This window comes from Corynebacterium sp. HMSC056F09 (assembly GCF_001815785.1).
Lineage (GTDB): Bacteria > Actinomycetota > Actinomycetes > Mycobacteriales > Mycobacteriaceae > Corynebacterium > Corynebacterium hiratae.
Window position 1 is genome coordinate 44432 of the sequence record NZ_KV821981.1, and the last position, 57270, is coordinate 101701.

The following is a 57270-nucleotide window of genomic DNA, read 5'->3' on the forward strand; positions in this document are numbered from 1 at the left end:
CCTCCTGGCTGACTTCTTCACCCCTTCTAAGCCGAACCAAGCTTTTCCTACACGTAGTCAAATCAGGCGCAAAGTCCGCGATATTTGTAAAACCCTGGATGATTCCATCGCCTACCAAGATACCCGGCCTAAAGATACGTACCGGTTTTCTTCTAACGGCACCTCTGCCTGGCTGGAACTGCAGGTTGGGGAAGACACCGGCATTAAACTCGATGCCTTCATCCACCAGACCGCCGCCAAGGAAGACATCACTGTCGCTGAGGCAGTCATCAAACTGCTTTCCGGTGAGATAAAGCCACCAGCTGAGGTGGTGCTCCACACCTACCAGGCCTGCGATATTGAGGATGCACCGACCTTTATTGAAGGCTTCGGCTGGCGAGCTGAGCCCATGCCACATGACAAGATGCGGGATTTAACCGAAGAGATAAAAGAGGCCGATGGCTACCAGCCAGGAATCATCATGCGCAAACTTGTCGAAGGCCGCGACGGTACCTGCCGGGTCGGCGGCTGTGGCGAGCCTGCTTTTCTCAGCCAGTTGGATTACCGACACAACTGGGCCGAAGGCGGGCCAACCCACCCGAAGAACCTGGTTTTCGCCTGTCGATCATGGTGGTGATGGTGCACAGAATTATGAACGCAAGGGCCCACCAACTACCTGCTCGCGAAGACTGTTCTTGTCCACCGGGAACTGTCTTATTTCCGTCTTCCCGTAGGGGACTATTTTTACTTTGGCTCAAAATGCACCAAAGGTATTATCCTCAACCGCCAAAATGTTACTTCCAGGTAAGAAATAGTCCCTATTTATAGATAGCTCCTGGCGGTTAATCCTGTCATCCTGGCTCTCGTCGAGCTGCAACTCTCGCATAGCGTGGTTGCTAAGGAGGTGTGCCCAATTGGATTACAAGTACCTACACACTTGATCGGTGCTGCACGTTTCAGGGTCCGGGTGTGCGGCGTCCTGTCTGAGGTCCGCGATAGTGTCGCGCAGCACGGAGAGCTGCGCGATCTGCTGCTCGATCTCAGCGAGGCGCACGTCAAGCAGGTCGCGCACGTGCTCGCAGGGCGCCTGGCCGCCGTCGCGGATGTCGAGGATCTGGCGGATCTGGGCGAGGGTCAGCCCGGCGGCCTGGCCCCGGTGGATGAACCCGACCCGACCCACGGCATCCTCGGCGTAGTCCCGATAGCCGGAGGCCAATCGCTCGGCCGGAGGGAGCAGCCCCGACTCCTCGTAGAACCGCAGGGTCTTGGTCGTGGTTCCGGTTGCTTCCGCAAGCTGTCCGATCCTCATGTTCGCCGATTCCCCTTCCAATGGCCACCACACTTGACCTTCCATTGTACTGGAAGGTTCACAATGGTTCCATAGGAACTTTTGAACCACAGGGAAGAGACATCTGGAATGACAAACGAAAAGTTCGATCTGGCGATTATTGGTTCCGGCGGCGGAGCGTTTGCGGCCGCGATCCGGGCCACCGGACTGGGCAAGCGCGTCGTGATGGTGGAGCGCGGCACCGTGGGCGGGACATGCGTGAACACGGGCTGCGTCCCGTCGAAGGCGCTCCTGGCTGCCGCGGAGGCCCGCCACGTGGCGTTGGATTCGGCCCGCTTCCCTGGGGTGGCGGCCTCGGCGGGCCCGGTGGACATGCCGGCCCTGATTCAGGGCAAGGCCGCGCTGGTTGAAAGCATGCGCACGGAGAAGTACGTCGATCTGGCCGCGGACTACGGGTGGACGATGATCTCGGGGGACGCGTCGTTCACCGGAACCCAGGACGCACCGCTGCTCCGGGTGATCTCCCCGGATGGTGCAGTGAGAACGATCGAGGCCGGGCACTACCTCGTGGCCACTGGCTCCGCACCCTACGTGCCGCCCGTTCCCGGACTGGCCGAGGCCGGGTACCTGACCTCGACGACGGCGATGGAACTGGACGAGGTGCCCGAATCAATGCTGATCCTGGGCGGAGGCTATGTTGCCCTGGAGATGGCACAGCTTTTCTCCCGGCTGGGCTCCCGGGTGACCATGCTGGTCCGTTCCCGGTTGGCCTCGCAGGAGGAACCGGAGGCATCCAAGGCGTTGGCGGGGGTGTTCGCCGACGAGGGGATCCGGGTGGTCCGGCGGGCCATGGCCGACTCCGTGGCCTCCGGCCCGGACGGGGTCTCGGTGACGGCAAACGTGGCCGGGGGCGAGGAGGTGTTCCGCGCTTCCCGCATCCTCGTGGCACTGGGCCGCCGCCCGGTGACCGAGGGACTGGACCTTGACGCCGTCGGGGTGAAGACCGGCGCATCCGGCGAGATCGTGGTCGATTCCCGCCTGGCCACGTCCAACCCGCGGGTTTGGGCCGCCGGGGACGCGACCGGCCATCGGGAGTTCGTTTACGTCGCAGCGGCCCACGGCGCCTTGGCCGTGGACAATGCGTTCACCGATGCCCTGGCCGAGGTCGACTACCGGCACCTGCCCCGGGTCACCTTCACCAGTCCCGCCATCGGGGCGGTCGGGATGACGGAAAAGGAAGCTGTCGCCGCCGGGATCAGCTGCGAGTGCCGGGTCCTCCCCCTGGAGTACGTGCCGCGAGCCGTGGTCAACCGCGACACCCGCGGCTTCATCAAGGTTGTCGCGGACCGCGACACCGGACGGATCCTGGGCCTCTCCGCGGTGGCCAAGGACGCCGGGGAAATCGCCGCCGCCGGCGTCTACATCCTCGAAGCGGGCATGACCACCGCGCAGGTCGCCGCCGCCTGGAGCCCCTACCTGACGATGGCCGAGGGCATCAGGATCGCCGCCAAGGCCTTCACCACCGACGTCTCCGAGCTCTCCTGCTGCGCCTGAGCTCCAAGCCCCCACTACCGAAGCAAAGGAATGCCCTGACCGCCACCGACCAGGCCCTCACCTATCTGTTGTCCCCGAGCACCACCGCACCGACCACGGTACCGCCTGAGTCCCCATCCCCATTCCTGGAAGGAACCACCAGACACTATGACATACCCGAGATCCCGCCGTTCTCTGTCCGTTCCCCGGCCCAGGCACCTCGCCTCCGCCCTGTTTCTGGCAGCGGTCATGGCACTGACAACCGCCTGCGCCAGCTCACCGAGCGGCCCGTCGGCCGCGTCAGGCGGTTCGTCGCCCGACGCGGCCGGTGCCGTTGCTGTTACGGTCTCCGACATTGACGGCACTACCCGGACCATCCCGGACGGTAAGCCCGCAGCACTGTTCTTCTTCTCTGCCGGATGCGGTGAGTGTGTGGAAGGGGCCGATTCCCTGAACAAGGCCTCCACGGCCCTGGGAAGCTCGGCCGACTACCTCCTGGTGGACGTGGACCCCCGAGAACCGAAGGAGACCATCAACGGATTCCGCGATTACATCAAGGCCCCTGAGCTCCCTGCCGTCATCGACACCGAGGCCACACTGACCACCCAGTACAAGGTCACCTCCATAAGCACCCTGGTGGTGGTCGACGCGAAGGGCGACGTTACCTTCCGGGCCACCGACCCGTCTGCGGAAAAGATCCAAGAAGAACTCACCAAGGCCGGTGCCCAATGACAGCCCTGCTTGCCCTGGCCTTCGCCGCTGGAATGATTGCCCCGGTCAATCCCTGCGGTTTCGCCCTCCTGCCCGCCTGGATAGCCCAGACCATCGGGGACGCCCGGACGCGCCCGCTCGCGCTGCGTCTGGCCCACGGGCTTCGGGCCGGGCTCGCGCTCAGCCTCGGCTTCGCCGGGACCCTGGCAGCCTTCGGGCTGATCGTCAGCGCGGGCGCCAGGACCCTGATCAGCGCAGCGCCCTGGCTGGGAATGGCCACCGGGGTGATCCTTCTCCTGCTGGGCCTGGCCATGCTCACCGGACTCACACCACGGCTCCGTCTGCCGGCCTGGGCCACGAAACCCCGCACACAAGAAGCCGCAGGGGCAGGTCACAAAACCGGGCGCATGGTGGCCTTCGGGATCGGATACGCCGCAGCATCCCTCGGCTGCACCCTCGGGGTGCTCCTGGCCGTGATCGCCCAAGCCCAGGCCGTCGCCAGCTACGCCGGGCTGCTCGCGGTCTTCGCCGCCTACGCCGCAGGCTCGGCCACTGTCCTGATGCTCGTTTCGGCAGGCACGGCCATCGCCGGGGCCGCCCTCGGGCGAAGAATCACCGGCCTGGCCAAGCACAGCAACCGCATCGCCGCCTTCATCCTCACCATAACCGGCGCCTACCTCAGCTGGTATTGGTATCCCGCCGCCACCGGCGGAACCGCACAGGCCAACAGCCTCGCCGTATGGTCAGCCGCCGCCAGCGCCTGGATCAGCGACAACAGCACCCTGATCGCAGCCCTCGCCGCAGCCGTGGTGCTCGCATCGGCATTGGCCGCCCTCAACCGGCGCAGGAGACTGCGCATCAGACAGGGAACGCCGCCCACAGGCGAGGGCCCCGGGCAAAGCGGGGAACCCGACTGCTGCACACCAACTCCGGACAATAACTCGACCGAGGACCGGCCAGGCACGATCCCGTGGCTGGCCGAGGACTCCCAAAAAGCAAGGGGGAGAGGGAACCTTGCCCATCTTCTGGCAAACGAGGCGCCCGCCTATCAGGACAGGTTGGTACAGCGGCATCAGGCCGGAAGTCAATTCGTGCGGCCCTGCTCGTCGTCTGAAACGACAATTCGGATCGCTAGCGGTCGGGCGATTGACGCTGCCTGAAGCTCAAGTGTGGGTCGTTGATGGAAGTTACTACCAGGAGGGGGAGAGTGAGGCGGTGGGTTAGATCTCTTTTAGGCGATTCCGCTTGGAGGCGAAGAGAACGCCTCCGCCGGTGATAATCGCAGCGGCAACAAGGTAATACGCCGGGGCGAGTTGGTTGTCTGTTTTGTCAATAAGCCAGGTGGCGATCATGGGCGCTGTGCCGCCGAAGACAGCGTTAGCTGTGTTGAAGGTGAGTGCAAAGCCGGAAAGGCGAACATGGGTGGGGAACTGTTCGGAGAGGAAGGAGGGGAGGACGCCGTCGTTAAGCGCAAGCACGCCGCCGAGGCATACCTGGATGATGATGACGAGGAAAATGCCGGCGCCGTCGAGAAGAATGAACGCAGGGACGATGAAGAGTCCCATGAAAAGTGCAGCGCACAGCATGGTCGTGCGGCGGCCCAGGCGGTCCGATAGCAGGCCGGTGAGAAGTGCGAAGCCGATATAGAACGCGGAAGCGACCGACGACGCAATGAAGGCAGGTGTCTCCGCCATGCCCAGCTCCTGGGAGAGGTAGGTGGGTAGATAGGTCAGGATGACGTAGAAGCCAATGGCGTTGAGAACCGCGCCCGAGAAGGCTATTGCCAGGGCCTTGGGATATTTGATGACCTCGCGAAGAGGGGATTCTTCCGTGTCATCTTGATTCTCAAAGCGGGAAGACTCATCGGCGTTGCGGCGAATCCACAGGCCGTAAAGGCCTAGAGGTAGTGCGATGAGGAAGGGGACGCGCCAACCCCAAGAAATGAGAGCATCGTCGTCGAGTACGCCGGTGAGTAAAGCCGCAATGAGGGAGCCTAATAGCAGGCCGGATGCTGTGGCGGAAGGAACGATTGCGGCGTAAATGCCCCGCTTATGAGTCGGGGCGATTTCTGCGAGGTGCGTGGCTGCACCGGCATATTCGCCAGCCGCGGAGAAACCTTGGACCATGCGCGAAAGTAGAAGCAGCAGGGTGGCGGCGAATCCGATGGTTTCGTAGCTGGGGAGGAAGCCGATCACGGCTGTCGCTAGTGACATCATCGTGATCGATACCGTCAGGGTTTGAATTCGTCCGTGTTTGTCACCAAAGTGTCCCCACACTATTCCGCCGAGCGGGCGGACGAGGAAAGAAAGCGCAAAGAGTGCGAATGTCATGATGAGCGCGCGGCGCCCTTCCATCTCCGGGAAGAAGACTCGGGAGATAATGGCCGACATATAAATGTAGGCCGCATAGTCGAACCATTCGATGAAGGTTCCTATGAAGGACGCTTTGATAGCGCTGCGGTGTTGTGTGGAATCGGGGCCTGGTGGTGCTTGGGTTGACGTGGACATAGCTTCCACCGTACAGAAACTATGTGTGCTCCACGTCACTTAATTCCTAAACGTTCACGCTTTCCCGCTCGTTCTCGTCAGCGTTCATGATGTCATTGACGCCACCCTCGGCGGCGTCCCAGGTTGCTTGGTCTTGGATGCCGGCGCGCTTGGCGACGATCGTGGCGCACAGAGCCTGACCGGTGACATTGACGGCGGTGCGGCCCATATCAATGATGGGTTCGATGGCGAGCAAGAGGCCGACGCCTGCCAGCGGGAGGCCTAGCGTGGAGAGTGTCAGCGTCAACATGACGGTGGCGCCTGTCGTACCGGCAGTAGCTGCGGAGCCAATGACGGAAACGAAGATGATGAGAAGGTATTGGGTCGGGGAAAGGTCAATTCCGTAGAACTGCGCAATGAAGATGGCGGCGATAGCCGGGTAGACGGAAGCGCAGCCGTCCATCTTCGTGGTAGCGCCGAGCGGGATGGCGAAGGAGGCGTATTCGCGAGGCACACCCATGGCTCTCTCCGTAAAGCGCTGGGTGACCGGCATGACTCCCATGGAGGAACGGGTGACGAAGCCGAGGGAGAATACTGGCCATACGCGCTTGTAGAAGCCAATGATTGGAATGCGGTTGAACGCGAGGACGGCAGGGTAGACCACAACAATGACAAGGGCGAGCCCGACATACATCGCGAGGACGAACTTGCCCAAGGAGCTCAGCGCATCCCAGCCGTAGGTAGACACGGCTTTACCGATGAGGGCGGCGGTGCCAATCGGGGCGAGACGGATGATCCACCAGAGAACCACCTGGATGACCTTGAGGAAGGATTCGGTAAAGCGCAGGAAGGGATCGGCTGCCTTGCCAGCCTTGACCGCTGCGATGCCCAGAGCCAAAGAAATGACAAGGAGCTGAAGGGCGCCGAAGCTGAGGGAGACTTCGCCATCACTCAGGGAAGCCTTGAGTCCAAAGAAGTTGGCGGGGACGAGTTGCTGGAGGAAGGCGGTCCAGGACCCAACGTTGGAAGGATCGGCGGCGGTGGAGGCGTCGACAGTTGTGCCCACTCCGGGCTTCATCACGAGGGCAACGAGAATGCCGGCCAAGACGGAGAAGAAGGCCGTAATGGCGAACCATACGAGGGTGGAGATTGCCAGCGAGGCGGCGTTAGCCACCTTGCGCAGGTTGGCAACCGAGGTGACGACGGCCGCGAAGATGAGCGGCGGGACCATTACTTTGAGCAATTGGACGTACGCGCCGCCGACGCCGGACAAGGTATCGGAGAGCCACGAGGACTCCATGCCGGAGGCGATGAAGCCGAGAATGAGGCCGATAATGAGGCCGGCGATGACCTGGGCACCAAAGCCGGTGGCCCACGAGGGCAGCGTGCGCGAGGATGCGCGGGAGGAAGTGTCGGACACGAGATTTTCCTTCTAGACAGTGTTGTATAGAAATGGACCAAATGGTTCGGTAGATTTATACCGATCGGTTCACTAGAACTTATAACACCGTACGCTGCCCAGAAATTCCCCTGCAAATTATGGGATGCGCTTGGTCCACTCTTCGTTGAGGAATTTGGTGTCGACGAGGCGCCGGGCGGCTGCTAGGGAGTCGTCGGAAAGCTCAGCGTCGACGGCGCCGTAGCGGGTGGCGAACTCGCGTGCCATGGTGTCGATGATTTCCTCGCGGGGCACGCCGGTCTGGCGGCGCAGCGGGTCCACACGTTTCTTTGCGCTGGCCAGGCCCTTGGAGGAGACCTTGACCTTGCCGATGCGCAAGACTTCCATCATCTTGTCCGCATCGATGTCATAGCTCATCGTGGTGTGGTGGAGCACCGCACCTTTGCGGCGCTTTTGCGCGGCACCGCCAATCTTTCCGCCGTCCGAGGTGATGTCATTAATCGGCACGTACCAGGCGTTGACGCCAAGCTTGCTCAGCGTCGCGAGTACCCATTGGTCTAGGTACTCGTAGCTGGCCTCGTAGGAATAGCCGGCCACGAGCGAGTCCGGGGCGTACAGGGAATAGGTCACGCAGTTGCCGCCCTCCATGAACATCGCACCGCCACCGGAGATTCGGCGTACTGGAATGATGCCGTGCTTGTCGACGCCCTCCTGGTCCAACTCATTGGCATAGGACTGGTAGGAACCGAAGACGACGGCGCGGTCTTCCCATTCCCAGAAGCGGAGCGTGGGCCCGCGCTTTCCTTCCGCGACTTCGTTGAGGAGGACCTCGTCAAGGGCAACGTTTACTGGGGTAGGCAGAACCCCAGGACGCAGGATCTCCCAGCTGTGGTCGGTGAAGTCGGTGCCGCCAGACAGCGCGCGCTTGACCGTGACAGCTAGGTGGTGGGTGTCGAATCCGTGGAGAGCTACGGGTGAATCGATTCGCGCAAGCGCGGCATCGAGGCGGGATTGGATGTCCTCGGTGCTTGTGGCGGTAGTGATGCCGACTAGCGCTGGGGCTAGGGCCTCGTAGGCCTCTTCCGGTTCGAGGAAGAAATCGCCAGAGACCTTGGCCGCGGTAACGGTGCTGTCGGCGTCAATATCGAGATCGACGACGAGTAGTTTGCCGCCGGGGACTTTGAGCTCGAAGTGTTCAGTTTGGTTCATGGTGTTCAGGGTACTCAGGTATGGCGGTGTGACGATTGGGGTAGTAGACCATTTAATGAATCCGAAAGTTGGGATGGGGGTAGCTAATGTTTGTTGGTTGTGTCTGTGGAAGTAGTAAGGGGTCACGTAGAGGGTTGCTGTTGGGTGCTACGTTGCGGGCGCAAGTTAGTGCCTTAATGTTTCGTTCTAGGATATGGGGCGGGAGTGCAGAGTGGGGACTGGTGGGCGTTTGAGGTGCTCAAATAGTCTGTAATCTAATCGTTATAGCTAATATGACCTGCGGCTACGCGCGATTTTGACAAAAGAAGGGGATGCGGCGGTGGCGCATTGTAGTTTCGTCCGTATGGTGGGTGTCAATGCAAACGAAATAGCAAATCGTCCCCCAATCCCCTGGGATTTATGGGGGTAGAGATGAAAGCTATCGTTTGCCATCGAGATATAGACCAAATGTAGAAAGGTTTAGAGAAACAATGGGTAAGAACATCAAGGATCTGTTTAACGCAACCGCATACGACAAGGCCGGCGAGAAGCTGGGCTCCGTCAAGGAGGTCTTCGTCGACGAGCAGTCCGGTCAGCCGACTTTCGTTGAGGTCAACCACGGTCTGTTCGGTATGAGCTCCAGCTTGGTTCCGCTCCGTGGTCACGATTTCACCGGTGATGAGCTCAAGCTGGCTTTCTCTAAGGACCGCATCGAGAACGCGCCGGATTTTGACTCCGATAAGCCGCTGACTCCTGAGGCGCAGGCGGACATCTTCAAGCACTACGACCTCGAGAACGCACAGGACGTAACCACCTACCGTGACGAGCGTGATGAGCGCGCTGGCGTTGCCGGTGCTGGCGTAGCTGGCGCTGGTGTTGCCGGTGCTGGTGCAGGTGCACACGCTAAGGATGAGACTGCTGCTACCAGCAGCAACCTCACCAACAATGAGGGCGAGGTTATCCGCTCCGAGGAGCGCTTGGACGTCAACAAGGAGCGCGTGGCCACCGGCGAGGCGCGCCTGCGCAAGTACGTCGTGACCGATACCGAGACCGTCGAGGTTCCGGTTGAGCGCGAAGAGGTTCGCGTCGAGCGCACCCCGATTTCCGAGGCTGACGCTGCCAACTACACCGGCACCATCGGTGATAACGGCGCGGAGGAAGCCTCCGTCACCCTGCACGAAGAGCGCGTGAATGTAGAGAAGAAGACCGTCCCGGTGGAGAAGGTTAACCTTTCCAAGGAGACCATCAAGGACACCGAGACCCACACCGAGGATCTGCGCAAGGAGCAAATCGATACCGACGGCATCACCGAGACCCGCAAGTAATCTCGGTTAAGGGCTAAGAGGCTGGAGCTGCAAAGCTCCAGCTTTTCGCGTTTAGGGTTTGTTCAGTATTTTCTGGTCTTGAACAGGGTGGAAAACGCAAGGCCAAGCCAGTAGGTTTGAATCATGTCACGTTTTAGCCCACTGAATTGGCCCGTTGTGCGCCAAATCCGGAACAAGGATGCCTTCGGCCGCGACGTGTCCACGCAGTCGGCTAAGAGTGAAGACCTGCGCGGACGCACCGTTGACGCGGACCGCGTCGTCCAGTCGGTCTGCCCCTACTGCGCAGTGGGTTGTTCTCAGCGCGTTTATGTCAAGGATGACCGCGTCATCCAAATCGAGGGCGACCCGGATTCCCCGATTTCCCGCGGTCGTTTGTGCCCTAAGGGCTCTGCGTCTGAGCAGCTCATTAATTCCTCGACCCGCATCACCACGATCAAGTACCGAGCGCCCTATGCCACCGAATGGCAGGAGCTCGATGAAGAAACCGCGATGGATATGATCGCGGACCGTTTCGTGGAGGCACGCGCGAGGCACTGGGAGGACGTCGATAAGCACGGGCGTCGTCTCAACCGCACCATGGGCATTGCGGGCCTGGGTGGTGCGACGCTAGATAATGAGGAGAACTACCTCATTAAGAAACTGTTTACCGCCACCGGCGCGATCCAGGTGGAGAACCAGGCGCGCATATGACACTCCGCCACTGTTCCTAGTCTAGGAACGTCGTTTGGCCGCGGCGGCGCAACCCAACCGCTGCAGGATATGGCGAATGCGGACTGCATCGTCATCGAGGGTTCTAATATGGCGGAATGCCACCCCGTGGGATTCCAATGGGTCGTGGAAGCCAAGAAGCGTGGTGCGCGCATTATCCACGTGGATCCGCGCTACACACGTACGTCTGCCTTTGCGAACCGCCACATCGGCATTCGCGGAGGCACGGACGTGGTGCTGCTCGGCGCGATTATCAAGTACGTGCTGGATAATGACCTGTATTTCCACGATTACGTGGTGAATTACACGAACGCGGCGTCGATCATCTCGCCGGATTTCCAGGACACCGAGGATTTGGAGGGCTTGTTCTCCGGGTACGACGCGGAGAAAGGCAAGTACGTCACGGACTCGTGGCAGTACGTGCAAAAGCCTGAGGGCTCCTCGTGGAACGTGGAGAAGGACCTGACGCTGGAGGATCCGAACACGGTCTTCCAGATTCTCAAGCGCCACTACTCGCGCTACACCCCGGAGATGGTGGAGGAGACCTGTGGCATTTCGCCGGAGGACTTCTACTACTTGGCGGACTCGATTGCGCAGAACTCCACCCCGGAGCGCACCACGTGCTTCGCCTACGCGCTGGGCTTTACACAGCACACCCTGGGCGCACAGTTCATCCGTACCGCGGCGATCCTGCAGCTGCTCATGGGCAACGTGGGACGACCTGGCTCGGGGATCATGGCTTTGCGCGGGCACGCCTCGATTCAGGGATCGACCGATATTCCGACCCTCTTTAACTCGCTGCCGGGCTACCTGCCCATGCCGCACGCGGATCAGGAGACCTGGGAAGATTACCTGGATTCCTTCCGGCAGGAAGACCAGAAGGGTTTCTGGCAGCTGGGTGAGAACTACGCGGTCTCGCTCATGAAGTCCTACTGGGGCGACGCCGCAACCAAGGAAAATAACTGGGGTTTTGACCTCATGCCGCGCCTGTCCGGTGCGCACTCGACGTATGAGACCTTGTTGGCCATGCTGCGCAAGGAGGTGGAAGGCTACTTTGTCTTTGGCCAGAACCCGGCGGTGGCGCAGTCCAACGGCGGCATGCAGCGCCGCGGACTGGCCTCGCTGAAGTGGCTGGTTGTCCGCGATTTCCAGGAGATTGAAACGGCAAGTTTCTGGAAGGATTCGCCGGAAGTCAAGAACGGCGAGCTCAAGACCGAGGAGATTGCCACCGAGGTCTTCCTCATGCCTGCGGCAACGCACGTGGAGAAGTCCGGAACTTTTACCCAGACTCAGCGCATGGTGCAGTGGCGCTTCCAGGCGACTCCGCCGCCGGGCCAGGCCCGCAGTGAGGCGTGGTTCTTCTACCACCTAGGCAAGAAGATTAGGGAGCGCTTGGCGGATTCGACTGATCCGCGCGATCTGCCGATCAAGTCTGTCACCTGGGACTACACCGAGGATGAGCACGGCGATCCAAGCTCGGACGAGATCTTGCGCGAGATCAACGGCTACTACCTTGATGGGCCTAAGAAGGGCCAGCTTTTGCCGGCCTTTACGGAGATGCGGGCCGACGGTTCCACCTCCGGCGGCTGCTGGATCTACACCGGCGTGTATAAGGACGGCATCAACCACGCCGCGAAGAAGGTCCCGGGTTCGGAGCAGAACGAGGTGGCACTCGAGTGGGGCTGGGTCTGGCCGGCCAACCGACGCATCCTGTACAACCGCGCCTCCGCCAAGCCGGATGGCACTCCATGGTCGGAGCGCAAGAAGTACATCTGGTGGGATGAAGAGCAGGGCAAGTGGGTCGGTGACGACGTCCCGGACTTCCCGGTGACCAAGCGCCCGGACTACGTCGCGCCTGTCGACGCCGTCGGCCCCGATGCCCTCGATGGCGACGATCCGTTTATCATGCAGGCCGACGGCCTGGGTTGGCTGTTCGCGCCGAAGGGGCTGTCCGACGGTCCTCTTCCGACCCATTACGAGCCCCAGGAATCGCCGGTGCACAACGCGCTGTACAAGCAGCAGCAATCGCCGACGCGCCTGACTATCAAACGCGCGGACAACCTTTCCCGCCCCGAGCCAGGGGAGCGGGGCGAGGACGTGTTCCCGTTTGTCTTCTCCACCTACCGTCTGACGGAGATGTACACCTCGGGCGCGATGTCGCGCCGCTTGCCTTACTTGGCGGAGTTGCAGCCGGGGCTCTTCTGCGAGGTGGACAAGGAACTGGCCGCCAAGCGTGGATTGGTCAACGGCGAGTGGGCCACCATCGTGTCCCCGCGCGGCGTCATCGAGGCTCAGGTTTTGGTGACGGACCGCATGGAGATGCTCACCATCAATGGTGAGGACTTCCACCAGATCGGCTTGCCGTATCACTACGGAGAATCGGAGACCACCGAGGTGGCCGGCGATGGCGCCAACGACCTGTTGGGTCTGACCCTAGAGCCGAACGTGTTCATCCAGAACTCCAAGGTGGGTGCGTGCGATATTCAGCCGGGCCGCCGCCCGCGGGGCGAGGCCCGCGTCAAGCTCTTGCGTGAGTACCAGGAGCGGGCGCACCTCACCGTCGACTCAGGTAACCGGCTCCTCGATGTCTCAGATGCTTTCAGCACGGAGAGCGGCGCTTCGGAGGAGAACACCGGCGATGATGCCACCGCAGGCAATGTGGCGGACTACGAAGGCAAAGAAAGCTAAGGAGGACTCATGGCGAATTTCTTGACCGAAAAGGCCGATCGACACGGCTATGAGACCTATCAGCGAATGGCGTTCTTTACCGATACCTCGGTGTGCATTGGCTGCAAAGCCTGCGAGGTGGCGTGCAAGGAATGGAACCGCAACCCAGTGGAAGGCTACGCGGTTACCGGAAACTCCTATGACAACACTGGCGGGCTGGGCGCGAATACGTGGCGTCACGTGGCCTTCATCGAGCAAAACAACGAGCGCATTGAGCAGGCGCGCGAGGAGGGGCGCAGACTCGTCGCGCTGGGTATGCCCACAACCTCTGCACCAAGCGTCACCCCAGATACCGATGATTTTCGCTGGCTGATGTCCTCCGACGTCTGCAAGCACTGCACCAACGCGGGCTGCTTGGACGTGTGCCCGACGGGCGCGCTCTTTCGCTCCGAGTTCGGCACCGTCGTGGTGCAGGACGACGTGTGCAATGGCTGTGGTACGTGCGTGGCCGGTTGCCCCTTCGGCGTCATTGAGCGCCGCGATGACGGCGGCGTGACGCTCAAGGCAGACAAGACCGCCACCGTGGATTATGAGGTCCCTGACCACGCGGGTGTGAACGTGCTGGCAAAGCTGAAGCAGCTGAAACCCCAAGGGCCTGACCATATTCCGGGGCAGGCGATGCCGATCAAGAACTTGGGCGTGGCCCAGAAGTGCACCATGTGTTATGACCGCCTCAAGATCGGCGAGCAGCCCGCGTGCGCCAAGACGTGCCCGACGGATTCCATCCAGTTCGGCCCTTACGAGGAGATGCTCGCTGCTGCGCAGGAGCGTGTGCGCGTCCTGCACGAGCAGGGGCTGACGGAGGCTCGTCTCTACGGCGCCAATTCCCAGGATGGGGTCGGTGGAACGGGTTCTATTTTCCTGTTGCTCGATTCCCCAGAGGTCTACGGGCTGCCGCCGGATCCACGCGTGCCCACGGCGGATTTGCCGCAGATGTACAAGACCGCAGTGAAAGCTATCGGAGGAATGGCGCTGGCCGTGGCCGGGGCATTCATGTTGGGAGGCCGCAAGTGAGCGAGTTCGATGAGTACCGCCCGCCGCAGGAGCCTAGGCGCAGGCGAGGCGGCGGCAAGAAGCGCCGGCGTGGACGAGTCGGAGCCGGCGCACAGGATGGTTCCAAAGAAGAGCGTATGGCGGAGGACTTCGAGTTCTCCTCGTATTACGGCAAGCCCGTAGTCAAGGCCCCGCCGTGGGAGTGGCCCATCGGCGGCTATTTCTTCCTCGGCGGCGTGGCCGGCGGTTCTGCGATGTTGGCCGCCGGTGCCCAGGCCACTGGGAACGCACCGCTGAAGCGCTCGACGCGGATGACGGCTTTCTCCGCGGCATCGGTAGGGTCGGTCTTTTTGGTGCTCGACCTCGGCCGCCCAGAGCGCCTGCTCAACATGTTCCGCGTCTTCAAGGTGACCTCGCCGATGTCCATCGGCTCGTGGATCCTGGGCAGCTTCGCTTCCGCCGCGGCCCTGCCGGCGGTCGTGGAAGCGGACGCACTGGTCGGCGGTGTGCTACCGAAGTCGCTTCGCCGCCTCCTCGATACGGCGGCGGGTCCAGCAGGCGCTGTCGCCGGCGTGCTTGGTGGCCCGCTGGCGGGCTACACGGCGGTGCTGTTGGCCAACACGTCAAACCCGACGTGGAATGACGCGAAGAAGCATCTGCCTTATGTGTTCGTGTCCTCGGCTTCGGCTGCGGCGTCGGGTGCCGCCATGGTCTTTACCCCGGTGGAGAATGCTGGCGCGGCACGAGTACTCGGTATCACTGCCGCGGCGACCGATCTGGCCGCGACCCGTGTCATGGAAGCGAACATGGAGCCAGAGCCTCTGCGCCCGCTGCACGAAGGCACACCCGGGAAACTCATGAAGGCCTCCGAGGCGCTCATTGCCGCGGGCGGGGTGGGAACCGCAATCGCGTCGGTCACAAAGTCGCGCGCGGTGTCGGTGGTCTCCGGCCTGGCGCTTCTGGCGGGTTCTGCCTGCACTCGTTTCGGCGTGCTCAATGCGGGGTTGGAGGCGGTGAAAGATCCGTCGACAAGCATCGGCCCGCAGAAGCGCCGTGCTGAGGCCCGCCGCCAGGCAGAAGGCCTCACGCACTCGACGGTGACTAGCGGATAGTAATGCGCGCCTCGCCCGGCACGGTGCGGCCGATGACCGGATAGCCAGGAACCTCGCCGATGACCAGCAGGCCACCCGAGGTTTGGGCATCGGCGAGGAAGATCAAGTCCTCTTCGCTCAAGTCTGAGTCGAGGTGGGGGCGGACCCAATCCAGGTTGCGGCGCGAGCCGCCCGGGATGAAGCCCTCCGCCAGGGCCTCCATGGCGCCGTCCACCGCAGGAACAGCGGAAAAATCCAGCTCCGCACCAATACCGGAGGCGCGGCACATCTTGTAGAGGTGGCCCAGAAGCCCGAAGCCGGTGACGTCCGTGGCCGCGCGCACGCCCGCGGCTACGGCGGCCGCGGCAGCGTCGCGGTTGAGCGTGGTCATGGAATCCACCGCGGCCTGGGAGACTTCACCGGTGGCCTTGTGCTTGTTATTGAGGATGCCCACACCGATTGGTTTGGTCAGCGTGATGGGCAGGCCCGCCTCGGCGGCGTCGTTGCGCATAATCTTGTCGGGGTGGACGATGCCCGTGGCAGCCAAACCATACGTGGGCTCCGGGGCAGTGATGGAGTGTCCACCAGTAATGGAGATCCCTGCCTCGCTGGCCACATCCATGCCACCGCGCAGGACCTCGCGCAATACATCAAGACCGAGCTTCTCGCGCGGCCAGCCCACGAGGTTGATGGCGGTGATGGGAGTGCCGCCCATGGCGTAGACGTCGGAAAGCGCATTGGCTGCCGCCACCCGGCCCCAGTCATAGGGGTCGTTGAGCATCGGGGTGAAGAAGTCCGCGGTGGAGATGACCGCGAGGCCGTTTGGGATGCGCACGGCGGCGGCATCGTCACCGTCGTCAAGCCCGACCAGCACGTTGGGGTCCGCGGTGCCCACGAGGCCCGCGACGGCCGATTCGAGCTCTCCCGGAGGAATCTTGCAGGCGCAGCCGCCACCGGCGGCAAAGGAGGTAAGTGTGATGTCAGACATGGGGGTCATTCTAGCCGCGTGTATGGTGAGCAGACGGAGGCGTACGTGTCCTGGTGGGCGCCCCGGTCTTCAAAACCGGTGAGGCCGAGCATCTCGGTCTGGCAGGTTCGATTCCTGTCCGTCTCCGCCATTAGCGCAGCTAGGAGGAACTTTGATGACTGACCCCCGCCGCTTCATCCCGAAGATGGATGAAATCCTCCAGTACCCAGCGGTGCAGGACGCCCACCAACGATTGGCACCGCATTCGGTCCGGGCGATCATCGTCGCCGTGCTTGCCGACGCCCGCTCCGGCTCCCTTGACCCCACCCGCATTCAAGAGGAGCTGGCCGACAGGCTGGAAGTAGCACAGCCCTATTCCTTGCGCCGCGTCATCAATGCCACGGGCGTGATCATCCACACGAACCTGGGCCGCGCCCCTTTGCCGCCGGCAGCGGTGGATGCGCTCGTGGCAGCAGCTGGCTATACGGACGTTGAGATGGACTTGGACAGCGGCCTGCGCTCACGGGATAGAGGGCGCGCGGCAGTCGACGCTGTCTTGGCTGCCTGCCCCGGCGCGGAGGATGCGCTGGTGGTCAACAACGGGGCCTCTGCGCTGTTGCTGGCGACCGCTGCCTTGGCCCCGGGCAAGGAGGTCATCATTTCCCGCGGCGAACTTATTGAGATTGGTGCGGGCTTCCGTCTGCCGGAGCTCATCGAGTCCACGGCCACCCGCTTGCGGGAGGTGGGCGCGACGAACCGCACCCACGTGGCGGACTACGAGCGGGCGCTCGGGGAGAACACCGGGGCGATTCTCAAGGTGCATCCCTCGAACTTCTTGATCAGTGGGTTTACGTCTTCTGTGCCGGTTGCAGACCTGCGCAGACTCACAGATCTGCCGCTCATCGTGGATATCGGCTCAGGGTTGCTCGCACCCGATGAGGTGCTTCCTGAGGAACCCTCCGCCAGCGAGGCTCTTCGGGATGGCGCGGACGTAGTGCTCTTCTCGGGGGATAAACTCCTCGGCGGACCGCAAGCCGGCGTGCTTGTGGGAAAGAAGGAAGCGATCGCCGCGTGTAAGAAACATCCGCTGGCGAGGGCGGTGCGCATCGATAAGCTGCGGCTTAACGCCCTTGAGGCCTCCCTTGCCGCTCCCTCTAACGCCGTGCGGGATGCGCTGCACATTGACGCTAAACGTCATCGCGAGCGTACCGAGAAGGTCGCCGCGGCGGTGGGCGGCGAGGTTGTCGAGCATGCCGGGCGTGTGGGCGGCGGCGGGGCGCCCGAGGTACCGCTGCCGGGCTGGGCCGTGGCGTTGCCAGAAGAGCTGGCACGTCCACTGCGGTTGGGCGAGCCTCCCGTGGTGGCACGCGTGAACCAGGGACGCTGCCTGGTGGATGTGCGCTGCGTGCCGGAGGCGCAGGATGCGGAGCTTATTGCTGCGATTCAGGCGGTGATGTAGGTGTACGTTGTGGCGACCGCCGGGCATGTGGATCACGGAAAGTCGAGCCTGGTCAAAGCCCTGACGGGAATGGAACCGGACCGCTGGGAGGAAGAGAAGCGGCGCGGTTTGACCATCGACTTGGGGTTCGTGTGGACGAAGCTCGACTCCGGCGCCGACGTGGCTTTTGTCGATGTGCCGGGACACGAGAAGTTCCTGGGCAACATGCTGGCCGGGGTGGGGCCCGCGCCGGTGGTGCTCTTTGTCGTGGCGGCCGATGAAGGCTGGCAAGCGCAGTCCGCTGACCACCGCGATGCATTGCGCGCTCTGGGAATCGAGCACGGTGTGGTCGCGCTGACCCGCGCGGATAAGGCAGACGCTGCCCGCCGCGCTGAGGTCACCGCGCAGGTCAAGGCAGAGCTGGCGAAAACAGCGCTTGCCGACGCTCCCGTGGTCGAAGTCTCCGCAAAGACCGGCGAAGGCGTGGGGACATTGCGCACTGAGCTGGATCGGGTGCTCGCCGCTATGCCCGCGCCGGATCCTCAGGCACGCGTGCGGTTGTGGGTCGATCGCGCCTTCAGCGTGAAGGGCGCTGGCACCGTGGTGACGGGAACGCTGGCGGCGGGGACTGTCTCGGTGGGGGATGAGCTGCAGCTTGGCGGGCAACTCGTGACGGTGCGCAGCGTGCACAGCGAAAACACGTCGGTGGACAGCGCTGGTCCGGTGAGACGCGTGGCGCTTAACCTCCGTGGGGTGGCCGCGGATGAGGTTCATCGTGGGGATGCACTGCTGAGCCCAGAGCGCTGGCGGGTGCTCGATACCGTGGATATTCGCCGAACCTTTGGTACTGAGATGGCTGAGCTTCCCCAGAACCTCGTGGTGCACATTGGCACGGTGGGGGTGGGCGCGCGTTTGCGGCCTTTAGGCGGTGAGTTCGCGCGGTTGACACTGGAAAGCCCGCTACCTCTCACGTTGCTCGATCGGTTCGTGGTGCGCAGCCCCGGCGGGCGGCACGTAGCGGCGGGCTTCGAAGTCGTGGACGTGCACCCGGCTGAGCTGAGCAGGCGTGGTGATGCGAAGAAGCGCGCAGCTGAGCTAGAAGTTTTAGAGCCGGCGAACCCGTCCGAGTGGCTCAAGCGCTGCGGCTACGCTGCACACGAAGAGCTCGTGCGCGATGGCTTCTCGGTGGAGGAAAAGCCTGCCGGAGTCATCGAATTCGCTCGGTGGTGGATTGCCGCACGACAGGTGACCGCGTGGAAGAATGCTCTCGTTTCGGCTGTGGAAGCACATGCCGCAGCGAACCCGCTTTCCCCAGGACTGACGAAAGCAGCGGCCATGGACGCGCTGAACCTGTCGGAGCCGGCCCTGCTGGGCCTAGCAGTAGCGGCAGCCCAGCTCGAATCGGTCGATGGCGTGCTGCGCGTGCCTGGTCAGGCTGTAGATTTGGGCCCCGCGGAGAGGGGAGTAGCTGAGCTCGAGCAACGCCTGTACGCCGAGCCTTTCGCCGCCCCGGAGGCAGAAGAACTTAAGGAATTGGGGCTGGGCCCCAAAGAGCTCGCCGCTGCCGAGCGCGCCGGGCGTGTGCTCCGGTTAGACAAAGGCGTTGTGCTTTTGCCTTCCGCTCCTCGCGAGGCACTCGAAGTTGTCTCTACGTTGGAACAGCCTTTCACCCTCTCGGAGGCGCGCCAAGCCCTGGGGACGACGCGCCGGGTTGCCATCCCGCTCTTCGAGCACCTCGATGCCACCGGCGCGACCCGCCTAGTCGACGGCAAGCGCTTCGCATTCGGGCCAGGGGCAAAGGAACCAAAGTAAAGGCACCATTTGTCGCCGGTTTTCGGATAAACCCCAGGTCAATGAATTAGCGTAAGTGCATAAGGTGCCAGTTAAAAGGTGCCTTTGGTGGCCATTGAGAAAACTTTGAAGGCGCAAGTATCTTCATTGGCTTAGCGGTGACCGTCATTGACGGTCTCCGTTATGTTTTGTAGGGTGAACCCATGATCCAGTCTTTCGGTAACCGTGATACCGAGCTTGTCTGGTTACGCGAAGCGTCGCCGCGGATTGATTCGAGAATCCACAAAACTGCTAATAGAAAACTCCATCAGCTCGATGCTGCTGTTTCGCTGAACTCCTTACGTATTCCACCGGGCAACCGCCTCGAAGCTTTGAAAGGTGACCGGAAAGGAACATTCAGTATCCGAGTCAATCAGCAGTGGAGGATCACCTTCCGCTGGACCGAGGCCGGCCCAGCGGACGTTGTTATCGAGGACTATCACTAAGGACGGTTATGAGTACTAAGCTTTATCCGCCGATTCACCCCGGCGAAGTGCTTAATGAAGATTTCATCGAAGCTTTTGGGATTACCCAACACCAACTGGCTGTAGAAATTGGCGTCCCGCTGCGGAAGATTAATGAGATTGTTCACGGCAAGCGTGGAATCACCGCAGATACCGCTCTTCGGCTAGGAAAGTACTTCGGAATCGAACCGCAGTATTGGCTCAACCTGCAAAGCCGTTATGAATTGGAGGTGGCTGAGGATGCCGTCGCTGATGAAATCGATGGCATCCGGCCCCTCGGGGCGGCTTAAATTCAGCGGTTAATAGCGAGAGCGATTGGACTGGGGGCGTCCGCCAGAAGCAGAGCGGACTGAATGGCGGCTGCCTAGGTCAGGATCATCGCTTCCCCAGGAGTCTTCGGCCCAGATCGCAAAATCGCGATCGGCATAGCGCTCTTGTCGGGTGGCAAGGTGCTCCATCCTCTGCGCATAGCGTTTCTTCGAAGCATTAACTTCGTCAGCTTTAGAGCCTGTAGAGGATCGATTTCTGCGATTGTTGTGTTGTTTGCTGGGCATGATGAGTTCCTGAGCTTCTGAAACGGTGAGCTAGCGTAAATAAGACCCTACGCGAGAGGTGGGTTTAGCAGCCAGGTCGCGGCCGACCAACAGGGGCAAAGGAACCAAAGTAAAGGCACCATTTGCGGGCGGTTTTCGGAGAAATTCCAGGTCAATGAATTAGCGTAAGTGCATAAGGTGCCAGTCAAAAGGTGCCTTTGGGGGACGTGAAGGCGCGCGAGCCGGTGGGCAGCGGCGAAGCGAGGGGATCTGCAGGTGTGGTGAACTCCCAGTCGGCGTCGGGGTCGAGCGCTGGCGGGATGGCGGGCTTGTCCGGGTCGAGCGGCAGCGGTGGGACCGCGGGGGCGAAGAGCTCGGCAGGGTCAGTGGGGTCTGCGGGGGCGAGGGGAAGGTCCACTGCGATGCGGCCCCCTGCAGCATAAGCCCGGGCGGCCAGGGAAACACCGGACTGAGAGGCAGCTGCGAACGCGGCGGCCAGCGCCGGGGCATCGGAGAGCTCCGCGCACGGTCCGAGGACGAGGTTGTCGTGGGTGGCGAGGACGGTGTCGTCGAGAAGCGCGAGCGTCACGAAGAACTGCTTGGTGCCCATCTCGCGCAGCTGATGCGCGGTGAGCTCTCCCTCCGCGACGCGAACGAGGGCGCCGTGGCCCCCGCTGAGCAGGGCGGTGCCCGCCGGTTGATTGTTTGCGGGAATCATCCACGGGTCGAGGCCCAGAGCAACGGCAACTTCTATCTCGCCGTCAACGATCTCGACGGTGGCATGTGTTGCTGGAGTCATCGCCGCCGTGCGCAGACGGTTGAGAGCGGGATACTCGGCGGACTCCTCGCCATCGAGCGCGCCTAGAAAACCAAAATCCGAGCGCACACGCCAGCCTCCCGTTGTGGGCTCGGGGAGCAAGGACACGTCGACGAGCGCAGGCTGCTGCGCCAACCCCGGGATGCTCAGTGCGGTGGAAAAGTTGACGTGCTCAAGAATCGCGACGTGCTCGACACCAAAATAAGACGGAGCCAGCGGATACAGCACCATGGTTGCGACAGTCACCTCAAGAGTCAGATGGGATACGATGGACTCCTTCCAAGCTTACGCAGAGGCCGGGTTAGACACGCTATAGTTTCCCACTATGGACTTAGCCACCATCGCGTTCGCTTTCAGCCTTGTGCTGCTGTCGGGCTTGTCGACGTCCATCGGAGGCGCCCTCGCCGTAGGCAAGAGAGAACCTGGCCCGAAGTTCATGGCCGCTGCCCTGGGCCTGTCCGCAGGTGTGATGCTCTACGTCTCCTTCATGGAAATCCTGCCGGAGGCCCTGAAGAAGCTAGAAAGCACCCTCGGGGACGAAGCGCGCGCCACCTGGACGATGATGGCGGCATTCTTCGCGGGTATTGCGATCATTGCCATCATTGACCGCCTTGTGCCCGAGGAGATTAACCCGCACGAGCCGGCCACCACCGAGGAGGACGCGCGGCGCAAACGGCTGATGAAGACCGGCATGTTCACCGCCTTCGCGCTGGCTATCCACAACTTCCCGGAAGGCTTTGCCACGTTTCTCTCAGGCCTCGAAGCCCCGGAGATCGCCATCCCCGTCGCCGTGGCTATCGCCATCCACAACATCCCCGAGGGCATTGCGGTCGCAGTGCCCCTGCGCAGCGCGACGGGCTCGCGGAAGAGGGCCTTCTGGTGGGCCACGCTATCTGGCTTGGCCGAGCCCTCGGCGCTCTCATTGGCTTCGCGCTGCTGATGCCATTTATCGGCCCGATGACGTTCGGCATCAGCTTTGCCGTCATCGCCGGCATCATGGTGTTCATCTCCTTGGATGAGCTTCTGCCCACGGCAGAGGAGACCGGCGAACACCACTGCGCCATCTACGGGCTGATAGCCGGTATGGCGGTGATGGCTGTTTCGCTCGCGATGTTTATCTAAGGTTTATTTCACGCGCTCCGCGGTGGCCTTGACCGCCATGACAATGGAGACGATGACTGCGCCCAGAATAAAACCACACAGCATGGACAAGGCAGTATCTGCCGTCCAGGCGAGTGCGCCGTTGCCGATGCTTTCGGTGACGTGGTGGATGAAGCCATAGGGTTGCTCGGCGCCGAACTCGCTCAGACCCTTGACCACGATGTGGCCGCCGACCCACAGCATGGCGGCGGTGCCGATAATGCCGATGATCTTGAGCACGATAGGCATTCCCTTGACCAATGCGGTACCCAGGGCAGAGTCACCATCGTGACGCTTGAGCAGGGCGACGCCGATGTCATCCATCTTGACTAGAAGCCCGACGGCGCCATAGACACCCAAAGTGAGAAGCACGCCGACGGTGACCAGGGCACCGAGGCGCAGCCAGAAGGGCTGATCAATGACCTCGTTGAGGGAGATCACCATGATTTCGGCCGACAGGATGAGGTCGGTGGTGATAGCGGATTTCACCAGGGAGTCCTCGGCATCGGGGCCCTTTTCTTCCACGGTCTTTTCGTCCTTCTCACCGCGGTGAAGGACAGCATGGAAGATCTTCTCCGCCCCCTCGAAGCACAGGTACATACCTCCGCACATGAGGATAGGGGTGAGCGCCCACGGCGCGATCCAGGACAGGATGAGCGCGATGGGAAGGATGATGACCAGCTTGTTGATGAGCGAGCCCTTGGTGATGCGCCAAATCATGGGCAGCTCACGCTGCGGCTTGACGCCCTGGACATATTGAGGCGTGACAGCGGCGTCATCGACGACGACTCCCGCTGCTTTCGCCGAGGTTTTGCCGGCCAACGCTGCCACGTCGTCGACGCTGGAGGCAGCGGAGCGGGCGATCAGGGCGACGTCGTCAAGCAGGGCAAAGAGGCCACCGGCCATGACTCACATCCTTTAAGGTAGGGGAGAAGTACTCACCCTAGGTTACTCGGCAGGAACGAGCTCCACATTTTCTGCCCAAGTAAGGTCCATTCCCAGCGTGCGCAACCAATTCATGGCGTCATCGCCGTAGCGCGTGATGCCCTCGACGGCGGCCAGCGTGCGCTCCATGGCGCGCTCGGCTTCCTCCGCGCTGATAAGGCCGTTGGAGGTGGCGGCGGCTAGCTCGTCGATGTCGAGCACGTCAACCGGCTCGCCGGAGGTGGAGACCAAGTCGACGTAGAGATCGCGGGTGGTCCACACGTCCCCGTCAATGTCGATATCGGCAACGTCGATGTAGAAGTCTTGGTGCACGTCCACACCTTCACGGAAATGGAAGATATTGGCGCGCAGGCCGAGCTCTGGCAGCAGCCAAGACTCGAGGTAGCCGAAGCGCGGGTGGTTGGCGCCGCGGGCCATGTAGAGGCCAAAGTCGGTGACCCGGTAGGTGTCTACCTCGCGCTGGAAACCTTTCGGGTCGACATTGATGTTGTCGGCCGTATTGAAGGTCTCTTGCTTGACTGGGTGCAGGTCTGTGCTCATTAGTTCACCTCGAGGAAAGCCGCGGTAGGTGGGAAGGAACACGAGGATTCAGCAGTGTTAACCGCACCGGAGAGAACCGCCACGATGGTTCCCTTGCCGGTCGTTGCGCGGCCCGAGACCGTGGTTGGCCCATCGGTGTTGATGCCGTTGTTGAAGAGGGGTGTGGTGCCGAACTGGAAGGTGTCCAGGTTGAACCACTGAACGCGCATGGCGCCCTGCTCTTCAGCGGCGGTCGGGGTGCCCAGGGCGGTGAAGAGGAAGACGGCTTCGCCTTCGCCTGCGCCTGGGGCCGGCATCTCGGTCGGGCCAGGCACGGCGATGGCGGAACCCACCGAATCGCCCTGCCCGCCGATGCACTGCGCGGAGACCGTGGGCCAGTAGAACTGGCGGAAGCCGGGGTTATTTCCCTCCGGCATCGCGACGCCGCCCTCGCCGCCTTCACCAGCGGTGAAGTTGAGTGCGGTGAGGATGGCGCTACGGGCCTCCTGCGGGATCCATGGCTGTGCCGCGAAAGCACGAACGCGCTCCTGTGTCTCCGGGGTGGGACGACCGAGGCTGTCCAGCGGGTTGCTGCTCTGGGAGACGTTCACCAGCGAGGAGAGGTCGGGGGCGCCGGCATGTGCGGGCGTGATGCTGAGCAGGCCCATCATCAGGGCAGCAGTGAGTCCGGCTACGCCGCGACGGGCGGAGCCGGTGGAGTGCTGTTCAGAAAAGGCCATGGAGAATCCTTGCGTGTGGGTGGGGAAGTGACGTCACAGAAACTACACAGTGATCACGTCAGTCACAATAGTATCTGCTGTCACAATATTCACTTTTTCGGCGTAGTCAACTCTTTTTAGAGCCCTACTGTGCGGTATGTCGGTTCTTGATATCAATCTGTTACATCCCGCGCGATGCTGCACATCAAAGGGCTAGAGAGTATATTTAAGGGCCGTTCACATCGCTAACGCACCATGCTTTGAAGGAGCACCCCACACGTGAGTAATACTGAATTCCGTAACGTAGCCATCGTCGCGCACGTTGACCACGGTAAAACCACCCTTGTCAACGGCATGCTGGAGCAGTCCGGCGCTTTCGGCGACCATGGCGAACACTCGGATCGCGTCATGGACTCCAACGATCAGGAGCGCGAGCGCGGCATCACCATTCTGGCGAAGAACACCGCCATCCACCGCAAGGGCCTGGGCAAGGACGGCGGGGATCTCATCATCAACGTCATCGATACCCCAGGCCACGCCGACTTCGGCGGCGAGGTCGAGCGCGGTATCTCCATGGTGGACGGCGTTGTGCTGCTTGTCGACGCCTCCGAAGGCCCCCTCCCGCAGACCCGCTTCGTGCTCACCAAGGCACTGGAGGCGAAGCTGCCGGTCATCATTTGCGTGAATAAGACCGACCGCCCCGACGCCCGCATCGACGAGGTCGTCACCGAGGCCCAGGACCTGCTGCTGGAAATCGCCGCCGGCCTCGAGGACGAGGAAGCAGCCGCTGCCGCCGAGGAGCTGCTGGGCCTGCCGGTCCTCTACACCTCCGGCCGCGAGGGCAAGGCTTCCACTGAGAACCCAGGCAATGGCAACGTTCCGAACGCCGATGATCTGCAGGCGCTTTTCGACGTTATTTATGACGTCCTCCCCGAGCCCTCCGCCAAGGTCGACGCCCCTCTGCAGGCACACGTGACCAACCTGGACTCCGATGACTTCCTTGGTCGTATCGCCCTGCTTCGTATCTACTCGGGCACCCTCAAGAAGGGCCAGCAGGTGGCCTGGATGCACTACGACGAGGAAGGGGAGATGCACACCAAGACCGTCAAGGTGGCGGAGCTCCTGCGTACCGTCGGTTTCCAGCGCCAGCCGGATACCGAGGCCATCGCCGGTGACATCGTGGCGATCTCCGGTATCTCCGACATCATGATCGGTGACACCATCGCGGACGTGGAGAACCCGCAGCCGCTGCCGCGCATCAAGGTCGACGAGCCGGCCATCTCCATGACCATTGGCGTGAACACCTCCCCGATGGCAGGCCAGGGCGGCGGCGATAAGCTCACCGCCCGCTTGGTCAAGGCCCGCCTGGACCAGGAGCTCATCGGTAACGTCTCCATCAAGGTGCTGCCGACCGAGCGTCCCGACGCTTGGGAAGTCCAGGGCCGCGGCGAGATGGCGCTTTCCGTACTCATCGAGAACATGCGCCGCGAGGGCTTCGAGTTGACCGTCGGTAAGCCGCAGGTAGTCACCCAGGTCATCGACGGAAAGACGATGGAGCCCTATGAGATGCTCACCATCGATTCCCCCTCCGAGCACCAGGGCGCTATTACCCAGCTGCTGGCCACCCGCAAGGGGCAGATGCAGTCCATGGACGTGCGCGAGGGCGACTGGGTCCGCATGGTCTTCCGCGTTCCCGCCCGCGGTCTCATCGGTTTCCGCACCCAGTTCATGACGGAGACCCGCGGCGCTGGCATCGCCAACTCCATCTCCGATGGCCTCGACGTCTGGGCCGGTGACATCAAGGCCCGGCCGACCGGCTCGCTGGTGGCCGACCGTTCCGGACAGATCACCGCCTACGCCCTACAGCAGCTGGCGGACCGCGGTGACTTCTTCGTGGAACCGGGCATGGAGGCCTACGAGGGCATGGTTGTCGGTGCCAATAACCGTGATGAGGATATGGATATCAACATCACCAAGGAGAAGAAGCTGACCAACATGCGCTCCGCCACCGCGGATGCCACCGTCACCCTCGCCAAGGCTCGGACCCTGTCCCTGGAAGAGGCGCTGGAGTTCTGTGGCACCGACGAGTGCGTCGAGGTCGGCCCGAACGTTCTGCGCGTGCGCAAGGTCGAGCTGTCCGCCACCGACCGCAAGCGCGCGGCCGCCCGCGCCAAGCAGCTCAACAAGTAGTTCGCTCAGCGCCGCCCCGGGCAACTACAGTGGTAGGGAAAGTTTTCGGAATGTAAAGGTTGTGTGGAGTGGACCGTTTCCTGCCTCGGCTTGGCGTTATCCTCGCAGCCGCCCTGCTTACCGCCTGCCAGGCCAACCCCGGTCCGCCGCCGGTGGTAGATGAGAACGATCGCAGTACCACTCCAACGAATTCCAGCACCACGGCCCCGCCACCTGAGGCAGCACCCGAAGAGGACCTTCTGCCGGAGCGCAGCACCGTGGCGATTGGGGTGGACCCGCTGCGCGGCGGGCTCAACCCACACCTAGTGGCGAACAACTCCGAGCTGGTCAACCAGATTGCGGAGCTGGTCCTTCCTTCAGCTTTCCACGGCTCTGAGATGGATACGGATGTCCTGGAATCCGCAGAGGAGATCGAAGCCCCCGGCAGCATTGCCATGCGGGTACGCTATACCATCGCCGGGCCGGCGCAATGGTCGGATGGCACGCCGATCAGCGGCTCCGATTTTAACTACCTGTGGTCACAGATAACGCGCACGCCGGGCGCGAAGGACGTGGCTGGCTACCGGGCAATTACAGCCGTGCGGACCTCCGGGAATGGGCGCGTGGTCACCGTTGACTTTGCCCATCGCGTGGAGGATTGGCAGAAGCTCTTTGCCAACCTCGTGCCCTCCCACCTCCTGGAAGACCGCGATTTCGCCTCGGCCCTGGCGGACGGGATCCCCGCCTCGGCCGGGCGCTACCTCGTCGCCGGAATGGATCGCGGCCGGGGAATCATTACCCTCAACCGCAACGACCGGTTCTGGGGAGAAGATCCCGCGAATATCGACGTCATTCAGCTGCGCGCTGTGCGCGATACCGCGCAGGCGGTGAACATGTTGCGCTCGCACCAGATCGGTTTTGCTGATATCACCCCGCAGCAGACCACCCTGGAGAATTTGAGCCTGCTCAGCAACGTCAATACCGGTGTGGTGACCCGGCAACGCCAGCTGCGGCTGAACATGTCGGCCGTCGAGGGAGCGTTCGATGAACAGGCGCAACGCCGTGCGTTGGCCTCGCTTCTCGACACCGACCAACTAGCCCGCCTCGCCACCGGCCGCGCCTCGGAGCTCAAGCCTGGGAACAATCCCTTCGATAGCCACGCGGAGCTCGCCCCATTGCGCGAGCGTGCGGGCCGCAAGCCGGTGCGGATTGCCGTGGATCCCCAGTACCCCACCGCCTTGGCGGCGGCCACCACCATCGTGGACGTGCTCCAAGCCAAGGCCATCGACGCGGAGGTCGTCACCGAACGCCTGACCACGATTACCTCCGACCTGCTCCCGGCGGGCAAGGTGGATGCTGTGGTGGCGTGGGATGAGAACGGCGAGGACGCACTCAGCCTGGCCAACTATTTCGTGTGCGCGACACCCACGCGCCCGGCGGCAACGTTGTCTGGGTACTGCCCGGAAAACTCCGCCGACACTGCCCTGGGTATTCTCTCTGGCGACGTGGATTCCGCGACCGCGCAGGATCGCGTAGAGCATCTCAACAGGGAGGAAGCGCTCTTCGTTCCGCTGCTCAACGAGGTGCGTATCCATGCTTTGGGCAAGGGTATTGTTGGCCCCGGACAAAGCATTGAGGACTGGGACTCCGGCCTCATCAGCGCACCGCAGTGGAGGAAAGATGATGACTAAGGATCTCACTGGCTACCGTGTCGTGGCCGTTCATGCCCACCCAGATGACGAGGTGCTTTTTACCGGCGGAACGTTGGCGGACCTGTCCGCGCGCGGCGCGCAGGTCACGCTGATTACCGCGACGCTGGGAGAGGAAGGCGAGATCATCGGCGAGCCCTACCAGGGCCTCGCGGAGACCGACCAGCTGGGAGGGTTCCGCGCCTGGGAGCTTAAGCACGCGCTCGACGCTTTAGGCGTCGACGGTATTCAGCTGGGTGGTTTCGGGCACTTCCGCGATTCCGGCATGGAAGGCTCGCCCGCTCACGAGAATCCGCGGGCCCTGGTCAACCGCGTGGAAGAGGCCGCCGACCTGATGCGGGGCCACCTTGTCGCGCTGCGTCCACATGCAGTGCTGACCTATGGCCCGGACGGCGGTTACGGGCACCCCGACCATATCGCTGTGCACAAGGCCGTGCATGCGGCTGCCTCGCCTGAGCAGCGCATCTGGTGGGCCGTCTTTGAGCGCGCCGCGCACTACCGCGGCCTCGATGCTGTTACCCCTCCGGAGGGCTGGAGCCTGCCCGATAAGGAGTACCTGGATAACTTCACCAATGCTGGCTGCGATGTGGCCTACGAGCTCACTGACGCGGCTCTCAGCGCCAAGCGCGCAGCGATGCTGGCCCACGCCACGCAGATCTGGCTTGCCGACGGCTCCCTCACTACCGTCAACCCTCACGCCGCCCAGGCGGGCTTGAAGGATCCCGCGGAGGTTCCCGCTGCCTATGCCTTGTCCAACCTGCTCACCATGCCGCTGCTGCGCCACGAGTTCTACCAGCTGGGCCAAGGTGAGCTGCAGGATTCATTGCTGGGGGAGAAATGAGCGAGCGCGCAATCCGCACCGACTTCTCCCGCGGCGAGCAAGTAGGGGGCCTAGTGTGGCTCGTCTTAGGCGCACTCTGCTCGCTGACCTTAGAGGTGGTCTATCTCACCGCCCGCGTGCCATGGTTCGACGGGGCCAGCGTGGCCTTTCCGATCACCATCCTCATCGCCTTTTGGTTCAACGGGGTGCTGACCCGCACAGCGCGGCTGTGGAGTGAGAATCCCTACATCGCGGGCTTGCCCGGTTTAGCTTGGGTGGCGGGTTTCCTCGCGTTCATGCTGGGTGCCGCTATCGGGGACGGTAGCTTGCTGGCCAATAATATTCTCAGCCTGCTGCTGTTCGCCGCGGGAATCGCGGGTAGCGTTTGGCCATTTTTCGCCTCGGAGTAGCATACTGTTAGTCGTAGAAAACCCGTGACACACAGGAGTTTAAACACCTTATGACTTACACCATCGCGCAGCCTTGCGTCGACGTGATGGACCGCGGCTGCGTTGAAGAGTGCCCGGTCGACTGCATCTACGAGGGCAAGCGCATGCTCTACATCCACCCGGACGAGTGCGTGGACTGCGGCGCCTGTGAGCCGGCTTGCCCGGTGGAGGCCATCTTCTACGAGGATGATGTCCCGGATGAGTGGCTGGACTACAACGATGCTAACGCCGCCTTCTTTGATGATCTCGGCTCCCCGGGCGGCGCAGCTGCGCTCGGCCCGCAGGACTTTGATGTCCCGATGATCGCTGCACTCCCGCCTCAGAACCAGGAGTAATAGATGAGCCGCACGCCGCTGGGAGACACGCTCCCGGATTTTCCGTGGAACTCGCTTGCTGACGCCAAGAAGAAAGCACAGGCGCACCCGGACGGGATCGTTGACCTATCGGTGGGCAATCCCGTCGATCCGGTGGCCCCAGGCGTGCAGTTAGCGCTGTCCGCAGCGGCCGAGGCCCCCGGCTACCCGCAGACACAGGGCACCCCGGAGCTGCGCGAGGCCATTGCGAAGGCGCTGCAGCGCCGCTACAACATGAACGTGGACGCGGTGCTGCCGGTCATCGGCACTAAGGAAGCTATCGCCTGGCTGCCTACCTTGCTGGGCATGCGCGGCGAGACCGTGGCTTTCCCGACGGTGGCTTATCCCACCTATGAAGTCGGTGCACTTCTGGCCGGTGCCAAGCCTCTGCGCGCCGATGAGGATTTCCAGGATGCGTCGCTCGTGTTCATCAACTCGCCGTCGAATCCGACGGGCCGGGTGTTGGGCGTCGAGAAGCTGCGTGAGATCGTTGCCTGGGCGCGCGCGAACAACGCCATCGTGGCCTCGGACGAGTGCTACATGGGCCTGGGCTGGGATGATGAGAACCCGCCGGTGTCCATCCTGGATCCGCGCGTGACCGATGGCGACAACACCGGGCTCATTGCGATGCATTCGCTGTCCAAGAGCGCGAACATGGCTTCTTACCGTGCCGGTTTCTTCGCGGGCGATGCCCAGCTCATCGCGGAGCTGCTGGAGCTGCGCAAGCACGCAGGGCTCATCGTTCCAGGCCCCATCCAGGCGGCCATGGTCGCCGCGCTTGACGACGACCCCTCCGAAGCCCTCCAGCGCCAACGCTACGCCGCGCGCCGTGTGGATCTCATGCGGGCACTGACCGGCGCGGGCTTTCGGATCGAGCACTCCGAGGCTGGGCTCTACCTGTGGGCAACGCGCGGTGAGAACTGCCGGGCGACCGTCGACTGGCTGGCCGAGCGCGGCATCCTCGTTGCACCGGGTGACTTCTATGGCCCAGCGGGCGAGCAATTCGTGCGCATTGGCCTCAACGGCACTGATGAGCGCATCGCCGCAGCCGTGGCCCGCTTGGCTGCGTAAATGGCCTTTCGCCCACCAGCGCGGGAGGGGATTAGCCCGCGTAAGGTGATGCTCACGGGCATCGTGCCCGCCACTCCTACCTATTGGGCAGGTGAGGCGGGCGATTCCGCGTTTTCGCCCGGTACTCGCTTAGAGCCCGGCACTGTGCTTCCCGGCCCAACGCTGGCCTGGTATCACCCTTCGGTGCCTTCCGAAGAGCCTATTCCGTTTGATTACCGCGTGGTGTTTGAGGACGGGGACCTGATAGTCGCGGACAAGCCGCACTTTCTGCCCACGACGTCGAACGGGCGCATCGTGCGCGAGACCCTCCAAACCCGCCTGCGCGTGGACTACGGGGAGGACTCTATTGTGCCGCTGCACCGGCTGGACCGGTTGACGTCGGGGTTGGTGCTGTGCTCGCGTAATCCGCGCACGCGCGCTGCGTACCAGCAGCTTTTTCAGGAGCGTGCGGTGGTGAAGCGCTACCGTGCTCGGGTGGCCGCGCCCTTCTCCTTCGACGGCACGGTGCGGCTGGGCATGCGGCGAGTGCGGGGTGAGCGCCAGGTCCGCGTGGATCCTATCGGCACGCCTACGGTGACTCGGGTGCGCGCTCGGGGGACGGTGGCCGATGTCTGGCCACTGACCGGCCATACCCACCAGATTCGCGTGGTGCTTAACCACCTGGGGCATCCGATTGTGGGGGATGATACTTATCCGGTGGATCGCGGGTTGTCCCTCTACGATTTTTCCACGCCCCTGCGGCTTACTCACGTCGCTTTGAGCTTTAAGGATCCGCTTTCTGGTGAGAAGCGTGAGTTTCAGCTGTGAGATTCGGCGCTCTTGCGGCGCGCGTTTTAGTTTGCGCTTCGCGAGGGACTAGACTCGGACGAAGTTTTATTCATCATAATTGAGCATTTTGTACGAAGGGCGTGTCCATGGCGGATCTGAGCTTTGCTCGCTTTGCCTCGAATCTTGGCCAGTTCATTAAGTTCGGTCTGGTCGGTGGTTCGGGCACGTTGGTCAACATTGCGACTTCGATTGTGGCTGCAAAGTGCGGTTTGGCGTGGTTTGGTGCCACGCCGCATGACGCGATGTTCAACCTGTTCGGCACGCAGTTTCACGTGCGTTGGTTCATGCTCTTTTCTACCATTGCCTTCCTCGTGGCGAATACCTGGAATTACCAGCTCAACCGCATGTGGACGTTCAAGTCCGTCAACAAGGTGTCGTGGTTGCGGGGGTTCTTCCCGTTTCTCATTACGGGCATCGGTGCATACTTGGTGACCCTCGCGGTGCAGTACCTGCTGATGAATCCGACTTCGCCGCTGCAACTGCCTCCCCATATTTTCGATGATTCAACCGGATTCCGCACCATGTACTACTGGGCCAACGCGATTTCCATCGTGGTAGCCATGCCCATTAATTTCATCTTCAATAAGCTGTGGACCTTTCGCTCGACGCCCAAGGCGCCGGTCGTGGTCCACGAGACCGAGCCGGCTTAACCCCTTCCGCCCCGCCTGTCCTTCCGCACGGCACCTGCCCCGCGCCTGCCTTTCACGCTCACCAGCGATGGCCGGCGGGGCTTTTTACATGCTGCGGTGAGCGGGAAGGGGGCGTCGGCAAGCAATGCTCCCTTCGCGCTCACTGAAGACACAGCGTGGAAGCGCTCCATCGTGCTGGTGAGTGTTTAGGCGTGGAAATCAGAAACCCGCCCTTGGCGCTCACCGGCAACTAATAGATTCGTTAGTTCCCGCTCACGGTGATCGCGAAGGGAGATGGTAGCGGTTTAGCGGGGCAGGGCCGCATTCTTAGCGGGGGCGGGCAGTATCGGCTTGAACTACCTTTGGCGCTCACCGGCGCCTGTAAAAAGTAAGACCCGCCGTCCGCGGTGAGCGCGAAGGGCGGGACGGCAAGGAGAGCAAGCTAGTCGTCGAGCTCGGCGTCGAGGCGGGCTTGGTCGCGTTGGTGCTGGCGGCGGCGGAGGAATGGTGTGAAGATGATGGCGGCGGTCACGCCGGCCCCAGCGCCAATCAAGTAGGAGGTGGAGTCCGGTGCGTAAGCGTTATGGGCAATTCCGACGAACATCACAATGAGCGGGATGAGGTCGACGGTCATCGCAGACCAATTACGGCCAACAGATGGGGTGGCGACTCGTTTGCGCAGCCACGCCGTGCCGAAGAGATTGCCGATGATAGACGGCGCGATGGCGAGGAAGCACAGCATGCTCATCTTCCCAGGTAGTACCCAAGCGAGGGTGGCTGCTGCGACGATCTCGAGGAACTGTGCAGGCGGCGCAGCGATGGCATACGCCTTGTAGAAAGTCTCGCGCTCGAATTCGTCGCGAGAGGCGCGGTCGATCTCGCGGAGCGTGTAGTTGGCCAGGGCGTTAATCATGTTTTTCATCTCCAAAGATTTCTTCGACGGTTTTTCCTAGTTCGCGGCAAATGTCGAGTGCTAGGTGCACAGAGGGGGAGTAGTTGCCGCGCTCGATATTGGCGATTGTTTGGCGGGAAACGCCGGCTCGTTCGGCGAGTTCGGCTTGAGACATTTCGAGCCAGCGCCGCCATTTGCGGACCATGTTCTGGTGCTCAGCCATCTGCCCTCCTTTACGGTGTGTCGTGCGTACATGACTAAGTGTAAAGCAAACTTGTCACGATGGCAATGTTTGCATGCATAAGTGCCAAGTCCAATAAGGCTGGGTCGCCGCAGAAGGGAGCTTGGGATTTCGTCCTTTGAGCAGCTCAAGAGTCGCTTTGATAAGCAAGAAGGCGTCGTTGAGGTGGTAGCGGATATCGTCGGCAGTAAAGCGCAAAACCGTATACCCATGGGCTACGGCCGCGTTCTGCTTCGAGCGGTCCGCTTGAAACGCCCGATCATTTTTGTGGTACTCCCAGCCGTCGACCTCGATGATGAGCTTGCCAATCTTCAGGTCAAAGCGGTACCCCGCAATGAGCGCGTTGTGCTCAGGAAAGATCCCGTCCGCGCTAAGCCTTCGGCTGAGCTGGCGCTCCGGTACGCTATCGGCCCCAATCGGCGTGCGGCGGATAGTCTCTTTCAAGCGCCGGGGAACCCGACGCATCCTTCGCCGGTCATCTTCGAGGCGGGCTGGTCCTGTTTTGCCGCGGTAGTGCGCTTCCAGCAGCTGCCCGCACGCCGCGGCTATACGACGGGCTGCCCACAGCACCTGAACAACAGGCAGGCCATTTACCTTGGCAGTAGCCGACAGGCGTGAATGAGTCACGCGAAAATTTTTGCCCTTAAGCGTGCGCGGGCCCTCGGCTTCCAGCGGAAACGTCAGCTTCCTCCCCAGGTGAATCTCCTGTGCGGTCTTGCCCGTGAAATGTATTCGACTGAGCCCGTGTGCCAGAGCCCGCGCCACGGCAAGCGGCGACCACTCGTCGCTATAAATCCCGCGGTGCACGCGAAAGAGCGTCCCCGCGCGAAGCTTCCGCCTGATTGCCTCCTTGCTCAAGCCCTGCTCGCGAAGCTCCGCGGTCGTCCATGCCTTCATGAAGCTCAAGGTATGCAGTGCTTCACGACGCGTCGAGGGTCAATCCCCGCCTGTGGATAACTTGGCCCTGCGGCGTCGATTTTGCGCTAAAAAGCTGTCGCGTCCGCAATTTTTGCACCTCTTGCCCGCCCCGAAACTCCCTTCGCGCCCACGGGCAGCCTTGAAAAAGCGACACCCCGGTCGCCGGTGAGCGCGAAGGGTGGTCAGTGATAGGCGTGGCGGGAAAGCGGCCCGTTTGGTTCCGCCTTCCCCTTTGCGCTCACGGAGCACGTGCCTGGTGCTCTTCAGCTCATCGATGGTGAGCGCGAAGGGAGTGATTGAGTGGGTAAGCTCCTGCGCCTGACCCTTGGCGGCCACCAAGAGCGGACAAACGGTACAACGCTGGTCGGCCGGTGAGCGCGAAAGGTGGGGCGGCGATGGAAACGAGGGGTTGGGCGGCGATGGAAACGAGGGGGTGGGGCGGCGAGATGGCGAGGGGCGGCTAGCGGGCCTCGAGCTCCTCGGCCGTCGGTAGGGGCAGGCGCGAGGTCGGGGCAATGCCGCGGGCCTTCGCGTTGATGACGCCGGCGATGGCGAGTACCGCGAACATGGCGGCGGCGGAGAAGAGTTGGATGCGGGCGGAGGCGTCGGTAAGCATGAGCACCGCAATGGCCGCAAAGAGCGCCAGCGCGAACCACGTGAGGTAGGGGTAGGCCCACATGCGTACCGGCAGCGGGTGGATGGCCTCGAGCTGCGGGCGCAGGCGCAACTGGCTCACTGCGATGAAGACCCACACGATGAGCAGCGAGGCGCCAGCGGCGTTGAGCATGAAGGACAGCAGCCACCCGTTATCTGCATAGTTGAGAACAACCATCACCGCGGAAAGAATGACAGACAGCGCGATGGCCGCCGTCGGGACGCCGCGACGGTCGGTGGCGGCGAAGAGCTTGGGGGCTTCACCGCGGCTAGCCAGCGAGTGCATCATGCGGGAGGAAGCGTAGATCTGCGCGTTAAAAGCAGAGAGCAGTGCGAGAACGATGACCACTTCCATGATGGCAGCAGCACCTGGAATTCCCGCGCGGTCCAAGACCATGGTGAACGGCGACTCGGCAGCAGACTTCGCGGAACCGAGCGAGGAATAGGGCAAGAGGAAGGTGATGACGAGAACAGAGCCCAGGTAGAACACCGAAATGCGCGTAATGGTGGTGCGCACTGCGTTGACGAGGGACTTTTCGGGGTCCTCGGATTCTGCCGCGGCGATGGCGACAACCTCGATGCCGCCGAACGCGAAGGCCACGGCAAGCAAGCCGGCGGCCACGCCGCCGAGGCCGTTGGGCATGAAGCCGTCTTCGAGGAAGACAGACGTGCCGATGAAGGTGTGGCCGGGGAGAAGGCCGAAGATGAGCAGCGCGCCGATAACGAGGAAAGCAATAATGACGGCGACCTTGATGAAGGCGAACCAGTACTCAAACTCACCAAACAAGCGCACTCGCAGCAGGTTGATGGTGCCGAAGAGAGCCACGCAGATGGCTGCGGGGATCCAGGGCGGGCAGTTAAACCACGCGCCGATGAATCCGGCCGCGCCGGTGATTTCCGCGCCCAGAACCGCGACGGTGGCAAGCCAATAAATCCAGCCCTGCGTAAAGCCTGCCCAGCGGCCGATACCGTGCTCCGCATATTCGGAAAAGGAGCCGGATGCGGGGATGACCGTGCCCATCTCACCGAGCATCTGCATGACCAGGATGGCAAGGAATCCAGCGATGAGGTAAGCCAAGAGGACCGCGGGGCCGGCAGCAGAAATGCCAACACCGGTGCCTAGGAAAAGGCCGGCGCCGATAGTGGAGCCCAGCCCCATCATGGTCAGGTGGCGGACCTTCAAGCCGCTGCCGAGTGAGCGAGGAGAGGAATCGTTTTGAGCAGTCACCTTTAGCATTGTAGGCAGCCGCTCGCGGTAAGTGGGCATAAAGGGCCCGGGATCAAGAAAAGCCCCCGCAAGAACGGGGGCCTCAAGCAACAGCGTTTAGTTCTTGTGCAGGTCCTCGTTGAGGGCCACAGCCTCAGACTTCCAGTCCACGGCCTCGACGGCGCCGGTCACGGAGTTGCGGCGCAGCAGTACGCCGGAAACGCCAGAGAGCTTGGATCCCTTGATGGTGTCGCCCTCAGACAGGCCCAGAGCCTCCGCGATCTTGCCGAAGACCGCAATCTTGGTACCGGCGGTGACGTAGAGGCCGGCTTCGACGACGGCGTCGTCGCCAAGCGAAATGCCCACGCCGGAGTTCGCGCCGAGCAGGCAGCGCTCACCGATGGAGATGACCTCCTTGCCGCCGCCGGACAGGGTGCCCATGATGGAGGCGCCGCCGCCGATATCGGAGCCATCGCCCACGACGACGCCTGCGGAAATACGGCCCTCGACCATGGAGGCGCCCAGGGTGCCGGCGTTGAAGTTAACGAAGCCCTCGTGCATCACGGTCGTGCCCTCAGCGAGGTGGGCGCCCAGGCGAACGCGGTCGGCGTCACCGATGCGCACGCCGGACGGGACAACGTAGTCCACCATGCGCGGGAACTTATCGACGGAGTAGACCACGACCGGGCCGCGGGAGGCGAGGCGGCCGCGGACCATCTGGAAATCGGCAACCGCGCAGGGGCCGTAGTTGGTCCACACCACGTTGGCCAGCTTGCCGAAGATACCGTCGACGTTCAGGCCGTGAGGCTTGACTGCACGGTGGGAGAGCAGGTGCAGGCGCAGGTAAGCGTCGTAGGTGTCGGCGGGAGCCTCGTCCAGATCCTTGATGGACGTCTCCACCGCGATGCGGGCGACGCCGCGCTCCTCGTCGGGGCCAACGAGGTCAGCGAACTGCTGCGGAACCTCCTCCAAGCGCTCGGTGCCGCTGGCTTCTACAGAGATATCGGTGTGAACTGCGGGGAACCAGACGTCCAGGACGGTGCCGTCGTGGGTAATGGTTGCCAGGCCGCGTGCGGATGCTGAAGTCATAGGGTCACACCCTAGCAGCTACGCGTTCGACGCGCGCCTTTTGTTACCCGGCAGTAGGTGGAAGATCACAACCAGGGCCACGGTCAGGATGAGGACGGCGAGGACTTGGTTGCGGGCGGAGGCGTCGAAAAGCATGAGAATCGTAAGACCCACCAGTGCTAGGGCAGTCAGCCACGGCAGCCAGGGGAAGCCCGGCACGCGCAGCGTCGTGAGCTCGCCGTTGGCCTTCATCTGAGGGTGCAGTTTGATGTAGGAGGCCACGATGAAACACCAGATGACCAGCAGGCAGCCGCCCACCGCGTTGAAGAGGAAGGCCAGAAGCCCCGGCGGGTTCCAGTACTGCAGCACCACCGATGCGAAGGCAAAGATGATGGAGAGCACGACCGCGAAGATAGGGGAGCCGGAGACGTTGGTCTTCAAGAAGACGTGGTGCGCGCTGTGGTCCTTGGCCATGTCGTAGACCAAGCGGGAGGTGGCGTAAATCTGCGCATTGAAGGCAGACAGCAGCGCCAGGGCAATGATGGCTTCCATGAATCCCGCGGCGAAGGGGATTTTCGCGGCGGCGAGGACCAGGGTGAAGGGCGAGTCCGCGGCCACATCGGCGTCCTGGATGGAGCTGAAAGGCAAGGCCATGGTGATGACCAGGATGGAGCCGATGTAGAAGACCATGATGCGCACGATGATGGCGCGCACGGCAGTAGCGACGTTGTGGGCCGGGTCCTCAGATTCCGCCGCGGCAATGGTGACCAGTTCGATGCCACCGAAAGCGAAAGCCACGGCGAGCAAGCCGGCAGCAAAGCCGGGGCCGCCGTTGGGCAGGAAGTTCTCCGTGAAGTTATGTCCCGCCATGGACAGGTCCATACCCGGCAGGATACCCAGTGCCATGAGCACACCGACGCCCAGGAAGGCCACGATCGTGGCCACCTTGATGATGGCGAACCAGAACTCGAATTCGCCGAAGCCACCCACGGCGGCAAAGTTAACGATGGCGAAGAAGACCACGGCCACCAATGCCGGAATCCAGGGGTCCACCCCGAACCAGTTGGAGACAATCGCCGCGGCACCGGTAATCTCCGCGCCCATCACCATGACCAGCATGAACCAGTAAATCCAGCCCAAGGTAAACCTGGCCCAGGGCCCGAAGGCCTGGCCCGCATAGGTAGAGAAAGCGCCCAGCGAAGGCCGGGCGGCGGCCATCTCGCCGAGCATCCACATCACCAAAGCGATGAGCGCACCAGCCACCGCATAGGAAATAAGGACGGAGGTGCCGGATACCTGGATGCCTAGGCCGACGCCCAGGAAGAGGCCTGCGCCCACCGCGGAGCCGAGGCCCATCATGGTGAGGTGGCGGGTTTTGAGTTGAGTGGCCGCAGCCATAGGGAAATCACCTTCAACGCTGTTGATTGTTTGCAACGGGAAGTACTTTACGCAATGCACTAAGCAACCGGGGGCGCTAGCATGGCGGGTTGTGACTTTAAATCTCTTCTCCGATCCCATCGAGCTGACCAAGGCGCTGGTGGATATCCCTAGCCCTTCGCACCACGAGCAAGCGATCGCTGATGCCGTCGAGGAAGCCCTGCGCGGTCTGGACCAGAGCACAGTAGAGGTGGAACGCTACGGCAACACTGTCTGCGCCCGGACGAATCGGGGCTTCGAAAGCCGCGTGGTCCTCGCCGGCCACATCGATACCGTGCCCTTGGCCGATAACGTCCCCCACACCATGTCGGAGGACGGCGCCACCATGTATGGCTGCGGCACCGTGGACATGAAGTCCGGCATGGCGGTCTACCTCAACGCCTTTGCGCAGCTGTACGACTCCGATGAGCTCAAGCACGATCTCACGGTCATCGCCTATGAGGGCGAGGAGGTCGCCACCGAATTCAACGGCCTGGGCCACTTGCAGAAGGATCACCCGGAGTGGCTGCAGGGAGACCTAGCGCTGTTGGGTGAGCCCTCCGGCGCCATGATCGAGGCCGGCTGCCAAGGCACCATCCGCGTGCGCGTTACCGCCCACGGCACTCGCGCGCACTCGGCCCGCGCCTGGCTGGGCTCCAACGCGGCGCACACCTTGGCGCCGGTGATGCTCAACGTGGCCAACTACCAGCCGCGCGACGTCGAGATTGACGGCTGCACCTACAAGGAAGGCCTCAACATCGTTCACCTCGAATCCGGCGTGGCCACCAACACCATTCCGGATGAGGCCTGGATGTTCGTCAACTTCCGCTTCGCCCCCGACCGCAGCTCCGAGGAGGCGCTGGCGCACCTAATGGAGGTCCTCGGCGAACACGACAACACCACCGTGGAGGTCGATGACATCGCTGGGGCCGCCCTGCCCGGTTTGGGGCAGCCAGCGGCACGCGCGCTTGTCGACGCCGTCGGCGGCAACGTCCGCGCAAAATACGGCTGGACCGACGTGGCCCGTTTCTCCGAGATGGGTACCCCGGCCGTTAACTTCGGCCCCGGCGATCCGGGCTTTGCTCACAAGAAGGACGAGCAGGTGCCCATCACCCAGATCACCGAAGTCTCGACCGCACTCTTGAATTACCTGAAGGGATAACACCACCATGACTCCTGAGCAACTGCGCACCCTGCGCGGACCTCTTCTCGTGCGCACCGCCGGAGAGCAGTCCTCCACCTTTGATCAGCGCCTGCTGCAGTCTGGTGCAGATCACGAATGGCAGCACGCCGATCCGTGGCGCGTCCTGCGCATCCAGGGCGAATTCGTGGACGGCTTCGACGCCCTGGCCAAGCTGCCCAAGGCCGTGACCGTCTTCGGCTCTGCCCGCACCCCGGAGGATGATCCGAACTATCAGCTGGGCGTGGCTTTGGGCCGCCGCCTGGTAGAAGCCAGGTACGCCGTCATCACCGGCGGCGGCCCCGGCATCATGGAGGCAGCCAACCGCGGTGCGCACGAGGCCGGCGGGCTGTCCGTGGGCCTGGGCATCGAGCTGCCGCACGAGCAGGGCCTGAACCCCTACGTGGATCTGGGCTTGAACTTCCGCTACTTCTTCGCCCGCAAGACCATGTTCCTCAAGTACTCCCAGGCCTTCATCTGCCTGCCCGGCGGCATGGGCACCATGGATGAGTTCTTCGAGGTCATGTGCATGGTCCAAACCGGCAAGGTGACCAACTATCCCATCGTCCTCATGGGTACCGAGTACTGGGCAGGCCTGGTGGAATGGATGAAGAAGACCCTGGCCGAGGGTGGGTTCATCAACCCCGAGGACCTCGATCTCTTCCTCGTCACCGACGATATCGATGAAGCCGTCGCTCACATCCTGGCCGCGCACAAGGTCATGTCGGACAAGCGCCTGCGGGAGCAAGAAGACAAGTGACCTCCGCTCCTCACCTCGCACGGGTCATGGCGATTGTGAACCGCACGCCGGACTCCTTCTACGACAAGGGCGCCACCTTCGAGCTCGACCCCGCAATCCAGCGTGCTGAGCAGTCGCTTGACGACGGCGCCTCCATCATCGATATCGGCGGCGTCAAGGCCGGCCCGGGTGAGCACGTCGACGCGGCCGAGGAAATCGAGCGCGTCGTGCCGACTATCGCGGAGCTGCACCGTCGCCGCCCGGAGGCGCTGATCTCCGTGGACACGTGGCGCGCCGAGGTCGCAGAGGAAGCTATCGCCGCTGGTGCCAGCTTGGTCAATGACACGTGGGCTGGGTGGGATCCTGAGCTCATCGAGGTGGCTGGCCACCACAAGGTCGGCTACGTGTGTTCGCACACCGGTGGTGTCACACCGCGCACCCGCCCGCACCGCGTGCACTTCGACGATGTGGTTGCCAACGTCATCGCGGAAACCACGCGGCTAGCTGAGCGCGCCGCCGACCTCGGCTGTCCGGAGGAGCTGACGTTCATCGACCCCACGCACGATTTTGGCAAGAACACCTTTCACGGCCTGGAACTGTTGCGGCGCATCGATGAGATCGTGGCGACGGGGTGGCCAGTGCTCATGGCCTTGTCGAACAAGGACTTTGTGGGTGAGACCCTCGACCGCGCCGTGGACCAGCGCGTCGCGGGCACGCTGGCGGCAACGGCGTGGTCGGCAGCGCGCGGCGTGGCGGCGTTTCGGGTACATGAGGTGGGCCCGACGTTGGATGTCATCCGTATGACCGCCGCCATCCAGGGGCAGATGGCGCCCTTGGCGACGACCCGGGGGCTAGCCTAAGCCATGTTTCCGAGCGTTTCCGTTGTCATCCCTGCGCTCAATGAGGAGCGCACCGTCGCGCACGTCGTGCGCGCCTGCCTGGCGGATGAGCCTTTAGAGGTCATCGTCATCGACGCCGACTCCACCGATGAGACCGCCGCCCGGGCCGCCGCGGCGGGTGCCCGGGTGTGCAACTGGCGCGAGGTGCTGGACGAGGAACCGCGTCCGGGAAAGGGTGAGTCCCTGTGGCGCGGGGTGGCCGCGGCCCGTGGTGAGGTGGTCGTGTTCATCGACGCGGACTTAGAATCTGCTGCGCCCGGCATGGTTACCGCGCTGACCGAGCCTTTCGTGGATCCCCACGTGCAGCTGGTCAAGGCGCGCTACGCGCGCAGCCTGAACGGCCAGCCCACCGGTGGCGGGCGAGTTACGGAGCTGAGCGCCAAGCCGCTGCTGCGCATGTTCTTCCCCGAGCTCGCGCACATCGATCAACCTCTGGGCGGGGAGTACGCGATTCGCCGCGAGACAGCCCTGGGTCTGCCTTTTGTGGCGGGCTACGGGGTGGAGGCGGGGTTGCTGATAGACGTCGCCAAGCGCTATGGCCCCCACGCCATCGCCGAGGTGGACCTGGGCACCCGCGCCCACCGCAACCGGCCGCTTGAGGAGCTGGCCCCGATGGCCGATGTTGTCGCGCGCACCATCCTCTCCCGCGCGGGCGTGGTTGGCCCCGTTGCCCAACGTCCGCCGCTGCTGGGTAAGATTTAGCGCATGATGTCCTGGATTCTTCTTATCGTCGTCCTTATCGCCCTCGTCATCATTGGCACATGGGCGTGGGGAACCATCGTGGGTCGGGGGACCGTGATGGAGGCTCCCGATACGGCCGTGGATACCAACGAGGAGAATCTGCGCGCCCTTGAGGAGGGGCGCTTCGACGACCTGCGTTTCGACGTCGTGACACGCGGCTACCGCCAGGACCAAGTGGACGCCCTGCTGGCCGCCGTGGAGCGCCGCTTGGGCGCTGAGCTGGTGGCTTCTGACGGTTCTACAGATGATTCTGCGGAGGCTTCCGCCGCGGGCGTGGCAACGAGCCTGCCGCTGTCGGCCGAAAAAGAGCTAGACTAGAAGGACGTTCTAAAAATAGTCGAAGGAGACTCAATATGGCAGCGATGAAGCCCCGTACCACTGGTGGAGAGATGGAAGCGGTAGAGGAGTCCCGCAAGATCGTGATGCGCATTCCTTCTGACGGGGGTGGGCGCATTGTCATTGAGCTCAGTAAAGAAGAAGCAGCGGAGCTGGGTTCACTCCTCGTAGCAGTTTCTAGCTAGTCTAGGAGCATGCTTTCACATATCGTCGATATTCTGGCCGATCCCGCCGATGGCAGCGCCCTGCAGGGCGCGGATGATTTTTCTCGCCTCGTGTCGGAGACCGGCCATTCTTATGACGTGGCCAAGCAGGGCTACGTCACGCTGGCAGCCGGCGCGGGCCTGAAACATCAGGGCGACGATGCCGCGATGGTTACCGCCCGCGAGACCTACCTGGCCATGGGGCACTTCGCGCCCTTCGTGGAGGCAGTGACCGGCGCGGTCCAGGACTCTTTGGAAACCCAGGATGCGGCTGAGCACGTAGCAGGCCTGGATGTGGACACCGCCCCCGCGCTCCTTGAGGTGGGCGCGGGCACGGGTTACTACCTTGCCCACACGCTCGATTCGATTGAGGGCGCTCGCGGCGTGGGCTTGGATATCTCTACGCATGCGGCCAAGCACCTGGCCAAGTCGCACGAGCGCGTCGGTGCCGTGGTCGCGGATGTGTGGGAGCGTCTGCCGCTGAAGGATGATTCGATTCACGCCATCTCGGTCGTCTTCGCTCCGCGCAACCCGGCGGAATTCCAGCGCGTGCTCGCCCCCGGCGGGGAGGTCATTGTGCTGACTCCGCAGGCTGGCCACCTCGATGAGCTGCGGGAGCCGTTGGGCATCCTCGGCGTCGAGGAAGGAAAGGTGGAGCGCCTCTACGCGCAGGCGGAAGGTTTCCTTGAGCAGGCGGCCGACCCGGTCGATATTTCCTTCCCCATTGTCTTGGATAAGGCTTCTATCGCCGCGCAGGTGGGAATGAGCCCCTCGGCGCGCCACATCAGCCCGGAAGAGCTGGCCGAGCGTATGGCCTCTCTGCCGCAAACCTTGACCGTGACGGCGCATGCTCGTCTGGACCGCCTGCGCTCTGCTTAATAGGCGGCTTTAATCTCGGGCCGCATCCTTGACGCTTCACGGCTACTTTCCTGGCCCAGCGGCAGCGCTTCTCATAAATGCATTCGCGGCCCGGCCGCAGCGCTTCATGGCTACATCCCTGGCCAGGCCTTGACGCCGCGCGGCTACCAAACCTCCCTTCGCGCTCACTGGCAGCGCCCGCGATGGTTGTCTGAAGTCCACGGTGAGCGCGAAGGGCGGGGTGAGGCTCGGCCTGGCTGAGTGACGCGCGTCAGCTGCGTGGCTCCGCTGGCGCTCGAGGGCATCCTCGCTAATCTCCCTTCGCGCTCACCGGCCGCGCCCGCGGTGGTTGTTTGGTGTCCATGGTGAGCGCGAAGGGCGGGGATGAGATTTGACTTGGCTTAGTGATGCGCGCAGGCTGCGTGGTCCCGCTGGCGCTCGAAGGCATCTGCATCGACCTCCGCCTCAATCTCCCTTCGCGCTCACCGGCAGCGCCCGCGGTGGTTGTTTGGTGTCCATGGTGAGCGCGAAGGGTAGGGGAGCGCATTAAAAAGAGGACCGAGTCATCCCGGTCCTCCTTCTTATGGTTCAGCACACGCGCGATGCGATTAAGAGCGCTTGGTGCCCTTTCGGCTCCACGACTGCTCAATGACAGCCTCGCCCTCCGTGCTGACTTCGATGGCAGAGCACCCGCCCTCGAAGTAGACGCGGGAGCTCATGGCCACCAAGCCGCCATCCACAAACACCTCAACGCTAGCGCCGTCCTGGATGACGGTGAGCGTGTCCGAATCGCCCTCAGCCAGCTGGGTCACCGCAGGAGCAGAGTCCTTGAAGTAGTGATCAAAGGCCTTCGACATGGAGCGATCCAGGCTGATCTCGGAGCCGGTGTGGCGGATGACCGCGGCGGCATCACCGTTACCGTCCTTCAGCGTGACGGTCACGGCGGAGCCTTCCGGAACCTCCAAAACACCAGTCCAGGATTGGGCATAATCGGAGAGCTTCACCGCATCCGGCAGACCCTCCGCCGGGGTCTGGTACAGCACACCGCCCTGCAGCGTGACCGCACGGGGCAGCGACAGGCTATTGGCCCAGCCCTCCGCCTCCCAGGATGGGTGCTTGGTGGCGTCGTCACCGCGACCGTTGCCGTTGAGCAGACCGAGGATGACCGCACGGTCGTAGCGGCGCTCTTGCGGAATCGTTCCGGTCGTGGTGTTGGTGTTGCGCGGGCGGGAGAAATCGTGGCCAAAGTCCACGCGCTGGAAACCTTTCGCCACGGTGAACACGGTGCCATCAAGGCGGCCCACGATGTAGCCGGAAACATCACGGCCCTCGCGCTCTAGTGTCACGAAGAGCACATCGTAGATTTCCCTATCGACCTCGTCGCGCAGGCGCACCAAACGCGGCGAGACCACCGGCGGGATGGGGGAGGTGGCCGGAACCTCGCCGTCCTCGAAGCCAGGATCACCATCGAAGCTCAACGGTCCGAGCAGCGTCCATGCTTCGCCGTTGGGGCTATCCAGAATCACCGGCACCGGCGCGTCGGAGTGCCCGGTCAGGGCCAGCATGAGCCAGCCATCGTGGCCTTCCTCGCGGTCCTCCTTAGCCCAATCCGGGACCACGGAGGGAGAGCGGAAGCGGTCGTAATTGGTGCTGGCACCGACAGCTTCGCCGAAGCGGACAACATCCGGGTCGAGCGCCGAAGGGTCATCGGAGACGACGCATTCATCGGCGTAGTCGGTGTAGCGTGCCAGACGCACGCTCGTGCCCACCGAAGTCACCGAGGTGAAATACAAGTTGAGGGCGTCCTGGCCCTCCGCGACGGAGCCAGCACGCAGCGACAGCTCTCCGCCTACGGGGGCGAGGACGTCGTCGCAGTCCAGCCACTCAAAAGCTGTTTCTTCGGACGTGGAATGGCCCCAGCGTGCGGGCTGGTCAGCCGCAGTCCGGTATTGGTGGAACAGGTGCCACGTGTTACCGTCGCGGACGATTCCCGCGGGGGCGTCGAGCAACCCGGTATCGGGAACGAAATGAAGTTCTGGGCGATGAGGCGGTTCGTTAAGAGTCACGGCAGTCCTTCCTACATCAACGAACGGTAAATGTCCACGGTCTGCTGCGCGATGGTGGCCCACGAGAAGTCATCCATGGCGCGCTGGCGACCGGCGCTACCAAAGCGCTGCGTCAGTTCCTTGTCCGCCGCAACCCGATTCACGGCGGCGGCGAGGTCGGCCTCAAAAGTAGTCTCATCGGCGGCGTCATAATTGACCAAAACGCCGGTCTCACCATCCACGACGACCTCTGGGATGCCACCCACATTGGAGGCTACGACCGCGGTGCCGCACGCCATGGCTTCGAGGTTAACAATGCCCAGCGGCTCATAGATCGACGGACAGACGAACACATCGGCACCGGAATAGACCTGCTTAATCTCCTCGCGGGACAGCATGTCCTTAACCCAGAACACACCATCGCGCTGCGAGCGCAGCTCCTCCACGAGGGCTTCAGTCTCCGCCGCAATCTCCGGCGTATCCGGCGCGCCCGCACACAGCACGAGCTGAATGTCTTCGTCAAAGCTCTGAGCCGCCTTGAGCAGGTGCTTGACGCCCTTCTGTCGGGTGATGCGGCCGACGAAGGCGGCGATGGGGCGCTGCTTATCGACGCCCAGCTTATCCAGCACCGCCGACTCACCCGGCTGCCACACCTGCGTATCGATGCCGTTGAGGACCACATGCACCTTATCGGCGTCGATGCGGGGGTAGGCATCCAAGATGGAATCTTTCATGCCGGCCGATACGGCGATGACGGCGTCGGCGTATTCCATCGCGTTCTTCTCTGACCAAGAGGAGACCTCGTAACCGCCGCCCAGCTGCTCGCGCTTCCACGGGCGGTGCGGCTCGAGGGAGTGCGCGGTAACCACGTGGGGGATGTCGTACAAGCGGCTGGCGAGGTGCCCGCCAAGGCCCGTGTACCACGTGTGGGAGTGAGCCACATCGATATCGGAGGCGGCGTTGGTCATGCGCAGACCCGTAGACAGTGTCTGCAGCGCGGCGTTAGCATCCTTCAATGCGGGGTCAACGCCATGGACAAAGACGTCTTTCTCGTCACGCTCAGACCCCATGCAATGGACGGAGACATCGATGATCTCGCGCATGAAACGGGTGAGCTCTGCAACATGGACGCCAGCTCCACCGTAAATCTCAGGCGGATACTCCTTAGAAAAAATTCCGGCTCTCATACTCGCCAGAATACGGACATTCCGCAGCGCGCGCTAAACCTTCCTATCGCGCGCCTCGGGCGCGGCGCGCAGCGGCTTTGGGACGCAAACACGAAGGAAGCATGCAAGCGGGGTGAGGGAGGTTAAAGGGGGTAAAATCACGCAAACTTCTACTGCACGATGCGGAAAATGTCTATAAGTTGGGTGGTGTGAGAAGCCTTCCTAATGTCCTTGCCATTGTCCTTGCCGGCGGCGAGGGAAAGCGCCTCTTTCCGCTGACGGAAGACCGCGCTAAGCCCGCCGTTCCTTTCGGTGGTTCCTACCGCCTGATCGACTTCGTGCTGTCCAACCTCGTTAACGCCGGATACCTCAAGATTGCGGTGCTGACCCAGTACAAGTCCCACTCCTTGGACCGCCACATTTCCCAGGCATGGAACCTGTCTGGGCCGACCCCGCAGTACATCGCTTCCGTGCCAGCCCAGCAGCGCCGCGGTAAGCGTTGGTACAACGGTTCGGCCGATGCCATCTTGCAGTCGCTGAACCTGATTTATGACGAGAAGCCGGATTACGTGATCGTCTTCGGCGCCGACCACGTCTACCGCATGGACCCGGCCCAGATGGTGGAGGAGCACATCGCGACTGGTCTGGACTGTTCAGTGGCAGGCATCCGCGTCCCGCGCTCGGAGGCTTCTGCCTTTGGCTGCATCCAGGCGGATGGGATGGGCACGATTACGGAGTTCGTCGAGAAGCCTGCGAATCCCCCGGCCACCCCGGATGATCCGAACATGACCTACGCCTCCATGGGCAACTACGTCTTCACCACGCAGGCGCTTATTGACGCTTTGCTGGAAGACGAAAAGAATGAGGACTCCGCGCATGATATGGGCGGAAACATCATTCCTTATTTCGTGAAGCGCGAGCAGGCACACGTCTACGACTTCATGGCAAATGAGGTGCCCGGCTCCACGGAGCGTGACCATGGCTATTGGCGCGATGTCGGTACCATCGACTCCTTCTATGAGGCGCACATGGACATGATTTCTGTGCACCCCATTTTCAACTTGTACAACCGTTCGTGGCCGATTCACTCCACGGATGACTCGAACTTCCCGCCGGCGAAGTTCGTGCAGAACGGTATCGCGCAGTCCTCGATGGTGGCTCCGGGCTGCATTGTCTCCGGCGGTACGGTGCGCAACTCTGTGCTCTCCTCGGACGTGCACGTGGCCGATGGCGCGACGGTGGAAGGCTCCGTCATCCTGCCGGGCGTGCGCATTGGACGCGGCGCGGTGGTCCGCCACGCCATCCTGGACAAGAACGTGGTGGTCAGCGATGGTGCGATCATCGGCGTGGACCGCGAGCGCGATGAGGAGCGCTTCAAGGTTTCCGAAGGTGGCGTGGTCGTCGTGGGTAAGAACGTAAAGGTCTAAGCCGCGAGACAGCACAGTAGTTTAAGCGGGCGTGCGGGTGGATTGAAGTCCACTCCACGCCCGATTTTCGTGGCTTTGATGGCGCCGACGAGTCCCAGGCTGCTTCAGGAGCCTGCGCGACAACACACCCTTGCAACAGCACACCCTGCAACAACACGCGCGGCACAACCACACCCTGCAACATCACGCGCGGCACAACCACACCTTGCACCAACACACCCTTCGCGCTCACCGAGCGCGCGCAGGCCGCTTGGCGAAGCCCCACGGTGAGCGCGAAGGGCGGGGGTGGGAACGGAGAAGGAGTAAAAGTGGGCGCAAAGAAGGACACCGGCGCCACAGGGCGGGGTTTGCTCGGAGACGTATCAGTGGCTAAACCAATGGTGCCCTAAATGACGAAAGTCTCCGTGCCGATCGAAAAACGGGCGATGGTTTTGGCAGATCGGGCAGTTTCAGAAGGCGGCTACAGCTTGGTAATGAGCGTCAGGCCCGCGCCGTAGGGCAGGCGCGTCACGGCCGCGCCCTCGAGGGAGCGGGCAACCTCGTCGGCCTCGCGGGCAGCGGCGGTGTCGCGGTCGGTGCGGGAGGGGTCGGCCACGGTGCCGTCGAGAAGCGCATTGGCCAGCACCAAAGTGCCGTGCTGGTGCAGCAGCGGCCAGGCGGCCTTGAGCAGCGCAGGCATGTCGAGCGCGGGGACCTCGGCGTAGATCACCTGGTAGGTGTCATTAGCCAGACGGCCCATGATGTCGAGGGGGCGCGAGGGTAAGAAACGGCCGCGGCTGGGGGAGTAGCCGGCCTCGCGGAAGGTTCGCTTGGCGCTGGCTTGGTGCTCTGCCTCCGGATCGATGCAGGTGAGGATTCCGTTCTCTGGCATGCCGGCAAGCAGATAGAGGCCCACGACGGATGCTGCGGGAGTAATCGCCACCGCCTGCGGCCGCGAGGTGGTGCCGGATGAAACCGCCGCGAGTGTGGTGAGCAACTGGCCGGTTGCCTCATCCGGTGCTGGCAGGCCATACTCCTCCGCGTGGGCGCGAGCGCCGGCGAGAACCTCGGAGACCTCGCTGGTGGATTCGATGTAGGTTCGCATTGCGTCATAAGCCGTAGTAGTCACAAAAGAAAACCATAGTGAAATCACCGAGGTTGCGTGTTGAGAATCGCCCGTAACTCGCTGGCCCGTGTGACGCAAGAAGCGCATGTAAGCGTTGTGACGGATTCACAGGCTGCTCACAGGGCCGTGGCTGGAGTTTCGACGCGCACTATAGAAAGATATTCGGCATGACCACACAGCAGCGCGAGTTTGAGCACGCTCACCGTTCCACCGATTCCTCCGCCACTGGCAGCCATGATGCCAGCGCTGAAACTGAGAAGTTGACCGGAACCGCTGCGTTCGACGCCGGCCAAGCCGATATGCCTTCCTGGGGCGAACTCGTGGCTGAGCACGCCGATGATGTCTACCGCTTGGCTTACCGCCTTTCCGGCAACCAGCACGATGCCGAAGACCTCACCCAAGAGACCTTCATGCGCGTCTTCCGCTCCTTGGATAAGTACCAAGCGGGAACCTTTGGGGGCTGGCTGCACCGCATCACCACCAACCTCTTCCTGGACATGGTCCGCCACCGCTCCAAGATCCGCATGGAGGCCCTGCCGGAGGATTATGAGCGCGTCCCCGGAACCGACATGACCCCGGAGCAGGCCTATTCGGTAGCTAACCTGGATCCGGCGCTGCAGTCCGCGCTCGATAACCTCGCACCGGATTTCCGCGTGGCCGTGGTTCTCTGTGATGTCGTGGGCATGAGCTACGACGAAATCGCCGAAACCCTCGGCGTCAAGATGGGCACCGTGCGCTCCCGCATCCACCGCGGCCGCTCCCAGCTGCGTGCCGCTCTGGAGAAGGAAGCCGAGAGCAACGCAGACACCCGCAGCCTGCTGCGTACGCGCTAGACTGGGCAGCGTTTAAGTCTGAGACCGCGAGAATTCTGCCGCCTAGGGCAGAGGAGCGCGCACTGAGGTGAGGTGACGTTGAGGTGAAAGAAGAAGGACATAGCAGCGACGGCCAGTCCCTGAGTCTGTCCGGGTTCTTCACCGAGGCCCAAGCCAAAGTCCGCGATAAGGCAAAGGCCCGCGCTCAGCGGGCAGATACTATCGGCCATTTGGGGCCCGAGGCGGTCGTCGCTTTCGTCGACGGCGAGATGCCAGCCAAATATGCCCACCGCGTACGCATCCACCTCGTGCACTGCCCGGAATGCCGGGCAGAAATCCACCACCAGCGCAACGCCGCCGAGTGGGTTCGTGAATGCAGCGTGGAATCCCATGTCAAGGCTCCTGATTCCCTGATGGCGAAGCTTGCTGGCATCGCCCATCAGGGCGTAGGGCCCGGGCCGGATGCGGAAGCGCCTGCGCACCAGCCACGTCAGGATTTCCTGGACAAGGTGGAGATGGTTGTGCGCGCCATCCGGCACAACCAGCGGGGCTAACAAGAGACCGAAGCCTTCCGCGCGCCCGTCGCCCTGTCATCACTAGCGAAGTAGTTAAGATAGTTTCGTGTTTTCCTCAATTGGATGGGTAGAGATCCTCGTCATCGTGCTGCTGGGTCTGGTGATCATCGGCCCCGAGCGCCTGCCCGGCGTGATCATGGACGTCCGCGCGGCTATCTACGCCGCGCGCAAGGCCATTGCGAATGCCAAGGCGGAGCTCAACGGTGAGATGAGCGGTCTCGGCGCGGAGTTCGATGATCTTCGCGTACCGCTGAGTCAGGCGGCGGAGTGGACGCGCATGGGGCCGCGCGGGGTGATCACCAAGGCGCTTTTCGACGGCGACGATTCCGCCTGGGACGACTTCAACCCGAAGAAGATGGCAGAGGACATCAAGAAGAGCACCAGCCCGTATGAGCATGACGCGGAAGTAAACAACCAACCCGCGCATAACCAGCAGGGACCGGCACAGCCAGCGCCGGAGCAGAACACTGGCCGACCGACCTTCGATTATTCGCAGGTCTATCCGGACCTGAACGCCGGAGCACAGCAGCCGGCGGGGGAGAAGGCGGCTAAAACGACACAGCCCCCGCGCGGCGGAAATGCATCCACCGGCGAGGGCAGCTCCTCCTGGGAGGACGTCACCTAAGGGCTTTTAGCTCTTGCGGGTAACACCCAAGCCGAGCTTCTTGCCCACGAGGGAATCGGAGCGCACGGCAATGGAATCGGCCACCTTGTTAATGGCTTGGGCAGCGGGGGAGTCGGGCGCGGAAATAACGATGGGCGTTCCGGCATCGCCAGCCGCGCGCAGGCTCGGATCGAGCGGGATGCTGGAGAGCAAAGGAACCTCGTGGCCCAGCAGCACGCTGAGGCGCTCGGCCACCACGCTGCCGCCGCCGGAGCCGAAGATATCCATGGTGGAGCCATCCGGCATGACCATCGCACCCATGTTCTCAATCACGCCGGCCACGCGCTGGCGCGTTTGCTGCGAGATGGAACCGGCGCGCTCGGCCACCTCGGCCGCAGCCGCCTGCGGGGTGGTCACAATCAGCAGCTCCGCATTGGGGATGAGCTGGGCCACCGACAGGGCAACGTCGCCGGTACCCGGCGGCAGGTCCAGCAGGAGCACGTCGAGGTCGCCCCAGAAGACGTCCGCGAGGAATTGCTGGAGGGCGCGGTGGAGCATCGGCCCGCGCCAGACCACCGGCGCGTTGCCCTCCACGAATTGGCCAATAGAAATGTGCTTGATGCCGTGGGAGATGGGGGGAAGCAGCATTTCGTCGTCAAGCACTGTGGGGCCCGCCGTGGAACCCAGCAGGCTGGGCACGGAGTGGCCGTAAATATCGGCGTCCACGATGCCCACCTTGAGCCCCTTGTTGACCAAGGCAGCGGCCAGGTTCACCGTGACGGAGGACTTGCCCACGCCTCCCTTGCCGGAGGCCACCGCGAACACGCGGGTGGTGGACTCGGGCTTGGCAAAGGGGATCTCCGGCTCGGCTTGCCCGCCGCGCAGCTTCTGCTTGAGCTCTTTACGCTGCTCGTCGCTCATCGGAGTCATGGAGATGCTGATGTTGCCGACACCGTCGATCTCCGCCACGGCCGCGCGGGTATTGGACTCGATGGTGCCCTTCATCGGGCAGCCGGCGATGGTGAGATAAAGCTCGATGTCCACGTCCGGACCGTTGACGGCTACGGACTTCACCATGCCGAGCTCCGTGATGGGGCGTCCGATTTCTGGGTCATCGACGCGGGTGAGCGCGTCGCGAACGGAAGATTCAGTAATAGCGCTAGTCATAACGCGCATTAGTCTAGTCACTTGCTATCGGGGAGAGCCACACCGCCGTCTGGCCAGCGGGGTGTGTAAAATTCAGCCAGATGCCGCGGCCCAGCGCTGCGGACTGAGAACCCTGAAGAACAGCGACATGTGCGCTGCATGTCCGGTTGAATAGAAAGAATGCGCCTGATTCTGATGCCCCGCCTTATTGCACGTTCCCGCACCTTCGCCCGCGTTGTTGGGGTGGCCTTGGTGGGGGTTGCGGGGGCGTCGTTAAGCGCCTGCTCCGGGTATGAACCCAAGCCGGATCCGAACCCAGTGAACTCGGCGCCTATCACCATCATGATTGACCCGACATCCCATGAGCAGCGCGTGCTGGCGGAGATCTACCGCCAGACCCTGCGCGATGAGGGACGCGCGGCTACCGTTTCTCAGAAGCCAAAGCTGGTGCGTCAAGGAGGGGAGCACATCAGCGGGGTCAGCACTAACGGCAACTTCTTCGTGGGCTGCACGGGTGAATTCTTAAGCGTCTACAACCCGGAGGAAGCCCGCGCGATTTCCAAGGACTACGTGGCTGCCAAGGAAGAGGGCACCAAGGACGTGGACTTTTTGGAGCGCACCCACGTCGCGCTCATGGCCTCGCTGCCCCCGGAGGTCTCCGTGGTGGAGCCCGCCGGTGCCGAAGGCTGCCCCAAGTCAAAGCCGGAGCTTCCACAGAATTACGTTGTGGTCTACCAAGACGGGCTATTCAACCGCGATGAAAAGCTGGAAGTTGCCTCCTTTACCAAGTTCCTCACCGCGCAGGACCTCGATGAAGTGGTGCAGGAAGTAGACGACTCCGAGGATTTTGAAGAGACCGTGCGCGCCTGGATGGAGGCCAACCTCATGCAGAACCTCAACGAGGAAGGTGACTCCAACTCTTCCGGCGGCTCGGATTTGGTCCACGAGGAATCCTAGGAGATACAAGCTAGGGGGCGCAGTCCTCGGCGCCTGGGGGAACAACCTAGGACTGTATAAAACGGCGCTGGACACGCCCTGCTTGGCGACGTCTCGCCGCACCGCCCCACTCCCTACGTGTGGAAAACGATCAGTATCTCACAGAGTGGTCGATTCCAGGAAATCTATAGTTCCCTCGCGCTTGTGTACTTATTGTTAAAGATTCCAGGTAAAACCCTGTTTTTCTTGCGGGTTTATGTATAGGAGGATACAATTTTTAGAGTTCACCTGCCTATTTCCTGTCAATCCTTAAACGAATTTGTGAGGAAATACCTTGAGAAGCCGCCGCGGCTTTCGGGTTTCCGCACTGTGGGGTGGGGCAGGGTACTGCATTTGAAAGGACCTAAGGAATGAATGCACCACGAAGTGGCTCGGCCCGTCGGCCCTCTTCCCGTAAAGGAGTAGCAGCACTTTCTGCTATTACACTCGCGCTGAGCGGCCTCAGCATCACCTCTTTTAATACTGTCGTCCCCGAAGCCGCCGCCGCCCTGAGCGGCGGCATCCGCGACAAGTCGGGAGCGGTGGAGCAGGATGCCCAGAAGGCCTCCGACCTGCCGGCCGGTTCGTGTGTTGTCTCGGGAAAGGCTGAGAATGGTAGCCAGGCTGGTTTCAGCTGGTATACCTCTGAGCCGTCTGCGTCCAGCCCCAACAAGAAAGCCTGGGGATTGAGCGTCTCCTTTGACAACTCGAAGGACCGCACATTCGCTGATTGGGCCTTTACCAATTCAGGCCTTATGGGTGGGTACCTCGATGTAGCTCAAATTCCCGCTACGGACGCGGGCCAGACCTTTGTTGACAAGGTAGTCACACACAAGGCCGACGAATTCCTCAAGATTGATGGCTCTGGGCGACAGCGAAACCTGAACCTTGTCGCGGAACTGACCGATGCGGAAGTCAAGCAGTTCGCTGAGGCCACTGCCGCGAACCCGGTACGCTACGCCTGGCAGGGTAACTATAAGACTGACCGAACCTCCGGTCCGTTTGCCACCCAGGGAGACAGTGCATCCTTTTCGGCCGTGGTGAACCCGTGGCCGAGCGAGAATATCGAATGTAACCCGATTACAGTGTCATGGGAGAACCAAGAAAAGCTGGTGATCAGGCCGGGCGAAGAGCTCAAGGTCGGCAAGATTAACGTTCCAGCGATTAAAGACGGGGGCGTGGATGATTCCCTGTCCCGCATGGTTGTGGAGGCCTACGACGCCCAGGGTAGCTTCATCGGAACGAGCGACACCGCTGCTTCCGGTGGCGGCACGTCGAGCCTGCGTATTGATCAGACTACCGGCGATATCTTCTACACCATGCCGGAGTACAAGGGCACGAAGCTGAGTCAACAGCAGGGCATGCGGTTTAGCGTGTTGGCAAAGCCGCGTTCTGTGGAGCAGCTTCAAGCTGCCGCTGAGACGAATAATTACGGCGAAGGTAGTGCTTTTGATAGCTCTAATTCGCTTTCTCGCTACAATAAGGCCAACGTAGTGAGCAACTATCAGTGGAGCTTCGACGACACCCAGTTCCACGATCCGGAGTATTCTCCAGTCCAGCAATCAGTGACCTCTGGTGTTGATAAGACTTCGAATACGGTTGTCAGTGGGCCCCAGACCCTTACGTATAAGCAGGTCGGTGACAAGATCGCTGACCTGGTGAGAAGACGTGAGGATGGCGGCGTTGAAGCCGAGGTTAAACTTGATAAGCGCTACGTTTATAGGGGTTGGGACGCCAAGCTAGATCCAAACACCTATGACGTCACGGTCACGACCCCAGCCAATCCGATGCCGGGCACGTTTGCTCAGCCTCGTGTTATCGTCACCTATTCCAATGGCTCGCAAGATATTATTCCGCTGCTCGCTGTCATCGACCCGAACGATACTCAGGTTACGGAATTAGCTGTCAGGGGAACAGTTGAGGGCCCAGCTGGAAAAGTACTCGTTTCAGAGCTTGATTTAAAGCCCAGCTTTGAGGGATACGACCCAGTCTGGCCCAAGTCTTTTGATGTTGACCCTACGTCCGTTCCGGACGGATGGATAGTAAAGGTCGATGATGACGGAACTGTAAAGGTCAAGGCGACGTCGCCGGAAGCTGCTGCGAACAACACCAAGATTTTGCCGAGGGTTATCGCTACCTACCCAGATGGGACGACCGATACCGTTGAGGTTCCCTTCCAGATCGTCAATGCGATCAAGGTTCCGGACTACACTGCGGAATCCGGCCACGTAAATGAAACGGTTACGCTTCAGCCGACCTTGCCGGAGATTGGCTTGGGCGGTCGCGCCGATGACGAGAAGCCCAATCGCTATACTTTCCCAGACGGTTCTTTGGAGTACAAGTATGGTGACTGGACAGTCACTATTGACGAAAAGACTGGTGAGCTGACGTCGACGATTCCGGAAACAGCTATACCTGGCGCGCGACTAACCATCCCAGTGAAGGCTTACTACGCTACGGGCGCTACCCCACAGGTGGTGACCGGAACCATCAACGTTATTGGTGATGGCACCGGCAAGGACTTCGCTTCCTACCCTGCGCAGGTGACTAAGGCAGGGGAGAAGGTGACTTCGGATATCGATACGATGTTGTCCGATCCGAAGCTCGCTAAGTACAAGTTGCCTGATAACTTGCCGCAGGACTGGGAGTTCGGCATTGATGAGAAGGGTACGGTTACCGCAACCCCGAATGCGACAGTGGAGAATGGTACGACTGTCACCGTCAATGTAGAAGTAACCTACCCGGATGGTTCCACCGCTACTGTTCCGGCAGAGTTTACGGTCATCGATGCCTACGCGCGTACGAATGACCCCTTGTATCCGACGGTTAGTGGTCAACCCGGTACATTAGTGGTTAGCCAGGTGGATCGTACTAACCTGTACGATGCTGCTGAACCGAAGTTTTCCATTATTACGGATCCGAATGACCCGGATTATATTGATCCACCCCGCAACCTGAAATGGGAAGATGTGAAGATTGACCCGGTTACGGGTGTCATCACCACTCCGATCAGCAAGTTTGCTCTGCCTGGAACCTCTGCGGATATCCCTGTTCGTGTCACATACAAAGACGGTTCGACTGATAAGACGATTGCCACAGTCGTCGTTAAGGCGGAAGTACGGCAGGTCTATGAGGCACAGTACTTGCTGCAAAACACCACGCCTGGTGGAACAATTAAGTCCGAGATTACGGAAGTAACGAGGATTCCTGAACGCGACCTCGCTAAGGATCCTTC

At 62.2% G+C, this 57270-nt stretch carries 51 protein-coding genes, 1 tRNA gene and 2 pseudogenes (1 of these 54 running past the window's edge); 35 read left to right on the plus strand and 19 right to left on the minus strand.

Going from position 1 to position 57270, the window contains the following annotated elements:
- The coding region (locus HMPREF3056_RS12625) for an HNH endonuclease signature motif containing protein (protein ID WP_246822529.1) at nt 1–616 on the plus strand (616 nt) is incomplete at its 5' end.
- A 282-nt stretch (nt 617–898) separates the two neighbouring features.
- Here HMPREF3056_RS12625 and HMPREF3056_RS12630 read toward each other — a convergent pair.
- Entirely contained in the window at nt 899–1288 is a 390-nt protein-coding gene (locus HMPREF3056_RS12630) for a heavy metal-responsive transcriptional regulator (RefSeq protein ID WP_004601215.1), read from the minus strand.
- A gap of 108 nt (nt 1289–1396) precedes the next feature.
- Here HMPREF3056_RS12630 and merA point away from each other — a divergent pair, with 108 nt between their 5' ends.
- From merA to HMPREF3056_RS12645, 3 genes and pseudogenes are all read left to right on the plus strand, one after another.
- Nucleotides 1397–2821, plus strand: coding sequence for a mercury(II) reductase (gene merA / locus HMPREF3056_RS12635; RefSeq protein ID WP_046648249.1), 1425 nt, complete (start codon nt 1397–1399; stop codon nt 2819–2821).
- A 228-nt stretch (nt 2822–3049) separates the two neighbouring features.
- Nucleotides 3050–3532: a TlpA family protein disulfide reductase gene (locus HMPREF3056_RS13855; RefSeq protein WP_080975115.1), complete on the plus strand. Its 483-nt coding sequence runs from the start codon at nt 3050–3052 to the stop codon at nt 3530–3532.
- Nucleotides 3529–4482, plus strand: a pseudogene (locus tag HMPREF3056_RS12645) (cytochrome c biogenesis CcdA family protein); the annotation flags it as partial. The gene HMPREF3056_RS13855 and the pseudogene HMPREF3056_RS12645, both read left to right, overlap by 4 nt.
- Before the next feature lie 249 nt (nt 4483–4731).
- Here HMPREF3056_RS12645 and HMPREF3056_RS12650 read toward each other — a convergent pair.
- The 3 genes from HMPREF3056_RS12650 to HMPREF3056_RS12660 form a co-directional block, all read right to left on the minus strand.
- Nucleotides 4732–6018, minus strand: a complete 1287-nt coding sequence (locus HMPREF3056_RS12650; protein WP_070755005.1) for an MFS transporter — start codon at nt 6016–6018, stop codon at nt 4732–4734.
- A 46-nt stretch (nt 6019–6064) separates the two neighbouring features.
- Nucleotides 6065–7417 carry a dicarboxylate/amino acid:cation symporter gene (locus tag HMPREF3056_RS12655; RefSeq protein WP_070754981.1) on the minus strand — a complete coding sequence of 451 codons (1353 nt, stop codon included), beginning with the start codon at nt 7415–7417 and terminating at the stop codon, nt 6065–6067.
- Between the two features lie 117 nt (nt 7418–7534).
- Nucleotides 7535–8605, minus strand: a complete 1071-nt coding sequence (locus tag HMPREF3056_RS12660; protein WP_070754982.1) for a lipoate--protein ligase family protein — start codon at nt 8603–8605, stop codon at nt 7535–7537.
- 470 nt (nt 8606–9075) lie between these two features.
- Here HMPREF3056_RS12660 and HMPREF3056_RS12665 point away from each other — a divergent pair, with 470 nt between their 5' ends.
- The 4 genes from HMPREF3056_RS12665 (at nt 9076) to nrfD (ending at nt 15449) form a co-directional block, all read left to right on the plus strand.
- The gene (locus HMPREF3056_RS12665; protein ID WP_046648257.1) at nt 9076–9909 is read left to right on the plus strand and encodes a PRC and DUF2382 domain-containing protein; all 834 of its coding nucleotides are present in this window, start codon (nt 9076–9078) and stop codon (nt 9907–9909) included.
- A 123-nt stretch (nt 9910–10032) separates the two neighbouring features.
- Nucleotides 10033–13305: a formate dehydrogenase-N subunit alpha gene (gene fdnG, locus HMPREF3056_RS12675; RefSeq protein WP_246822530.1), complete on the plus strand. Its 3273-nt coding sequence runs from the start codon at nt 10033–10035 to the stop codon at nt 13303–13305.
- 9 nt (nt 13306–13314) lie between these two features.
- On the plus strand, nt 13315–14358 hold the full coding sequence (locus HMPREF3056_RS12680) for a 4Fe-4S dicluster domain-containing protein (RefSeq protein ID WP_049156418.1): 1044 nt from the start codon (nt 13315–13317) through the stop codon (nt 14356–14358).
- Nucleotides 14355–15449, plus strand: a complete 1095-nt coding sequence (gene nrfD / locus HMPREF3056_RS12685) for an NrfD/PsrC family molybdoenzyme membrane anchor subunit (protein ID WP_049156415.1) — start codon at nt 14355–14357, stop codon at nt 15447–15449. The genes HMPREF3056_RS12680 and nrfD overlap by 4 nt, the downstream gene beginning before the upstream one ends.
- Here nrfD and selD read toward each other — a convergent pair.
- A complete protein-coding gene (gene selD / locus HMPREF3056_RS12690) occupies nt 15439–16416 on the minus strand; it encodes a selenide, water dikinase SelD (protein WP_070700768.1) in 978 nt (325 codons plus the stop codon). The genes nrfD and selD overlap by 11 nt on opposite strands.
- 35 nt (nt 16417–16451) lie before the next feature.
- Between selD and HMPREF3056_RS12695 the strand changes: the two genes are divergently transcribed.
- From HMPREF3056_RS12695 to HMPREF3056_RS12715, 5 genes are all read left to right on the plus strand, one after another.
- A tRNA-Sec gene (locus tag HMPREF3056_RS12695) sits at nt 16452–16546 on the plus strand.
- A 24-nt stretch (nt 16547–16570) separates the two neighbouring features.
- On the plus strand, nt 16571–17854 hold the full coding sequence (gene selA, locus HMPREF3056_RS12700) for an L-seryl-tRNA(Sec) selenium transferase (RefSeq protein ID WP_210401800.1): 1284 nt from the start codon (nt 16571–16573) through the stop codon (nt 17852–17854).
- Nucleotides 17855–19645, plus strand: coding sequence for a selenocysteine-specific translation elongation factor (gene selB / locus HMPREF3056_RS12705; RefSeq protein ID WP_070754985.1), 1791 nt, complete (start codon nt 17855–17857; stop codon nt 19643–19645). It begins immediately after the preceding gene.
- A 182-nt stretch (nt 19646–19827) separates the two neighbouring features.
- Nucleotides 19828–20109, plus strand: coding sequence for a type II toxin-antitoxin system RelE/ParE family toxin (locus HMPREF3056_RS12710; protein ID WP_049156403.1), 282 nt, complete (start codon nt 19828–19830; stop codon nt 20107–20109).
- 8 nt (nt 20110–20117) lie between these two features.
- Nucleotides 20118–20417, plus strand: coding sequence for a HigA family addiction module antitoxin (locus tag HMPREF3056_RS12715; protein ID WP_049156400.1), 300 nt, complete (start codon nt 20118–20120; stop codon nt 20415–20417).
- Between the two features lie 448 nt (nt 20418–20865).
- On the opposite strand, the gene HMPREF3056_RS12720 is transcribed toward HMPREF3056_RS12715, so the two are convergent.
- Complete coding sequence (locus HMPREF3056_RS12720; RefSeq protein WP_246822531.1) at nt 20866–21723, minus strand: hypothetical protein; 858 nt, start codon at nt 21721–21723, stop codon at nt 20866–20868.
- A gap of 79 nt (nt 21724–21802) precedes the next feature.
- Between HMPREF3056_RS12720 and zupT the strand changes: the two are divergent.
- Nucleotides 21803–22599 (plus strand): annotated as a pseudogene (gene zupT / locus HMPREF3056_RS12725) (zinc transporter ZupT).
- Nucleotides 22600–22602: 3 nt separating this feature from the next.
- Here the strand turns inward: zupT and HMPREF3056_RS12730 are convergent.
- From HMPREF3056_RS12730 to HMPREF3056_RS12740, 3 genes are read right to left on the minus strand one after another with little or no spacing between them, the layout of a single operon-like run.
- Nucleotides 22603–23523 carry a DUF808 domain-containing protein gene (locus tag HMPREF3056_RS12730; RefSeq protein ID WP_070754986.1) on the minus strand — a complete coding sequence of 307 codons (921 nt, stop codon included), beginning with the start codon at nt 23521–23523 and terminating at the stop codon, nt 22603–22605.
- A gap of 42 nt (nt 23524–23565) precedes the next feature.
- Entirely contained in the window at nt 23566–24102 is a 537-nt protein-coding gene (locus HMPREF3056_RS12735; RefSeq protein ID WP_070516799.1) for a ribonuclease FAU-1 family protein, read from the minus strand.
- Entirely contained in the window at nt 24102–24821 is a 720-nt protein-coding gene (locus HMPREF3056_RS12740; RefSeq protein ID WP_070700780.1) for an Rv1157c family protein, read from the minus strand. Before HMPREF3056_RS12740 ends, HMPREF3056_RS12735 begins: the two co-directional genes overlap by 1 nt.
- A gap of 258 nt (nt 24822–25079) precedes the next feature.
- Between HMPREF3056_RS12740 and typA the strand changes: the two genes are divergently transcribed.
- The 8 genes from typA to HMPREF3056_RS12780 all read left to right on the plus strand — a co-directional run bounded on the left by typA (nt 25080) and on the right by HMPREF3056_RS12780 (nt 32849).
- The gene (typA, locus tag HMPREF3056_RS12745) at nt 25080–26990 is read left to right on the plus strand and encodes a translational GTPase TypA (RefSeq protein WP_046648270.1); all 1911 of its coding nucleotides are present in this window, start codon (nt 25080–25082) and stop codon (nt 26988–26990) included.
- A gap of 68 nt (nt 26991–27058) precedes the next feature.
- Nucleotides 27059–28660, plus strand: coding sequence for an ABC transporter family substrate-binding protein (locus HMPREF3056_RS12750; RefSeq protein ID WP_049154364.1), 1602 nt, complete (start codon nt 27059–27061; stop codon nt 28658–28660).
- Entirely contained in the window at nt 28650–29519 is an 870-nt protein-coding gene (locus tag HMPREF3056_RS12755) for a PIG-L family deacetylase (RefSeq protein ID WP_049154366.1), read from the plus strand. Before HMPREF3056_RS12750 ends, HMPREF3056_RS12755 begins: the two co-directional genes overlap by 11 nt.
- Nucleotides 29516–29908 carry a hypothetical protein gene (locus HMPREF3056_RS12760; protein WP_049154368.1) on the plus strand — a complete coding sequence of 131 codons (393 nt, stop codon included), beginning with the start codon at nt 29516–29518 and terminating at the stop codon, nt 29906–29908. Before HMPREF3056_RS12755 ends, HMPREF3056_RS12760 begins: the two co-directional genes overlap by 4 nt.
- A gap of 50 nt (nt 29909–29958) precedes the next feature.
- Nucleotides 29959–30282, plus strand: coding sequence for a ferredoxin (gene fdxA / locus HMPREF3056_RS12765; RefSeq protein ID WP_005327491.1), 324 nt, complete (start codon nt 29959–29961; stop codon nt 30280–30282).
- 3 nt (nt 30283–30285) lie between these two features.
- Nucleotides 30286–31371, plus strand: a complete 1086-nt coding sequence (dapC, locus tag HMPREF3056_RS12770; protein ID WP_049154371.1) for a succinyldiaminopimelate transaminase — start codon at nt 30286–30288, stop codon at nt 31369–31371.
- The gene (locus tag HMPREF3056_RS12775; RefSeq protein WP_070754987.1) at nt 31372–32178 is read left to right on the plus strand and encodes a pseudouridine synthase; all 807 of its coding nucleotides are present in this window, start codon (nt 31372–31374) and stop codon (nt 32176–32178) included.
- A gap of 107 nt (nt 32179–32285) precedes the next feature.
- Nucleotides 32286–32849, plus strand: a complete 564-nt coding sequence (locus HMPREF3056_RS12780) for a GtrA family protein (RefSeq protein WP_070754988.1) — start codon at nt 32286–32288, stop codon at nt 32847–32849.
- Nucleotides 32850–33270: 421 nt separating this feature from the next.
- On the opposite strand, the gene HMPREF3056_RS12785 is transcribed toward HMPREF3056_RS12780, so the two are convergent.
- The 6 genes from HMPREF3056_RS12785 to HMPREF3056_RS12810 form a co-directional block, all read right to left on the minus strand.
- Nucleotides 33271–33741: a hypothetical protein gene (locus tag HMPREF3056_RS12785; RefSeq protein ID WP_070754989.1), complete on the minus strand. Its 471-nt coding sequence runs from the start codon at nt 33739–33741 to the stop codon at nt 33271–33273.
- Nucleotides 33734–33943 (minus strand): helix-turn-helix transcriptional regulator, encoded by a 210-nt coding sequence (locus HMPREF3056_RS13650; protein ID WP_070754990.1) that lies wholly within the window; start codon nt 33941–33943, stop codon nt 33734–33736. The genes HMPREF3056_RS12785 and HMPREF3056_RS13650 overlap by 8 nt, the downstream gene beginning before the upstream one ends.
- Before the next feature lie 54 nt (nt 33944–33997).
- Nucleotides 33998–34858, minus strand: coding sequence for a DUF559 domain-containing protein (locus HMPREF3056_RS12795; RefSeq protein ID WP_049154375.1), 861 nt, complete (start codon nt 34856–34858; stop codon nt 33998–34000).
- Between the two features lie 481 nt (nt 34859–35339).
- The gene (locus tag HMPREF3056_RS12800; RefSeq protein WP_070754991.1) at nt 35340–36770 is read right to left on the minus strand and encodes an amino acid permease; all 1431 of its coding nucleotides are present in this window, start codon (nt 36768–36770) and stop codon (nt 35340–35342) included.
- 87 nt (nt 36771–36857) lie between these two features.
- Entirely contained in the window at nt 36858–37829 is a 972-nt protein-coding gene (gene dapD / locus HMPREF3056_RS12805; protein ID WP_070547281.1) for a 2,3,4,5-tetrahydropyridine-2,6-dicarboxylate N-succinyltransferase, read from the minus strand.
- Nucleotides 37830–37847: 18 nt separating this feature from the next.
- Nucleotides 37848–39206: an amino acid permease gene (locus tag HMPREF3056_RS12810; RefSeq protein ID WP_070754992.1), complete on the minus strand. Its 1359-nt coding sequence runs from the start codon at nt 39204–39206 to the stop codon at nt 37848–37850.
- Nucleotides 39207–39297: 91 nt separating this feature from the next.
- On the opposite strand from HMPREF3056_RS12810, the gene dapE reads away from it, so the two are divergent.
- From dapE to HMPREF3056_RS12845, 7 genes are read left to right on the plus strand one after another with little or no spacing between them, the layout of a single operon-like run.
- Nucleotides 39298–40386, plus strand: a complete 1089-nt coding sequence (gene dapE / locus HMPREF3056_RS12815) for a succinyl-diaminopimelate desuccinylase (RefSeq protein ID WP_070754993.1) — start codon at nt 39298–39300, stop codon at nt 40384–40386.
- A gap of 7 nt (nt 40387–40393) precedes the next feature.
- Nucleotides 40394–41164 carry an LOG family protein gene (locus HMPREF3056_RS12820; protein WP_070754994.1) on the plus strand — a complete coding sequence of 257 codons (771 nt, stop codon included), beginning with the start codon at nt 40394–40396 and terminating at the stop codon, nt 41162–41164.
- Nucleotides 41165–41190: 26 nt separating this feature from the next.
- Complete coding sequence (gene folP / locus HMPREF3056_RS12825) at nt 41191–42003, plus strand: dihydropteroate synthase (protein ID WP_210385911.1); 813 nt, start codon at nt 41191–41193, stop codon at nt 42001–42003.
- A 3-nt stretch (nt 42004–42006) separates the two neighbouring features.
- Complete coding sequence (locus HMPREF3056_RS12830; RefSeq protein ID WP_070754996.1) at nt 42007–42744, plus strand: glucosyl-3-phosphoglycerate synthase; 738 nt, start codon at nt 42007–42009, stop codon at nt 42742–42744.
- Between the two features lie 3 nt (nt 42745–42747).
- The gene (locus HMPREF3056_RS12835; RefSeq protein WP_070754997.1) at nt 42748–43101 is read left to right on the plus strand and encodes a DivIVA domain-containing protein; all 354 of its coding nucleotides are present in this window, start codon (nt 42748–42750) and stop codon (nt 43099–43101) included.
- A 35-nt stretch (nt 43102–43136) separates the two neighbouring features.
- Nucleotides 43137–43304, plus strand: coding sequence for a DUF3117 domain-containing protein (locus tag HMPREF3056_RS12840; protein WP_010187237.1), 168 nt, complete (start codon nt 43137–43139; stop codon nt 43302–43304).
- A 9-nt stretch (nt 43305–43313) separates the two neighbouring features.
- Nucleotides 43314–44201, plus strand: a complete 888-nt coding sequence (locus tag HMPREF3056_RS12845; RefSeq protein ID WP_070754998.1) for a methyltransferase domain-containing protein — start codon at nt 43314–43316, stop codon at nt 44199–44201.
- 587 nt (nt 44202–44788) lie between these two features.
- Here HMPREF3056_RS12845 and HMPREF3056_RS12850 read toward each other — a convergent pair.
- A complete protein-coding gene (locus HMPREF3056_RS12850; protein ID WP_070754999.1) occupies nt 44789–46246 on the minus strand; it encodes a GH32 C-terminal domain-containing protein in 1458 nt (485 codons plus the stop codon).
- Nucleotides 46247–46257: 11 nt separating this feature from the next.
- Nucleotides 46258–47412: a glycogen synthase gene (gene glgA / locus HMPREF3056_RS12855; protein WP_070516826.1), complete on the minus strand. Its 1155-nt coding sequence runs from the start codon at nt 47410–47412 to the stop codon at nt 46258–46260.
- A 188-nt stretch (nt 47413–47600) separates the two neighbouring features.
- On the opposite strand from glgA, the gene glgC reads away from it, so the two are divergent.
- Complete coding sequence (glgC, locus tag HMPREF3056_RS12860; RefSeq protein WP_046648300.1) at nt 47601–48818, plus strand: glucose-1-phosphate adenylyltransferase; 1218 nt, start codon at nt 47601–47603, stop codon at nt 48816–48818.
- A gap of 460 nt (nt 48819–49278) precedes the next feature.
- Here the strand turns inward: glgC and HMPREF3056_RS12865 are convergent, their stop codons facing one another.
- A complete protein-coding gene (locus HMPREF3056_RS12865) occupies nt 49279–49926 on the minus strand; it encodes an O-methyltransferase (protein WP_046648301.1) in 648 nt (215 codons plus the stop codon).
- A gap of 164 nt (nt 49927–50090) precedes the next feature.
- On the opposite strand from HMPREF3056_RS12865, the gene sigE reads away from it, so the two are divergent.
- The 3 genes from sigE to HMPREF3056_RS12880 all read left to right on the plus strand — a co-directional run bounded on the left by sigE (nt 50091) and on the right by HMPREF3056_RS12880 (nt 51935).
- A complete protein-coding gene (gene sigE / locus HMPREF3056_RS12870; protein ID WP_070516829.1) occupies nt 50091–50756 on the plus strand; it encodes an RNA polymerase sigma factor SigE in 666 nt (221 codons plus the stop codon).
- 83 nt (nt 50757–50839) lie between these two features.
- On the plus strand, nt 50840–51289 hold the full coding sequence (locus HMPREF3056_RS13245; protein ID WP_049154393.1) for an anti-sigma factor family protein: 450 nt from the start codon (nt 50840–50842) through the stop codon (nt 51287–51289).
- Between the two features lie 67 nt (nt 51290–51356).
- Nucleotides 51357–51935 (plus strand): twin-arginine translocase TatA/TatE family subunit, encoded by a 579-nt coding sequence (locus HMPREF3056_RS12880; RefSeq protein ID WP_049154395.1) that lies wholly within the window; start codon nt 51357–51359, stop codon nt 51933–51935.
- 6 nt (nt 51936–51941) lie between these two features.
- Here the strand turns inward: HMPREF3056_RS12880 and HMPREF3056_RS12885 are convergent, their stop codons facing one another.
- Complete coding sequence (locus tag HMPREF3056_RS12885; protein WP_210401801.1) at nt 51942–53081, minus strand: Mrp/NBP35 family ATP-binding protein; 1140 nt, start codon at nt 53079–53081, stop codon at nt 51942–51944.
- Between the two features lie 159 nt (nt 53082–53240).
- Between HMPREF3056_RS12885 and HMPREF3056_RS12890 the strand changes: the two genes are divergently transcribed.
- Both HMPREF3056_RS12890 and HMPREF3056_RS12895 read left to right on the plus strand, forming a co-directional pair.
- On the plus strand, nt 53241–54017 hold the full coding sequence (locus HMPREF3056_RS12890) for a hypothetical protein (protein ID WP_070516835.1): 777 nt from the start codon (nt 53241–53243) through the stop codon (nt 54015–54017).
- Between the two features lie 389 nt (nt 54018–54406).
- Nucleotides 54407–57270 carry part of the coding region annotated (locus tag HMPREF3056_RS12895) for a G5 domain-containing protein (RefSeq protein WP_070755002.1) on the plus strand (this coding region is incomplete at its 3' end). 3700 nt of the annotated region lie beyond the right edge of the window, so 2864 of the 6564 annotated nt are shown.

Excerpts from the sequence above, each read along its gene's own strand:
- HMPREF3056_RS12630 (WP_004601215.1), bottom strand. The coding sequence starts at position 1,288 with ATGAGGATCGGACAGCTTGCGGAAGCAACCGGAACCACGACCAAGACC.
- merA (WP_046648249.1), top strand. The coding sequence starts at position 1,397 with ATGACAAACGAAAAGTTCGATCTGGCGATTATTGGTTCCGGCGGCGGA.
- HMPREF3056_RS13855 (WP_080975115.1), top strand. The coding sequence starts at position 3,050 with ATGGCACTGACAACCGCCTGCGCCAGCTCACCGAGCGGCCCGTCGGCC.
- HMPREF3056_RS12650 (WP_070755005.1), bottom strand. The coding sequence starts at position 6,018 with ATGTCCACGTCAACCCAAGCACCACCAGGCCCCGATTCCACACAACAC.
- HMPREF3056_RS12660 (WP_070754982.1), bottom strand. The coding sequence starts at position 8,605 with ATGAACCAAACTGAACACTTCGAGCTCAAAGTCCCCGGCGGCAAACTA.
- HMPREF3056_RS12665 (WP_046648257.1), top strand. The coding sequence starts at position 9,076 with ATGGGTAAGAACATCAAGGATCTGTTTAACGCAACCGCATACGACAAG.
- HMPREF3056_RS12680 (WP_049156418.1), top strand. The coding sequence starts at position 13,315 with ATGGCGAATTTCTTGACCGAAAAGGCCGATCGACACGGCTATGAGACC.
- selD (WP_070700768.1), bottom strand. The coding sequence starts at position 16,416 with ATGTCTGACATCACACTTACCTCCTTTGCCGCCGGTGGCGGCTGCGCC.
- selA (WP_210401800.1), top strand. The coding sequence starts at position 16,571 with ATGACTGACCCCCGCCGCTTCATCCCGAAGATGGATGAAATCCTCCAG.
- HMPREF3056_RS12710 (WP_049156403.1), top strand. The coding sequence starts at position 19,828 with ATGATCCAGTCTTTCGGTAACCGTGATACCGAGCTTGTCTGGTTACGC.
- HMPREF3056_RS12715 (WP_049156400.1), top strand. The coding sequence starts at position 20,118 with ATGAGTACTAAGCTTTATCCGCCGATTCACCCCGGCGAAGTGCTTAAT.
- HMPREF3056_RS12730 (WP_070754986.1), bottom strand. The coding sequence starts at position 23,523 with ATGGCCGGTGGCCTCTTTGCCCTGCTTGACGACGTCGCCCTGATCGCC.
- HMPREF3056_RS12735 (WP_070516799.1), bottom strand. The coding sequence starts at position 24,102 with ATGAGCACAGACCTGCACCCAGTCAAGCAAGAGACCTTCAATACGGCC.
- HMPREF3056_RS12740 (WP_070700780.1), bottom strand. The coding sequence starts at position 24,821 with ATGGCCTTTTCTGAACAGCACTCCACCGGCTCCGCCCGTCGCGGCGTA.
- HMPREF3056_RS12755 (WP_049154366.1), top strand. The coding sequence starts at position 28,650 with ATGATGACTAAGGATCTCACTGGCTACCGTGTCGTGGCCGTTCATGCC.
- HMPREF3056_RS12760 (WP_049154368.1), top strand. The coding sequence starts at position 29,516 with ATGAGCGAGCGCGCAATCCGCACCGACTTCTCCCGCGGCGAGCAAGTA.
- fdxA (WP_005327491.1), top strand. The coding sequence starts at position 29,959 with ATGACTTACACCATCGCGCAGCCTTGCGTCGACGTGATGGACCGCGGC.
- dapC (WP_049154371.1), top strand. The coding sequence starts at position 30,286 with ATGAGCCGCACGCCGCTGGGAGACACGCTCCCGGATTTTCCGTGGAAC.
- HMPREF3056_RS12775 (WP_070754987.1), top strand. The coding sequence starts at position 31,372 with ATGGCCTTTCGCCCACCAGCGCGGGAGGGGATTAGCCCGCGTAAGGTG.
- HMPREF3056_RS12780 (WP_070754988.1), top strand. The coding sequence starts at position 32,286 with ATGGCGGATCTGAGCTTTGCTCGCTTTGCCTCGAATCTTGGCCAGTTC.
- HMPREF3056_RS12785 (WP_070754989.1), bottom strand. The coding sequence starts at position 33,741 with ATGATTAACGCCCTGGCCAACTACACGCTCCGCGAGATCGACCGCGCC.
- HMPREF3056_RS13650 (WP_070754990.1), bottom strand. The coding sequence starts at position 33,943 with ATGGCTGAGCACCAGAACATGGTCCGCAAATGGCGGCGCTGGCTCGAA.
- HMPREF3056_RS12795 (WP_049154375.1), bottom strand. The coding sequence starts at position 34,858 with ATGAAGGCATGGACGACCGCGGAGCTTCGCGAGCAGGGCTTGAGCAAG.
- HMPREF3056_RS12800 (WP_070754991.1), bottom strand. The coding sequence starts at position 36,770 with ATGCTAAAGGTGACTGCTCAAAACGATTCCTCTCCTCGCTCACTCGGC.
- dapD (WP_070547281.1), bottom strand. The coding sequence starts at position 37,829 with ATGACTTCAGCATCCGCACGCGGCCTGGCAACCATTACCCACGACGGC.
- HMPREF3056_RS12810 (WP_070754992.1), bottom strand. The coding sequence starts at position 39,206 with ATGGCTGCGGCCACTCAACTCAAAACCCGCCACCTCACCATGATGGGC.
- HMPREF3056_RS12820 (WP_070754994.1), top strand. The coding sequence starts at position 40,394 with ATGACTCCTGAGCAACTGCGCACCCTGCGCGGACCTCTTCTCGTGCGC.
- folP (WP_210385911.1), top strand. The coding sequence starts at position 41,191 with ATGGCGATTGTGAACCGCACGCCGGACTCCTTCTACGACAAGGGCGCC.
- HMPREF3056_RS12830 (WP_070754996.1), top strand. The coding sequence starts at position 42,007 with ATGTTTCCGAGCGTTTCCGTTGTCATCCCTGCGCTCAATGAGGAGCGC.
- HMPREF3056_RS12835 (WP_070754997.1), top strand. The coding sequence starts at position 42,748 with ATGATGTCCTGGATTCTTCTTATCGTCGTCCTTATCGCCCTCGTCATC.
- HMPREF3056_RS12840 (WP_010187237.1), top strand. The coding sequence starts at position 43,137 with ATGGCAGCGATGAAGCCCCGTACCACTGGTGGAGAGATGGAAGCGGTA.
- HMPREF3056_RS12845 (WP_070754998.1), top strand. The coding sequence starts at position 43,314 with ATGCTTTCACATATCGTCGATATTCTGGCCGATCCCGCCGATGGCAGC.
- glgA (WP_070516826.1), bottom strand. The coding sequence starts at position 47,412 with ATGAGAGCCGGAATTTTTTCTAAGGAGTATCCGCCTGAGATTTACGGT.
- sigE (WP_070516829.1), top strand. The coding sequence starts at position 50,091 with ATGACCACACAGCAGCGCGAGTTTGAGCACGCTCACCGTTCCACCGAT.
- HMPREF3056_RS12885 (WP_210401801.1), bottom strand. The coding sequence starts at position 53,081 with ATGACTAGCGCTATTACTGAATCTTCCGTTCGCGACGCGCTCACCCGC.
- HMPREF3056_RS12890 (WP_070516835.1), top strand. The coding sequence starts at position 53,241 with ATGCGCCTGATTCTGATGCCCCGCCTTATTGCACGTTCCCGCACCTTC.